This is a genomic window from Sphingobacterium sp. UBA1498 (assembly GCF_002325125.1).
Taxonomy (GTDB): domain Bacteria; phylum Bacteroidota; class Bacteroidia; order Sphingobacteriales; family Sphingobacteriaceae; genus Sphingobacterium.
This window is the reverse complement of the sequence record NZ_DCRG01000004.1, coordinates 403,700-461,370: the sequence shown is the minus strand read 5'-3', so window position 1 is coordinate 461,370 and position 57,671 is coordinate 403,700. Positions and strand designations below refer to the sequence as shown.

General features: G+C 38.5%; 54 protein-coding genes and 3 tRNA genes (2 of these 57 running past the window's edge). 23 read left to right on the top strand and 34 right to left on the bottom strand.

The window, feature by feature from the left end:
• The 3 genes from B3139_RS04890 to miaA all read left to right on the top strand — a co-directional run.
• Window positions 1-61 carry the 3' portion of a hypothetical protein gene (locus B3139_RS04890; RefSeq protein ID WP_293880342.1) on the top strand. 719 nt of this gene lie to the left of the window's left edge, so only the last 61 of its 780 coding nucleotides appear in the window; its start codon lies off the left edge, out of view; it ends in the stop codon at window positions 59-61.
• A 65-nt stretch (window positions 62-126) separates the two neighbouring features.
• Window positions 127-1,299, top strand: coding sequence for a Gfo/Idh/MocA family protein (locus B3139_RS04885; protein WP_293880340.1), 1,173 nt, complete (start codon window positions 127-129; stop codon window positions 1,297-1,299).
• Complete coding sequence (gene miaA / locus B3139_RS04880) at window positions 1,296-2,195, top strand: tRNA (adenosine(37)-N6)-dimethylallyltransferase MiaA (protein ID WP_293880338.1); 900 nt, start codon at window positions 1,296-1,298, stop codon at window positions 2,193-2,195. The genes B3139_RS04885 and miaA overlap by 4 nt, the downstream gene beginning before the upstream one ends.
• A 68-nt stretch (window positions 2,196-2,263) precedes the next feature.
• Here miaA and B3139_RS04875 read toward each other — a convergent pair whose 3' ends face one another.
• The 4 genes from B3139_RS04875 to B3139_RS04860 form a co-directional block, all read right to left on the bottom strand.
• Window positions 2,264-3,817: an Rne/Rng family ribonuclease gene (locus tag B3139_RS04875; protein ID WP_209576864.1), complete on the bottom strand. Its 1,554-nt coding sequence runs from the start codon at window positions 3,815-3,817 to the stop codon at window positions 2,264-2,266.
• Between the two features lie 304 nt (window positions 3,818-4,121).
• A complete protein-coding gene (locus B3139_RS04870; RefSeq protein WP_293880334.1) occupies window positions 4,122-4,958 on the bottom strand; it encodes a tetratricopeptide repeat protein in 837 nt (278 codons plus the stop codon).
• Between the two features lie 18 nt (window positions 4,959-4,976).
• The gene (locus B3139_RS04865; protein ID WP_046673299.1) at window positions 4,977-5,261 is read right to left on the bottom strand and encodes an HU family DNA-binding protein; all 285 of its coding nucleotides are present in this window, start codon (window positions 5,259-5,261) and stop codon (window positions 4,977-4,979) included.
• Between the two features lie 248 nt (window positions 5,262-5,509).
• Entirely contained in the window at window positions 5,510-6,556 is a 1,047-nt protein-coding gene (locus tag B3139_RS04860; RefSeq protein WP_293880328.1) for an 8-amino-7-oxononanoate synthase, read from the bottom strand.
• Between the two features lie 420 nt (window positions 6,557-6,976).
• Here B3139_RS04860 and B3139_RS04855 point away from each other — a divergent pair, with 420 nt between their 5' ends.
• The 4 genes from B3139_RS04855 (at window position 6,977) to B3139_RS04840 (ending at window position 11,775) form a co-directional block, all read left to right on the top strand.
• The gene (locus B3139_RS04855) at window positions 6,977-9,124 is read left to right on the top strand and encodes a TonB-dependent receptor (protein WP_209576871.1); all 2,148 of its coding nucleotides are present in this window, start codon (window positions 6,977-6,979) and stop codon (window positions 9,122-9,124) included.
• A 134-nt stretch (window positions 9,125-9,258) separates the two neighbouring features.
• Complete coding sequence (locus tag B3139_RS04850; RefSeq protein WP_209576873.1) at window positions 9,259-9,873, top strand: tetratricopeptide repeat protein; 615 nt, start codon at window positions 9,259-9,261, stop codon at window positions 9,871-9,873.
• A 6-nt stretch (window positions 9,874-9,879) separates the two neighbouring features.
• On the top strand, window positions 9,880-10,968 hold the full coding sequence (locus B3139_RS04845; RefSeq protein ID WP_209576876.1) for a sensor histidine kinase: 1,089 nt from the start codon (window positions 9,880-9,882) through the stop codon (window positions 10,966-10,968).
• Window positions 10,969-11,025: 57 nt separating this feature from the next.
• Window positions 11,026-11,775: a LytR/AlgR family response regulator transcription factor gene (locus B3139_RS04840; RefSeq protein WP_209576878.1), complete on the top strand. Its 750-nt coding sequence runs from the start codon at window positions 11,026-11,028 to the stop codon at window positions 11,773-11,775.
• A gap of 128 nt (window positions 11,776-11,903) precedes the next feature.
• On the opposite strand, the gene B3139_RS04835 is transcribed toward B3139_RS04840, so the two are convergent.
• From B3139_RS04835 to B3139_RS04815, 5 genes are all read right to left on the bottom strand, one after another.
• Window positions 11,904-12,368, bottom strand: coding sequence for a hypothetical protein (locus B3139_RS04835; protein WP_209576880.1), 465 nt, complete (start codon window positions 12,366-12,368; stop codon window positions 11,904-11,906).
• 7 nt (window positions 12,369-12,375) lie between these two features.
• Window positions 12,376-12,795 carry a hypothetical protein gene (locus B3139_RS04830; RefSeq protein ID WP_293880321.1) on the bottom strand — a complete coding sequence of 140 codons (420 nt, stop codon included), beginning with the start codon at window positions 12,793-12,795 and terminating at the stop codon, window positions 12,376-12,378.
• Between the two features lie 184 nt (window positions 12,796-12,979).
• Window positions 12,980-14,110 (bottom strand): SH3 domain-containing protein, encoded by a 1,131-nt coding sequence (locus tag B3139_RS04825; RefSeq protein ID WP_293880319.1) that lies wholly within the window; start codon window positions 14,108-14,110, stop codon window positions 12,980-12,982.
• Window positions 14,111-14,289: 179 nt separating this feature from the next.
• Window positions 14,290-15,072, bottom strand: coding sequence for a CPBP family intramembrane glutamic endopeptidase (locus tag B3139_RS04820; protein ID WP_293880317.1), 783 nt, complete (start codon window positions 15,070-15,072; stop codon window positions 14,290-14,292).
• Between the two features lie 101 nt (window positions 15,073-15,173).
• On the bottom strand, window positions 15,174-16,034 hold the full coding sequence (locus tag B3139_RS04815) for a LytTR family DNA-binding domain-containing protein (protein WP_293880315.1): 861 nt from the start codon (window positions 16,032-16,034) through the stop codon (window positions 15,174-15,176).
• 209 nt (window positions 16,035-16,243) lie between these two features.
• On the opposite strand from B3139_RS04815, the gene B3139_RS04810 reads away from it, so the two are divergent.
• The 5 genes from B3139_RS04810 to B3139_RS04790 all read left to right on the top strand — a co-directional run bounded on the left by B3139_RS04810 (window position 16,244) and on the right by B3139_RS04790 (window position 22,710).
• Complete coding sequence (locus tag B3139_RS04810; RefSeq protein WP_293880314.1) at window positions 16,244-17,578, top strand: metal-dependent hydrolase family protein; 1,335 nt, start codon at window positions 16,244-16,246, stop codon at window positions 17,576-17,578.
• A gap of 230 nt (window positions 17,579-17,808) precedes the next feature.
• Window positions 17,809-18,618: a hypothetical protein gene (locus tag B3139_RS04805; RefSeq protein WP_209576890.1), complete on the top strand. Its 810-nt coding sequence runs from the start codon at window positions 17,809-17,811 to the stop codon at window positions 18,616-18,618.
• Window positions 18,618-19,382 (top strand): methyltransferase domain-containing protein, encoded by a 765-nt coding sequence (locus tag B3139_RS04800; RefSeq protein WP_209576892.1) that lies wholly within the window; start codon window positions 18,618-18,620, stop codon window positions 19,380-19,382. The genes B3139_RS04805 and B3139_RS04800 overlap by 1 nt, the downstream gene beginning before the upstream one ends.
• Window positions 19,383-19,391: 9 nt before the next feature.
• Entirely contained in the window at window positions 19,392-21,542 is a 2,151-nt protein-coding gene (locus B3139_RS04795) for a sensor histidine kinase (RefSeq protein ID WP_209576893.1), read from the top strand.
• Between the two features lie 82 nt (window positions 21,543-21,624).
• Window positions 21,625-22,710: a hybrid sensor histidine kinase/response regulator gene (locus B3139_RS04790; RefSeq protein WP_209576895.1), complete on the top strand. Its 1,086-nt coding sequence runs from the start codon at window positions 21,625-21,627 to the stop codon at window positions 22,708-22,710.
• A 100-nt stretch (window positions 22,711-22,810) separates the two neighbouring features.
• On the opposite strand, the gene B3139_RS04785 is transcribed toward B3139_RS04790, so the two are convergent.
• From B3139_RS04785 to B3139_RS04770, 4 genes are all read right to left on the bottom strand, one after another.
• Window positions 22,811-23,275, bottom strand: coding sequence for a response regulator (locus tag B3139_RS04785; RefSeq protein ID WP_209576897.1), 465 nt, complete (start codon window positions 23,273-23,275; stop codon window positions 22,811-22,813).
• A gap of 246 nt (window positions 23,276-23,521) precedes the next feature.
• Window positions 23,522-23,594 (bottom strand) — tRNA-Lys (locus B3139_RS04780).
• Between the two features lie 138 nt (window positions 23,595-23,732).
• Entirely contained in the window at window positions 23,733-24,494 is a 762-nt protein-coding gene (locus B3139_RS04775; RefSeq protein ID WP_293880306.1) for a hypothetical protein, read from the bottom strand.
• Between the two features lie 317 nt (window positions 24,495-24,811).
• Window positions 24,812-27,952, bottom strand: a complete 3,141-nt coding sequence (locus B3139_RS04770; RefSeq protein ID WP_293880304.1) for a S41 family peptidase — start codon at window positions 27,950-27,952, stop codon at window positions 24,812-24,814.
• 271 nt (window positions 27,953-28,223) lie between these two features.
• Between B3139_RS04770 and B3139_RS04765 the strand changes: the two genes are divergently transcribed.
• Window positions 28,224-29,411 carry an MFS transporter gene (locus tag B3139_RS04765; protein ID WP_293880302.1) on the top strand — a complete coding sequence of 396 codons (1,188 nt, stop codon included), beginning with the start codon at window positions 28,224-28,226 and terminating at the stop codon, window positions 29,409-29,411.
• Window positions 29,412-29,444: 33 nt separating this feature from the next.
• Here B3139_RS04765 and B3139_RS04760 read toward each other — a convergent pair whose 3' ends face one another.
• The 3 genes from B3139_RS04760 to B3139_RS04750 form a co-directional block, all read right to left on the bottom strand.
• Window positions 29,445-30,119 (bottom strand): phosphatase PAP2 family protein, encoded by a 675-nt coding sequence (locus B3139_RS04760; RefSeq protein WP_293880300.1) that lies wholly within the window; start codon window positions 30,117-30,119, stop codon window positions 29,445-29,447.
• A 166-nt stretch (window positions 30,120-30,285) separates the two neighbouring features.
• Window positions 30,286-30,357 (bottom strand) — tRNA-Arg (locus tag B3139_RS04755).
• Window positions 30,358-30,593: 236 nt separating this feature from the next.
• A tRNA-Tyr gene (locus B3139_RS04750) sits at window positions 30,594-30,674 on the bottom strand.
• A 287-nt stretch (window positions 30,675-30,961) separates the two neighbouring features.
• Between B3139_RS04750 and B3139_RS04745 the strand changes: the two genes are divergently transcribed.
• The 6 genes from B3139_RS04745 to B3139_RS04720 all read left to right on the top strand — a co-directional run bounded on the left by B3139_RS04745 (window position 30,962) and on the right by B3139_RS04720 (window position 37,355).
• Window positions 30,962-31,594, top strand: a complete 633-nt coding sequence (locus B3139_RS04745; RefSeq protein WP_293880298.1) for a peroxiredoxin — start codon at window positions 30,962-30,964, stop codon at window positions 31,592-31,594.
• An 84-nt stretch (window positions 31,595-31,678) separates the two neighbouring features.
• Window positions 31,679-31,993, top strand: coding sequence for a thioredoxin family protein (locus tag B3139_RS04740; RefSeq protein WP_209576908.1), 315 nt, complete (start codon window positions 31,679-31,681; stop codon window positions 31,991-31,993).
• Complete coding sequence (locus B3139_RS04735) at window positions 31,974-32,228, top strand: DUF6952 family protein (protein ID WP_209576910.1); 255 nt, start codon at window positions 31,974-31,976, stop codon at window positions 32,226-32,228. Before B3139_RS04740 ends, B3139_RS04735 begins: the two co-directional genes overlap by 20 nt.
• Before the next feature lie 649 nt (window positions 32,229-32,877).
• Window positions 32,878-35,331, top strand: coding sequence for a PIG-L family deacetylase (locus tag B3139_RS04730; protein ID WP_293880294.1), 2,454 nt, complete (start codon window positions 32,878-32,880; stop codon window positions 35,329-35,331).
• Between the two features lie 7 nt (window positions 35,332-35,338).
• On the top strand, window positions 35,339-35,548 hold the full coding sequence (locus tag B3139_RS04725; protein ID WP_075990403.1) for a hypothetical protein: 210 nt from the start codon (window positions 35,339-35,341) through the stop codon (window positions 35,546-35,548).
• A gap of 94 nt (window positions 35,549-35,642) precedes the next feature.
• Window positions 35,643-37,355 carry a sodium:solute symporter gene (locus B3139_RS04720; protein ID WP_293880289.1) on the top strand — a complete coding sequence of 571 codons (1,713 nt, stop codon included), beginning with the start codon at window positions 35,643-35,645 and terminating at the stop codon, window positions 37,353-37,355.
• A gap of 27 nt (window positions 37,356-37,382) precedes the next feature.
• Here the strand turns inward: B3139_RS04720 and B3139_RS04715 are convergent, their stop codons facing one another.
• The 8 genes from B3139_RS04715 to B3139_RS04680 all read right to left on the bottom strand — a co-directional run bounded on the left by B3139_RS04715 (window position 37,383) and on the right by B3139_RS04680 (window position 43,503).
• A complete protein-coding gene (locus tag B3139_RS04715; RefSeq protein ID WP_293880287.1) occupies window positions 37,383-38,249 on the bottom strand; it encodes an N-acetylmuramoyl-L-alanine amidase in 867 nt (288 codons plus the stop codon).
• Window positions 38,249-39,310, bottom strand: coding sequence for a DUF3078 domain-containing protein (locus B3139_RS04710; RefSeq protein WP_209576918.1), 1,062 nt, complete (start codon window positions 39,308-39,310; stop codon window positions 38,249-38,251). The genes B3139_RS04715 and B3139_RS04710 overlap by 1 nt, the downstream gene beginning before the upstream one ends.
• A gap of 21 nt (window positions 39,311-39,331) precedes the next feature.
• Window positions 39,332-40,093 (bottom strand): hypothetical protein, encoded by a 762-nt coding sequence (locus B3139_RS04705; RefSeq protein WP_209576920.1) that lies wholly within the window; start codon window positions 40,091-40,093, stop codon window positions 39,332-39,334.
• Window positions 40,094-40,154: 61 nt separating this feature from the next.
• Window positions 40,155-40,988, bottom strand: coding sequence for a glucosaminidase domain-containing protein (locus B3139_RS04700; protein ID WP_293880285.1), 834 nt, complete (start codon window positions 40,986-40,988; stop codon window positions 40,155-40,157).
• 22 nt (window positions 40,989-41,010) lie between these two features.
• Entirely contained in the window at window positions 41,011-41,535 is a 525-nt protein-coding gene (locus tag B3139_RS04695; protein WP_293880283.1) for a glucosaminidase domain-containing protein, read from the bottom strand.
• A 22-nt stretch (window positions 41,536-41,557) separates the two neighbouring features.
• The gene (locus tag B3139_RS04690; RefSeq protein WP_293880367.1) at window positions 41,558-42,193 is read right to left on the bottom strand and encodes an O-methyltransferase; all 636 of its coding nucleotides are present in this window, start codon (window positions 42,191-42,193) and stop codon (window positions 41,558-41,560) included.
• Between the two features lie 238 nt (window positions 42,194-42,431).
• Window positions 42,432-43,061 (bottom strand): GTP cyclohydrolase I FolE, encoded by a 630-nt coding sequence (folE, locus tag B3139_RS04685; RefSeq protein ID WP_209576925.1) that lies wholly within the window; start codon window positions 43,059-43,061, stop codon window positions 42,432-42,434.
• A 28-nt stretch (window positions 43,062-43,089) separates the two neighbouring features.
• On the bottom strand, window positions 43,090-43,503 hold the full coding sequence (locus B3139_RS04680) for a 6-pyruvoyl trahydropterin synthase family protein (protein WP_293880280.1): 414 nt from the start codon (window positions 43,501-43,503) through the stop codon (window positions 43,090-43,092).
• A 587-nt stretch (window positions 43,504-44,090) separates the two neighbouring features.
• On the opposite strand from B3139_RS04680, the gene mqnB reads away from it, so the two are divergent.
• From mqnB to B3139_RS04665, 3 genes are all read left to right on the top strand, one after another.
• On the top strand, window positions 44,091-44,732 hold the full coding sequence (gene mqnB, locus B3139_RS04675; RefSeq protein WP_293880278.1) for a futalosine hydrolase: 642 nt from the start codon (window positions 44,091-44,093) through the stop codon (window positions 44,730-44,732).
• 123 nt (window positions 44,733-44,855) lie between these two features.
• A complete protein-coding gene (locus B3139_RS04670; RefSeq protein WP_293880276.1) occupies window positions 44,856-45,842 on the top strand; it encodes a pyruvate dehydrogenase complex E1 component subunit beta in 987 nt (328 codons plus the stop codon).
• Between the two features lie 107 nt (window positions 45,843-45,949).
• Entirely contained in the window at window positions 45,950-46,705 is a 756-nt protein-coding gene (locus B3139_RS04665) for a DUF6263 family protein (protein ID WP_209576934.1), read from the top strand.
• A 64-nt stretch (window positions 46,706-46,769) separates the two neighbouring features.
• On the opposite strand, the gene gcvH is transcribed toward B3139_RS04665, so the two are convergent.
• Complete coding sequence (gene gcvH, locus B3139_RS04660) at window positions 46,770-47,150, bottom strand: glycine cleavage system protein GcvH (protein ID WP_293880273.1); 381 nt, start codon at window positions 47,148-47,150, stop codon at window positions 46,770-46,772.
• Window positions 47,151-47,250: 100 nt separating this feature from the next.
• Here gcvH and B3139_RS04655 point away from each other — a divergent pair, with 100 nt between their 5' ends.
• Complete coding sequence (locus tag B3139_RS04655) at window positions 47,251-48,447, top strand: anhydro-N-acetylmuramic acid kinase (protein WP_293880271.1); 1,197 nt, start codon at window positions 47,251-47,253, stop codon at window positions 48,445-48,447.
• On the opposite strand, the gene B3139_RS04650 is transcribed toward B3139_RS04655, so the two are convergent.
• From B3139_RS04650 to B3139_RS04610, 9 genes are all read right to left on the bottom strand, one after another.
• Complete coding sequence (locus B3139_RS04650) at window positions 48,448-49,119, bottom strand: DUF2461 domain-containing protein (RefSeq protein WP_209576940.1); 672 nt, start codon at window positions 49,117-49,119, stop codon at window positions 48,448-48,450.
• Between the two features lie 7 nt (window positions 49,120-49,126).
• A complete protein-coding gene (locus tag B3139_RS04645; protein ID WP_209576942.1) occupies window positions 49,127-49,927 on the bottom strand; it encodes a phosphatidate cytidylyltransferase in 801 nt (266 codons plus the stop codon).
• The gene (locus B3139_RS04640; protein WP_209576943.1) at window positions 49,924-50,139 is read right to left on the bottom strand and encodes a DUF2007 domain-containing protein; all 216 of its coding nucleotides are present in this window, start codon (window positions 50,137-50,139) and stop codon (window positions 49,924-49,926) included. The genes B3139_RS04645 and B3139_RS04640 overlap by 4 nt, the downstream gene beginning before the upstream one ends.
• The gene (locus tag B3139_RS04635; protein ID WP_293880267.1) at window positions 50,114-51,037 is read right to left on the bottom strand and encodes a CPBP family intramembrane glutamic endopeptidase; all 924 of its coding nucleotides are present in this window, start codon (window positions 51,035-51,037) and stop codon (window positions 50,114-50,116) included. Before B3139_RS04635 ends, B3139_RS04640 begins: the two co-directional genes overlap by 26 nt.
• 162 nt (window positions 51,038-51,199) lie before the next feature.
• Window positions 51,200-54,517, bottom strand: coding sequence for a S41 family peptidase (locus B3139_RS04630; protein WP_293880265.1), 3,318 nt, complete (start codon window positions 54,515-54,517; stop codon window positions 51,200-51,202).
• A gap of 142 nt (window positions 54,518-54,659) precedes the next feature.
• Entirely contained in the window at window positions 54,660-55,412 is a 753-nt protein-coding gene (locus B3139_RS04625) for a zinc ribbon domain-containing protein (RefSeq protein WP_209576949.1), read from the bottom strand.
• Window positions 55,412-56,512, bottom strand: a complete 1,101-nt coding sequence (locus tag B3139_RS04620) for a Nif3-like dinuclear metal center hexameric protein (protein ID WP_209576951.1) — start codon at window positions 56,510-56,512, stop codon at window positions 55,412-55,414. The genes B3139_RS04625 and B3139_RS04620 overlap by 1 nt, the downstream gene beginning before the upstream one ends.
• Window positions 56,502-56,987, bottom strand: coding sequence for a hypothetical protein (locus tag B3139_RS04615; protein WP_293880261.1), 486 nt, complete (start codon window positions 56,985-56,987; stop codon window positions 56,502-56,504). The genes B3139_RS04620 and B3139_RS04615 overlap by 11 nt, the downstream gene beginning before the upstream one ends.
• Window positions 56,988-57,002: 15 nt before the next feature.
• Window positions 57,003-57,671, bottom strand: partial view of an alpha/beta fold hydrolase gene (locus B3139_RS04610; protein ID WP_209576953.1) — the 3' portion only. 93 nt of this gene lie beyond the right edge of the window; only the last 669 of its 762 coding nucleotides appear in the window; the start codon falls outside the window, past its right edge; it ends in the stop codon at window positions 57,003-57,005.

Here is a 57,671-nt window from a genome sequence, read left to right as displayed (position 1 = left end):
TCCGCATGGCCTTCCAAAGGAAAATATGGGTAGCATCAAGATGATTTTATACCTAAAATAAGCTAAATTGTGTATATTGTACACTGTAAGGGTTTGAAAAATAAATAATCAAAAAATAATAACGTTATGAAGAGAAAACTTCGCATGGGTATGGTTGGAGGCGGTAATGATGCCTTTATCGGAGCTGTACACCGTATTGCCGCTTTTATGGATGGCAAGATTGAGTTAGTTTGTGGTGCTTTTAGTATCGATCCACAAATTTCAAAACAATCTGGAGAAGACCTATTTGTAGCACCTGAGCGTGTCTATTTAAACTATGAAGAGATGATCGAGAAAGAATCTTTGCTTCCTGAAGGAGAGCGCATGGATTTTGTAACGATCGTAACACCTAACTTTCTGCATTTCGCTCCAGCTAAATTAGCCATGGAAAAAGGCTTTGATGTCGTGGTTGAAAAACCAATGACTGTATCTGTTGAAGAGGCAAAAGAATTACAAGAAACTGTAGAGCGTACAGGCCGCACACTGTGTCTTACACATACTTATTCTGGCTATCCGATGGTTAAACAAGCAAAAGCGATGGTCAAGGAAGGTCACTTCGGAAAGATCAGAAAAATTGTTGTTGAGTACCCTCAAGGTTGGTTAAGCCGGTTAACAGAACGAGAAGGCAATGCTGGGGCCGCCTGGCGTGCAGATCCAAAACGTTCTGGTAAATCTTTGGTTATGGGTGATATTGGTACACATGCTGCACATTTAGCAGAATATGTATCTGGTTTAAAAATCGAAGAATTATGTGCAGATCTAACAACATTCGTTGAAGGCCGTCTATTGGATGACGATGGTTCGGTACTTTTACGTTTTGAAAATGGAGCAAAAGGTGTATTAATGGCCTCCCAAATTTCAGCAGGTGAAGAAAATGCTGTTCGCATCCGTATCTATGGTGAAAAAGGTGGATTGGAATGGGCTAACGAGGATCCTAACAATTTAATCATTAAAATGCTTGATCAACCGCGTCAGCTTTATCGTACAGGAAATGCTTATGGTGCTCCCTATACCTTAAGCTCATTTGCAACACACAACACCCGTGTCCCGGCTGGTCACCCAGAAGGTTTATTGGAATCATTTGCGAATATCTATCGTAATTTTGCTGCAACTGTGACTGCAATACGTGAAGGAAAAACTCCTACTGCAGAACAACAAGATTTTCCAACAGTATATGATGGCGTAAGAGGTATGGCTTTTATCGATACTGTCGTAAAAAATAACGAAGGAACAGAAAAATGGACTAAATTTGTTCTGTGATAGACAGATTAAATCCTATACTTTCTCTTTTGGAGCAGCAGGCTGTTTCAAAGGAGAAAGTTATCGTTATTTTAGGCCCAACTGCCTCCGGTAAAACCAAATTGGCGGTACAACTGGCCCAGCATATCGGCGCTGAAATCATCAGCGCAGACTCCCGCCAGATTTATCGGAGAATGGATATCGGCACGGGAAAAGACCTATCCGAATATCAAAACATTCCCTACCATCTTATTGATATTCTCGAACCGGGAGAACGCTATCATCTCGGAAACTTTATCGAGGACTTTCACCATGCGCAACAATCTATTTTAGAAAAAGGAAATCATACAATTCTTTGTGGTGGTACAGGCCTATATATTCAAAGTGTTATCCAACAAAACCCATACGCTTTGATCCCATCGATAGCAGGCCTAAAGGAGTCATTGCTTGAGTACTCAGAAGCTGAATTGCTAAAACGTCTCCAGGAATATATACTACCGGCAGATTTCCAAATCGATTTTTCTACTAAAAAGCGAATCATCCGAGCGATAGAAATATTGTCTTTTTTAAAGATAAATCCAAATCATCTCGCTCAGCAACGGATGGTTGACAGTATAGTGATCGGATTAAATCCGCCAGTGGAATCCAGACGTTCGCACATTAGCCAAAGGTTAAAACAACGTTTAAAAGAAGGTTTTTTAGAAGAAGTTGGAAAACTTCTGAGTGAAGGTATCACGCACGAGCAGCTTCAATATTATGGACTGGAATATAAATATGGCTCACTCCACCTTCTTGGACAGCTCGATTATCCAGCTTTCGTTACTAAATTAGAAACTGAAATACACCGCTACGCTAAACGGCAAATGACTTATTTCCGAAAAATGGAAAAGGACGGCATATTTATCCACTGGGTTTAAACAATAAACGGAATAAAAACAAAAAAGGGCTAGTATTCCTACTAACCCTTTTCGTTAATCTCTTTCTATTATAACTTGATTTCTTCATCCTTCGCATTGAAGAAATGGAATTCAGTTAGATAATATGACGTCATTGGATTTACTTTAATCCATTTTCCGTACTTGATGAACCATTTCATTCTTTTCGAAATCAAACCAGACTTAATGTAGGCGTCTATATAAGGGTGAACACATAAGGTCACCTTTTTTTCGTTTTGTTCTTGAAGAATAAATTTCAAATTATTTTCAATATCATCCATCACGACAATACTTGATCGGATCTCACCTGTACCATCACAAGCCGGACATTTTTCGTTTGTGACAATATTCATTTCAGGTCTGACGCGCTGACGTGTAATTTGCACCAATCCAAATTTACTTGGTGGTAAAATCGTATGTCTTGCTCTATCCGATGCCATACATTCTTTTAAGAATGTATACAGCTCTTTTCGATGATTGGGTTTATGCATATCGATAAAATCGATGACTACAATTCCACCCATATCACGCAAACGCAGCTGTCGCGCAATTTCTTTTGCTGCTTCCATGTTGACCAGCAATGCATTGTCTTCCTGATTCTCCTTATTCGCAGAGCGGTTACCACTGTTGACATCAATAACATGTAAGGCTTCGGTATGCTCAATAACGAGATACGCACCACCTGGTAATGTTACCGTTTTGCCAAAAGCTGCCTTAATTTGCTTTTCAACTCCAAAATGATCAAAAATTGGCTCTTTATGTTTATAAAGCTTGACAATTTTCTCCAAATCTGGAGATATATCGTGTATATATGATTTTGTTTCTTCGAAGATCGAAGGATCATTAACATAAATATGCGAAAACTCGTCGGTCAAAATATCCCGTAGAATAGTGGATGCACGATCCATTTCTCCAAGAACCTTTTGCGGCGGTTCAGCATTACGAAGACGTTTGGTAAATAGCTCCCATTTTGAGATCAGGTCCAATAAGTCACGTTGTAGTTCTTCGACCCCCTTACCTTCAGAGACTGTACGGATAATCACGCCAAAATTTGCAGGCTTAATTCCTTCGACAATCTTCTTGAGACGGTTGCGTTCGTTACTACCTTTGATACGCTTGGAAATGGAAACAGTACTTGAGAAAGGTACCAGAACGACAAAACGACCTGCTATTGAAAGGTCTGAACTCAGACGCGGTCCTTTTGTTGAAATGGGTTCTTTGGCGATTTGTACTGGCACGAGCATATTTTTGCTCAAGACATCAGAGATCTTACCAGCTTTATCGATATCCTTTTCAAGTTTTAAACTATTGAGCAGTTTCTCTTGATAACTGCCATTCTTGACTATACGGGTAAGCTTTAGCAAAGATTGAACTTGCGGACCCAAATCTAAATAATGTAGAAAAGCATCCTTTTCGTAGCCCACATCTACGAATGCTGCATTAAGCCCTGGCATAATTCGCTTAATACGTCCGAGATAGATATCTCCAACGGCGAAGTTATTATTTGCGGGCTCGCGGTTAAGTTCAACAAGCTGCTTATCTTGAAGTAAAGCAATAGTTACCCCTTTATCAGGAGTTGAATCGATAATTAATTCCTTTACCAAAAGCTACTCATTTTTGATACCTATGCAATATCCTATCGCAATCTTTGGTATCCGATTAAACATTTAAAGAACGTTGTTACGAAAAAAACAATCTACATACCCTTCACAGACATGTAGATCGTTTCGTAAAGCTATCTCAGCAAAATGGGCCAAGATGTTTAAAAGCTCATCACAAGACTATTTTTTCTTGTGTCTATTTTTTCTTAAACGTTTTTTACGTTTGTGAGTAGCCATCTTGTGTCTTTTTCTTTTTTTTCCGCTTGGCATAGCTAAATTTTTTAATGATTATAAAATAATAAATTAATTACTTGCTCAATTCAGCAATCTTTCGATCAATGAATTGTGATAGGGAAGGATCGGCTGCCAGTTCCTTACTTTTTTGAAAAGCAGTCACAGCTTCCTTTTTCATCCCAATATTTTCGTAGCCCGTGGCTAAGTAAAAGTATGACTCAGCATCGGGTTTTTGATCGATAACGGTCTTAAAACGCTCGATGGCTTTGTCAAACTGACGGGACTGTAATGAAAACAATCCCAAAGTTTTATTTGCCTCTAAATTTTTAGGATCTGCAGCAACGACTTCCCGCAATAAGGCAATACCTGCCATGGGATTATTCGTTCCTGATACCATTGCGGCACCTAATCCTGTTTTTGCGTCCAAACTACTTGTATTCGCTTTTAACGCCGCCTCATAGGCATGAATAGCATTTTGATTCAACGCCTGCGCTAAAGTAGAATCTTGCAAATTTGTATAAGCAGCACGATACGCGTTACCTGCTTTCAACCAATACTCAAATTTGGGTGAAACCTTTGCCATTTCCTCATAGACGAAAGCCTGAGGGGCTGGTTTAGCGACATCATCCCACTTATCTGCCAACTGTTGCAACAGCTTTATCTTATCCTCTCCAGAAGCTTTTGCAACTTGGCCCTCAATATCGGAAATTTCTTTGACTAAACTAGCATCTAAACCTTGTTTTGTCATCGAAGATATATTTTCCAAATTTATTTCATTGGAAGGCTTCGATCCAGATGCTGCAGCAGTTTGTTTTTCTTTGTTCACCAAACCTTTAATAGGCTGCGCCAAAAGCACAGCAACCAAGGCTACTACTGATCCTATTACTATTATCTGTTTGGTTTTTGCCATGTTAATCTATTTTAAAGATTATTTATTGCCATTCTTTACTTTCTCTACGAAAATTTTAGCTGGCTTGAAACTAGGAACAAAGTGTTCAGGGATAATGATTGCTGTATTTTTTGAAATGTTTCTTGCAGTCTTCTCAGCTCTTTTTTTGACTACGAAGCTCCCAAAACCTCTTACATATACATTTTCTCCTCCGATCATTGCGTTTTTGACAACTTTAAAGAACGCCTCTACGGTTTCTTGAACATCTACCTTCTCTAAGCCAGTTTTGGTAGAGATCTCTGCAATAATTTCTGCTTTAGTCATATCTATTTTACTGTAATTATTTATTTTTCAACCCTTAAGCCAACTAATGTTTGGGGATGCAAAAGTATTGTTTTAAAATGAGTAATGGAAATTATTTAAATACTTTTTTGATAAATAAGCTTCCAAAAGCCAAACATTTACAATCATTTAACGAGATCCTAGTTTTATCCAACCATTAAAATAAAGTCCAAAAATAAAAACAATTATCTAATTTACAAGATGTTGACTCATTAGTTGCGCGATAAAAATCAATATATGCCAATAGCATGACTTAACCGATCCAAATCCGCTTCGCTATGATGTGCATTCACCACAATACGGTTCAATAGCGGGTCTGTAGCAAGCGGATAGGGAAAGCTCGAAACCAATATACCTGACGCCATCAGTCTTTCATAAAGGTTGATGTCTGTTGATGAAAAGACAGGAAAATTAGGCACAGCATTTAATCTGGACATTATACGTGCTTTGAAATAACTGCTGTTGTACTGCAGTTTTTTGAATTGCTGTAAATAGATCTCCTCTCCATGTACAAATGCATATAAGCTCGCAGGCGAACTCGGAGATGCACCGGTATAAAAATTGGATTTTTTTAGCTTTTGGATCCGCTGCTCATCTGCCAGAATCAAACCCGCATCTGTTGCCAGCCCTTTCGCTAATGAAGCCACGACAATCAGTTCAATATTAGCCAAATTAAAACGGCTCTTATCGAACGAAATACTATTTTTTCGCATAACACCAATTCCATGAGAATCGTCCAGCAGCAACAAAACCCGCTTGCTTGGATTAATCTGTGCAAAGACAGTAAAGTCATAAATCTCCGGCTTCATATTATCGAGACTGTTGCTGACAATAATAAAGGATTTTTGAACCGATTGGTTAATATATGCAACAGTTGAATTGGCCCAGTCAATAAAACTTCCCGCTACGACAGGTTTTTCGTCTAGCCACAACGAGGGGTGACAGGAGGGGGCATACAGCAATTCTCCTTCGCCGGCCAATGTCTTAATCAAAAATTGAGTAGCTAGATATCCACTGGAAAGCAATAAACTCGCTTCAAAATCAAAACGCCTCGCCGCATATCTTTCCGCTTGGTCATAGATTGCCTGTTGCACATTATTATTTCGCGAAGTCCCGTTATTTATGCCATAGCGTTGTATACCTTCTATAAAAATAGATGCATACGTGTGATCAGTTGCCAAACCTAAATACGAGGTTCCTCCAAAAAAAAGATATTCTTTGTCATCGACTGTAATAAGCCGGCCTGTTGGTTGTTCTAAACGCGTAAAATTATTCATGTTGGTGTTACCGATTCTTTTGCCCTGCGCATCGGGACTTGCTATATATTGTGGATGAATCGAAAAAAACTGTAATATTTTCGAAAGCCAGTTTAAATGATTGCTCGTTAAATGATTGCTCGTAGCTATTTTCCAGTTAGCCAATCACTTGGGAATGTTTCACTATTGGTACATCATAGCCGTCAAGAATTTTAACACAGTCAACATTCGCACAGCAAACTAACAGTCATTTAAAATAGTTATTCGCTTTTTCTTGACTTAAATTACAGCGCACACTTCTGTTATCAAACAGTACTTTTCGGCATCAATTTACAGCATAAAATTGGGATACCTCAATTCATCACGATATTTTGACATTCCATCCACTCTTTTTAGCAGTAAATGGTACTATCAGCCATATTTGAGCAAAATATAAAGAAAATGAAGCTGTTATTAACCTTACTATTTATTTCCATTAACATCCTATTTGCACAGTCTATTCTAAAAGGAAAAGTAGTCGGCAAAAATGGTAAACCTATTTATTTGGCCAATATTTATATCGATGGTAGCTACGATGGCGGCACCACAGATTCACTTGGCAACTTTGCTTTTGAAACGAATGAGCAAGGAGTTAAAATCATCAAAGCATCCGTTGTTGGCTTTCCCCTATACAGCAAGTCTATCCAACTGCCACAAAAAGAATTTCTGACTATACAAATGCTAGAAAGCGAAAATCGCTTACAGGAAGTCACCATTCAAGCAGGTATTCTGCAAGCAAATAGTTCTGGTAAAAACACCGTAATGAGCCCTTTAGATATCGTTACTACCGCAGGAAGTATGGGCAATATCATCAGCGCGCTGGCCACATTGCCTGGAGCACAGGTTGGAGGAGAAAATGGACGTCTTATGGTCCACGGTGGAGATGCTTCCGAAACACAGACTTACATAAATGGTATCAGAGTCGCCCAACCTTATACCGCAACGCCTAATGAAATTCCTGTCAGGGGCAGGTTTTCGCCCATGTTATTTAAGGGCGTGAATTTTTCTACTGGGGGCTATTCTGCAGAATTTGGAAATGCACTGTCGAGCATTCTAGCCCTGAATACCGAAAACACGATAGAACAACCCAAAACAGAACTTTCGCTATCTTCCGTTGGATTAGGTTTAGGGCATACTTTACAATGGGGCAAAAATTCGCTAACCTTCAACAGCAATTATACAAACCTAAGCCCCTATTCAAAAATTATTACACCAGATATTAACTGGACGAAGCCCTATGAAAATGCCGCTGGAGAAATGATTTATCGCCATCAATTTAAAGAAGGCTTTCTAAATATTTATGGGGCTTACACTTTCGAAAATATGGGGCTTTACCAAGCAGACATCAATTACCCACACCCTGTCCCGGTGAAAAAGAAATCCAACAACGCCTATACCAATATCAGCTACCGCCAGAATTTAGGAAACCGCTGGACGCTCGAATCGGGCATAGGCCTAGGCTATCTGACGGATAAGGTTCTTTACGGAGAGGTTTACCTACCTAATGATGAAAAGAGTCTTCACTTAAAAGCAACACTAAGTAAAATCTGGAACAACAAGATTAAAAGCATTGGGGGAATAGAATACTTTGACACGAATTATCAAGAAGAATACCACCGGCAAGACCTTGACTATATGTATGGATTCCAAAGCAAAATGACTGCTCTATATACTGAAACGACCTTTGGTTTCTTACCAAACTTGATTGGGAAGATCGGCCTGCGAGAAACCTCTTCCAATTTGCAAAACAAGAAAACGTTAGAACCGAGGGCTTCGCTGGGCTACGCGTTAAATAAATATACCCAGCTCTCTGTTGCTTACGGGAACTTCCATCAGCAGGCACCTACACCAGTATTAAAATATGCTCCTCAGCTCGACTGGTTAGGGGCCAAACATTATATCGCAAATTATTTCTATGCGCGTGGAGGACATCTACTTCGCTTAGAGGCATACCGCAAAACTTACAACAACTTGGTTAAATACAATAGTGTAACACCTCAATATAATAGCCAATATGACAATAATGGAAGCGGAGATGTCAAAGGCTTTGACCTATTTTACAAAAACAGCAGCAGTGTAAAAAACCTACAGTACTGGATATCCTATTCCTACACAGACAGCAAGAGAAATGAAGCGAACTATCCATCTACTGTTACTCCGCCTTATGTTTATAAACATAGTTTTAATATCGTTGGAAAATATTGGTTTTCAAGCCTTCGTTCACAACTCAGTTTGACTAACGCTTACGTATCGGGCAGAAATTATAACGATCCTAACCAAAGCTCCTTTATGGATGGCCACATCAGGGGTTATAATAATCTATCCATGAGCTGGTCATTTCTCTATAGCCAACAAAAAATTATCCATTTCTCCGTCAGTAACGTTCTCGGCGCTTCACCGATCTACGGTTATCAGTATGCAGATCAACCAAATGCACAGGGAATTTATAACCGTAGACCGATTGTCCCTACAGCCAAACGATTTGTTTTTCTTGGGTATTTCTGGACGATCAGTAAAAACGACAAAGACAATCAACTGGACAATCTATAGGAAGCAACAGCTCATCAGGGAAATACGTCGGTTCATCCAAATTTGTTTTTAATTGAGAGCAACGATACGCAACTTCACCCCTGTAAACTCGAAGAGACAATAACAAAAAAATACTTACTACTAAACTAAAAATTATGAAATCGATTATTATCGCCATTATCTGTTTAATAAGCAGTACAACATTTGCACAGAGCAATTTTGAAAAAAGTATGGGCCAGGCCATGGGTTTATGGCAGTCAGGAGAGACAAAAAAGGCGGCAGCTCTTCTCGAACGTATTTCACAGGTAGAAAAAAACAACTGGATACCAGCGTATTATCAAGCAATGGTGTTCACAACTGCTTCCTTTAAAGAGAAAAATAAAGAAACACAAGCGAAATATATACAATCTGCGGAAGATATTTTGAAAAGCACTGCACAAGACAATAATCCTGAATGGCTTATTTTACGGGCAATGAACAAGACAGCATTAATGATAACCGATCCAATGACAAAAGGGAAGGAACTGTCGCCTATCATCATGGGCCTTTATAAGAAAGCACTTGCATTAGCCCCCAATAATCCACGAGCAGTATTGGGCCTCGCAGAATTCCAAATGAACGCAAAAAAATATTTCAATCAAGATACCCGTAAAGAATGTGAGGATGTCAAGAAAGCACTATCTTTATTCAATGAACAAAAAGTCTCCATTCCCTTTGCGCCATCATGGGGCAAAGATCGGGCAGAACAACTGTTAAAAGAATGCAATTAATACTTTGTGAAAAAAGCACCGTTTAAAGCAATTATACAAGCGTTATTGGCAAGCTTCGTCGTAAGCACTTATTTTGTGGTTATGGCCAAGCTTGACCATAACGATGTCCCTTGGACATCCATTATTTTTCACCCTAATATGGCCAGAGGTCTTTTATACGGATTTTTTCTTTTCCTAGGCCATAACTATCTGTCGAAATGGGTAGGGAATAAATACCCTAACAGTAAAGATTTTGGGAAAAAGATGCTTATCTTTTATAGTGTCAGTTTCTTCTTGACCATAGTAGTCGTTTTTATTGTGAATGCTTTTTTCTCAGGCCTATTCTACCCGGGAGTTACTAAAAGCTTCGCTCAGCGCTTTCACCATTTCACTCATCAGCAGCGTGTTGCATACTACTTTCAAACGGCGATGATATCATGGTGCATTTCAATGATTTTCTTTGGTCTCTACTTTTATAAAAGGTTCAAAGACTATCAAATCAAGGAATTTCAACAAGAAAAGGAACTAATAGCAGCACAATTTGAATCGCTCAAGAATCAACTCGATCCGCATTTTCTGTTCAACAGTCTGAATGTATTAAATGGTTTAATTGAGGAGAGTCCCAAAAAGGCCAGCATGTTTACCACTGATCTTTCTAAAATCTATCGCTATGTTTTGGAGCATAAAGATAAAAGTTTCGTCTCACTGCAGGATGAGCTCACTTTTTCAACAGCCTATCTGAATCTGTTAAGTCTTCGATTCGAAGCGGGAATTCAGATCGATTTAGAGATCAATGATGAGCAGCGTAAGGGATTTATTCTACCTCTTTCACTTCAACTACTGATCGAAAACGTGATCAAACACAATGTTGTGTCACTTAGAAAACCTCTTTTATTAAAGATTTATCGAAAAAATGATTACCTCTATGTTGATAATAATCTTCAAAAGAAGAAGGTGCTCCATGGCCACTCGGGAATTGGCCTAAAAAATATTCAGGAGCGGTATGCAATACTCTCCGATTTACCCGTGTATATTGAGGAAAGTGATATCCTGTTTTCAGTTGCGCTACCGATTATCAAAGAAATTGCGCCCCGCCCCCAAACTCTTGCGCTGTAACGGGCACTAAATTAAAAACACAAAGATCCGACGACAAATAAGCACCCTATACAAGCCATGAAAATATTAATCATAGAAGACGAACTCCCATCAGCGAGACTACTCCAAAGAAAATTGGAGAACATGGGTTACACAGTATCTGCGGTACTGCAAACTGTCGAGGAATCTGTAGAATGGTTTATGTCAAATACTGAACCTGATCTACTTTTTTTGGATGTCCAACTCGCTGATGGGATTTCATTTGATATTCTCGAACAGGTTAAGCCAAGTGCGGCTATTATTTTTACCACTGCATACGATGAATATATGTTACGTGCGTTTAAACAAAACAGCATTGATTACTTACTTAAGCCGATTGATGATGAAGAATTGAAAAATGCAGTTGAAAAATTCCTTCATTTTAGGCGACCCAATACCCATTTCGACCTAACATCGTTAGAAGCTTTGTTTAGCAACGCTTTACCTACCTACAAGGAACGCTTTACAATAAAACTTGGCCAAAACATAAAACTAGTGACAACCCAGAATATTGAATGTATTTATAGTGAGAACAAAGGCACTTATCTTTATACCAATGAAAATGAAAATTATCTTTTGGATCAGACATTGGACGGTTTGGTACCGCAATTGTCCCCTAAAGATTTTTTCAGGATCAACCGAAGCACTATCGTTCAATTTGACGCCATCAAAAGTATTGCTGTACATTCCAATGCCCGGTTGAAAATATACCTTAAGCACTATACATCGGATGAGCTCATTGTTTCACGGGAAAGAGTCACCGCATTCAAGAAGTGGCTTGACAACTAGTCCAAAAGAGATTAAAAACACTGTAGCACAAGAAATTAAAAAAGAAACAGACCATAATCAAAAATGATCTTGCCAAACTAGGATTTTGGAGTATTTAATTAGGCTAATGAGACACAAAGAAAATCAAACTACATATTGATTCGATAATTTAGCGGAATACTGAATCGTAGAGATACTGCGAATCCCTTTATAGGGTTATAATCTTTTTTGTCACTGATTGAAAATCCATATCCCAAGTCAATATCCAATAAAGTCGCTAAGCTCAACCCAACTTTCGGTGTTATAGTATAAGGACTAAGTTCTGTACGAAAAAACGGAGTCAGAACATATGTTTGAGGATAATAAGTTACCGCAGCCTCAGGGATGACGGCAAATTTCTTTTGAGTCCAGGTAAAGTTGGCTGTGGCATCGGCTCGCAAAATATGATCACCAACAACGGGAAAAGCAAAATAAGCGCCACTTTTTACTATACTTCCCTTTTGAAATTGGTAGCTCAAGGTAGGGCCGATTAAGTAATCTTGTGCTCTAACACGTCCAATAAGAGCCAATAAGATAAATACAACGAGAAAAAGATAGGAAATCTTACTTTGCATGCTTCTATTAATAAATATGAAAATTAAGCGGAATATTGACACCGACCGACACAGTAAACCCTTCAATTGGCTTAAAGTTTTTCTTCGTGTTATAGTCAAATCCATAACCTATACCGAGATCGACAATAGAAAAGAGACTAGCTCCGACTTTAGGTGTTATTGTGTAAGGTGTGAGTTCAGCTTTCACAAAAGGGAACAGAACAAAATCATTTAGGTAATAGGTGAACCCCAATTCTGGAATGACAGTTGTTTTACCTCCCATCCAGCTGAAATTAGCGCCGGCATCAATTTTCATATATTGAAAATCATTAGGGGCAAACAATCCCCAGCCTGAAACTTTCAGAAAATTACCACTTTGATACTGATAACCTACGGAAGGTCCCCAAATCCATTTATTATGCTCCTTCCATGGTTGCTCTTGTGCCATGGAAGACATAGTAAACATAAAAATGATTGTAAATAATGATAATATTCTTAATTTCATCCAGCTAAATTACAAACTATAATCTAATTTTATGAATACAACAGGTACAGGTTAGAATAGTTTTAGTGAACAGAAAAATAATACAATCTAAGTATTCCGATCAATAAAAGTAGGGCTTAGCTGTTCTCTACTGTGGTAATATGCTAATTCTAATAAACTGTGCTTTTTCATTTAAAGCACCCTCATCCCCCCAATAGCCATTGATATGGTTAGCAGCGGTATAGATGCAACCATCGTTCCCCCAGAATATCAGTTCGTCCTTCCAAGTTGGCATCCACTCCTTAAACCTGACAAAAAGCATTGGTGAAACCTTCCCTTGTTTCACGTGGAAGAGCTGTAAGTCGCCCGTGGATTCATAAGGATCAGCCACCAGAGTCATTAGGTAATTTTTATCCGATGAAAAGAAGGGGGAGGCACCACACTCCACAATTAAATGACCGTCTTGTTTGTCAAAAAGGCGTACATCAGAACTTTCCCAATAATTCCCTTCCACTGCATAAGCATTTAGAAAATCATAATGCCCTTTGTACGAATACCGCTCTTCTAATTCACTATCGATACCCTTATCCGTAAATATTAGTTTTTCCCCATTTTTCAAAGGCAGCTCCAATACCTTCCCATTTTTAGGATAAGACATGGTATCCTTTACCAAGTAGTCTTTCGAAGTTTTACGGGCTGCAGAAAATGTTTGCTCATCGATCAATTCTACCCGGAGATATTTATCTAAAGAATGTCCCTTTTCATAATAGGTTTCTCGACCATTTATCGTAATAGAAATGATTAAGTTTAAATCTTTTGGTGATATTGTAATTTGATCTTGTTTTCCCAGCTTCGACTTTGCGACATATACCTTTTCCCATCTCGTTACATCACCCATCTCACCTTGTGCTCCTTTATAATCCCGTTGAATGCGATCCATGACGGCAACCCAATCCCCTTCTTCAGCAATAACATCGAGTTTGGTACCATAGGGATATTTCCCCAATACCGGCGCAGACTGATCAGGCCCCTGACGAAGTTCAACGCCTGACCGATCAACCACATAGCTGTTTTTTAAAACCTTCGTCTTTTCATAATCAATTGGCAAAGGAGGGAATTGCGTAGGGGTGATCGTATCCTTTACAGCTACTATTTTAACTATAGATGAATCTTTTGCACCTGTGCCTTTATCGTTTGTGTTGCGATCACAACTCAATGTTCCAATGGCTAAAGCTGATCCGATCAAGAGCAATAGTGGTAAAAATAACAGTCTATTCATAAACATCAAGTTAGCCAATCTTATGCCAAAAAAAATACTGTTTTCAGAGATTATCCAAGAGTTAGCGATCACCAAAGAATCTATTTTAGCCATAAACTATTGCTCATATGATCTTCAAGAGGGTCATTTTGCAACAACACATGTACAGCCACAAACGCCCTTTGAAATAAGATATCCCATTAACTGTTCAGCCATAAATTTCTCAATTTGACCTGTAGACCAGCATTCGTTTTCCGCGCATGCAAGATCGTCCATACAATCGCCATAAAGACAGTAAAAAAACGAAAGAAATTGCTCCATACATTTCCAGCGGAATTGTCAGCAACATCAAAGATCATCCAGGTTAAATTCATAAAAATATGAAGTGCGATCGGGATCCATAGATTAAACTTCCATTCGACATACAACCACGAAAACAGGATCGCGCCGAAGAACGTTACGCTAAATATCAAAACCAATTCAACCAAGTCCTGACTCTGATAAAGGTGTAGTAAGGCAAATAGGAATGACGTTGCAAAAATGGATGGAATGAAGCCTAGTCGGGTATAGCGAAAAACTAAACCAAAAAAATAGGCACGAAAGATTATCTCTTCAAAGAATCCTGAAGATACACTATTTATTAATAGCGTGTTTGGATCTATTTTGCGATTTATGGTAAAAACACAGGCGTAACCCAAGAACATCGGCAAAGTTGTTATCACCCCAAAAGAAATCCCTTGTAGAAAAGAACCATTTAACCCGAATTTTGTAAAGAATTTATCTGACTCTCTTGGCTTAAGTAGCATTGCTCCCAAAAATAGTGGCAAAAGGCTTATAGAATAAGCGCACACGTGCCCTAAAAACCGACTAGGAATATAGTTAATTAGAGTAGATTGCAGTGTTGAAAAGAACGAATAATCAAGAATAAAATATATTCCGAAAAAAAGAAATAGTAAGAGCAGGTTTAAATTTTTAGTTTTCATATTTTTTTAAGTGAAATTATGCTCCACTTTAGGAATACACAAAATTATGTGGTATACGTCAAGTTTTAGGGATGATTGACAACAGCGCAGCTGGCCGTTGATTATAAATAGGGTCGAACGGATTCAATTGCAGACCTTGAAACGATGGCGAAATCTTCAATATCTGCAAAACGCAACAAAAAACCTTGTGCATTTCTTTCCTTTACCAATACCTTTTCAAAGTTGACTAGATATGATCGGTGACACCGGTGGATAGCCCCCGTATGTAGAAGCTGAGACAAGTGCGTTAATGTTATTCGTATCATTTGCTTCTTCAGTGTATCATCTTTTCTGAAATAGATCATGCAATAATTGTCCATCGATTTTGCGAAAATAAAATCATCCGGCCGTAATGTTAATGTTTGGCTTCCATTTGGAATTCTGACTAATGTCAAAAAATGACAATCATTACCTTGATTTGATATCGCATCTGAGTTTATCGGAATTACAACATTAAGCGGATTATTTTGTATAGGATGTGGACTATACCTGTTTATTCGAAGCAAAAAATAAATCGTTCCAATTGGACTATAGAGTGACAGTGTATAAAATCCAATATAAGGGAGGTTGCCCCACTGTAGAGGCGTACCATTAATAATCCAACCATGATAGATGAAATTACAAAAACTTGTCACTAGTAGTACAAGGGTAATGCGGAACAACTCCATAGCAATCGTTTCGATTTTTGTACGTAAGACAAGAGAAACTAGTATATATGCTGCAGATAATATTGCCCCATATCCGGATAACAAAACAAATTTATGGATATGATCAAAATTGTACGTTCCAAATGGTTGAAAAACGATCAGGAAGAGATAGGCTGATAAACCGAGCAAGAAAGACAAGGTGAACAGTTCTTTATTAGTACTGATCTTAGGAATTACACCACTTAAATAACTTCGAATGATTTTTTTATACATCATAATGGAATAAAATTAACTCTTTTCAAATGATTGCTAGCATTATTGACTCCTATTTACCTAAAAAGAGGAGTCGAGAGAAAATTTGTGCCGAAACATCTAAAATATATTAAATTTATAGTTTAACTTAGAAGATACTTTTCGAGCTGACATCAGTTCGTTGAAATCAAAATTTATTTGTCATATTATATATCACCGTGATTCTTCATACTATGCGTCTAGGTCAACTACTAACTCTATTTCTTTGTATAGTTTTTCTACAGGCTATCCAAGGTCAGGAGAAGCAGGTTTTAATAGAAAATGTCAAACTGATTGACTTTACGAGTCAAATGCTAACCTCTCCAAGGTATGTTTTAATAGAAGGCAGCACCATTCAGCACATAAGCGCGTCTCCAATTAAGGCGAAAGATAAGGATGTCATTAGAATTGACGGTAAAGGCAAAACCCTCATGCCGGGTTTGATTGACGCCCATGTACATTTGGTATTTGGCGCTTTGACAATGCCACAGATGATGACAAATGACTTATCGGAAGAATTTTTGTTCAATACAGTAGGCAGTTCGGCTCAACAGATGTTAATGCATGGTTTTACAAGTGTACGAGATGTCGGTGGTCCAATATTCCCATTAAAAGCTGCCATTGATAAGGGCAAACTTTTGGGACCTAGGATATGGCCATCTGGGGCTACGATAAGCCAGACGGCAGGGCATGGGGACTTTCGTACTCCTGAGGAAAAATCACGCCGCTTTTTTGGAGTAGTCTCTCGTGCAGAACGATATGGTGCCACATTTATCGCCGACGGGCGTGCCGAGGTATTGACTGCAGTGAGAGAAAATTTGAGATTTGGAGCGAGTCAAATTAAACTCATGGCTGGCGGGGGCACTTCTTCTGCATACGATCCAGTAGATGTAACCCAATATACTCTTGACGAGATGAAGGCGGCAGTGGAAGCGACAGAAGATTGGGGAACTTATGTCACCGTACATGCTTATACACCAAGAGCGATTCAAAGAGCGATCGAAGCTGGCGTAAGATGTATCGAACATGGACAATTGCTTGACGAAGAAACGTTGCAGCTAATTGCAAAAAACAATATTTGGCTAAGTTTACAGAATCTTGTGGAAGATACGCCCGATATGGATCCGCAACGAAGAATCAAGCGTAAACCTGTCATAGAAGGTCAGGAAAAAGTGTGGCCTATGGCTAAAAAATATGGCGTAAAACTAGCCTGGGGTACAGATTTCCTTTTTGAACCTGATCTGAATAAATTGCAGAATGCATTTATATTGCGACTTCAAAAGTGGTTTACAAATGCCGAAATCATTAAAATGGTCACACACGATAATGGTGAACTTCTACAGCTTTCAGGATTAAGAAGTCCATATCCCGGCAAACTAGGAAGTGTTGAGGAAGGCGCTCTGGCAGATCTTATCCTTGTTGATGGTGACCCGCTCAAGGATCTAAAATTGTTGGCAGATCCAGATAAAAACTTTTTGGTAATTATGAAAGATGGTCAGATTTATAAAAATACCCTGCAGAAACATTAATGCTGTGAGGTGGACATTATGACGTCAAAAATATAATTTAATAAGACAATAAAATATTTTCGATGAAATCAGTTTAAATAGGTAATTTTTGCCTATGTAGATGAAAAAAATCAAATAATTTCATCATTGAAAAGTACAGATAATTTCTTTAAGATATAAATTATTTGAAGAATAAACAGCTTTGCATTTAATTGATTAGATTTGCGTTTAAACGATAAATCAAGCATTCGGTGGCATTATTATTCAACGAAGGACGTCCAGTAGTAAGACTAAGAGCATTTCGGGCTATCGACGATCCCCAAACCTGTGAACGTTTCATAGAAGGACACGCGCATGTATTAACGGCTATAGGCGTGAAGAAGGTGACTTCCTCCAAAAATGACTGGATGTATAATCCGGCATCATTCGTGCTGATCGTAGAATCCCTTGATGGCGACAAAGTCTATGGAGGAGTACGCATACACGTATCTGGTGGTAGCGAACCTCTTCCGATTGAACAAGCAACCGGATCGATGGATGCTAAAATTTTAGACCTTGTTTATGAGTACGCGCAAAAGGGAACAGGTGAAGGCTGTGGGCTATGGAACTCGCGAGAGATTGCTGGATATGGCATTGGCAGCATATTTTTAACACGGGCTGGCGCTGCGATCAGTACACAGGTCGGCATTAAATCGCTATTTGCTTTATGCGCTCCTTATACAGTAAAATTAGCAGAAAGTGTTGGCTACCGGATCGACACCAGTGTTGGAAATAATGGTACATTTTATTATCCTAAGCTAGACCTGCTGGCAACTGTGATGATTATGCGAAACCTAGAAACCCTAACCGAAGCCGATCAAGAAAACAAAGATGCAATTCTTTCCCTTCGTAATAATTCCAATATTGTCCGCATAGAAACTTTGCGGAATAAAGAAATTGAAATCCATTATCAAATTGATATTCCGAATTTGAATCAATGGGATCTAAATGAGATTATTAAAAATCTGAAACATACATCATTAGACCATAGGCCAGATGATCGTAATTTAAATATTTTGTAATGGACAATAAGCATTATAATGCCGGATACTTGATGGATACCGGTGATTTTCTTAAACAATTGAAAATACATTCATACACTCCTTTCAATTCGATTAAAGAGGGCGTGGTTGTCGATCTTGGTTGTGGCACTGGAATGGATGCCATCAACTTGGCGAACATGCTGGGTGATAATGTACTAGTCGTTGGTTTAGATCATGATAACACCCTAATTGAGCATGCGAAATCAAGTGCTGCAAACATAAAAAATGTAGACTTCGTTCAAGGTGAGGTTTACAACCTTAGCTTTGCAGACAATTCCATCTCCGGTATTAGAATGGAACGCGTTGTACAACATCTAGCGGAGGCGCAAAAAATGTTTGCCGAGGTTCACCGTGTTTTGATTGAGGGGAAACCTCTGGTTATCGTTGAGACCATCTGGAATAGTCTGACATTCTATAGCAAACACGTGGGTATTGAGGCAAAGATATGCCATTATTTGACCAATGAAAAAGTTAATAATGGCTGGGCCGGAAATAAATTAACCTCAGATCTATTAAATCAAGGTTTTAAACACGTAGAATTGCAAACATTTTGTATGGTGGCCCGCTCGAAAGAGGAAGCTAATCGTTATCTATTTTTAGATAAAATCCTTTTAGAAATGGTCGAAAAAGAGCAATTGAGCACCGCCGAGATGGAGGAGTTTCAAAACACATTGAACCAAGCTGACGAAGCGGGCTGCTTCCTTGTCTCTATGAATTTAGTTATCGCCGAAGCAAAAAAATAGCATATTGTGATGAGATGCTGGCTTAACCTAATTTTCCTATTGATCTGTACATATAGTTCGCCCTGTTTTGGAGAGGTTATTATAGAACACCCAACGCAGCGCTTATTGATCGGATATGGCCTAGAACGCTACGAAGGCAATGGACGGCCTGATTTTTCAGATACTTCGGATTCATCCTTCCAATCTTTGGGAAGCAAAGTCCCCAATTTAGGTACATCATCTTCTGATATCTGGCTCCGGTTGCCGATGATAAATAAGGGCAAAGATAAACTTGAGCTCCTACTCGAGATCGCCTATCCTCTTCTTGACGAGGTCGAATTATTTATACCATCACCAGATGGGAGTTATAAATCGATCAAGTTGGGAGAACATCGCCCTTTTTCGGCTAGAAAATATAAGGTACCTAATTACGCATTTGACATTCAATTAACAGGAAATAAGAAAACCACATTTTTTATTCGAGTTAAGAGCACCGAACAGATTATTCTACCAATCTATTTAAGTAACGAACGAAGTTTCTTAAAAGAAATGAATGATGATAGCTTATTAAGCGGTATTTATATCGGAATTGTCTGCATTATGGCAATATATAATTTATTTTTATTTTTCTCTGTTCGGGAGAGGGGCTATCTATATTATGTACTATATGTTCTTTGTGCAGGAATAACACAAATGGGAATTAAAGGTTACAGTTTTCAATATTTATGGCCAAATTGGACGTATTTCGCAACAAAAGGGCCGATTATTTTTGGATGTCTATCAGGATTATGTGCCTTACTTTTTGCAGATTCATTCCTACAATTATCCAAAAATGCGCCTAGATCACGGCGTGTGATCACTTTTTTCATTGTCCTCTTTGTCATTGGCCCAGTTCTAACACTACTAAACCTTACCCAACTGGCATTTACGGTTATGCAATTAACAACGGGAGCGGGGTCTTTATTCGTCCTTTACTTATCCTACCGTGTGATGATAAATGGTTATAAGCCCGCTAAATATTTTGTTTATGGTTGGACGGTTTTATTGTTGGGTTCAGTAGTATTCTTACTAAAGGACTATGGCATCCTACAATACAACGATTTTACAAGCAACGCTGTACAAATTGCTTCCGTTGTTGAAATGGCTCTATTATCATTCGGTCTCGCTTATAGTATCAATATCTTAAAAGAAGAGAAAGAAGCCTCGCAAGTCAGGGAATTAGCGATTTCGTTAGAAAACGAAAGATTGATACGCGAGCAAAATATAGTGTTGGAACAAAAAGTGGATGAGCGGACACGTGAATTGACACAATCTAACGAGTCTCTACAGACCACTCTTACTCACCTAAAGGAAACGCAATCCCAGCTTGTTGAGGCTGAAAAGATGGCGTCCCTTGGTCAGTTGACAGCCGGGGTTGCCCATGAAATCAATAACCCTATCAATTTTGTCACATCGAACGTTGCCCCATTAAAACGTGACATAAAGATGATCTGGGAAACACTAGAGGAAGTGGAACGTATAGCCTTTAAAGAAGGTATATCGGATACAGAAAAACAAATTCAGATTAAAAAATTTAAAGACGATCTAGATATTGACTATTTAAAAACAGAGGTGGATTTTTTATTAAAAGGTATGCACGATGGAGCTCACCGTACCGCGGAAATAGTCAAGAGTTTACGGATTTTTTCACGTGTGGATGAGGATACATTAAAATTTGCCGATCTGAATGAGGGACTTGAATCAACAATGGTTATTCTCAATAGTCTATTGAATAACACAATAGAGGTTGATAAGATCTATGGAGATATGCCGAAAGTAGAATGTCATGCAGGTAAACTTAATCAAGTATTTCTGAATATTGTTACAAATGCTATTTATGCTGTAAATAAAAAATTCAACCACGAAGTCGGTGGAAAAATATGTATTGAGACCGGAGTTTATAACGATGACACTTCGGTTTTTATCAAAATCGCCGATAATGGTATTGGTATTCCAAAAGAAATTCATGAACGGATCTTTGAACCGTTTTTTACGACGAAAGACGTCGGCGAGGGGACTGGTCTAGGAATGTCCATTGCCTACAATACTATTGCAAAACATCATGGTCGGATTGTTGTAGATTCAGAAGTGGGACAGGGTACCAGTTTTACACTAATCATTCCAATTCAACAAAATGATTAGTATAACTATAAACTTAAAATAGTTCAATTAACTATTATTTTTTCATATCTTTTGTAAGGGAATAAAACCATATAATAAAATTATGCAGAGGGAGTTTGAAATACTATATATCGATGACGAAGCCAACAATTTAGTTAGCTTTAAAGCGAACTTTAGATACGATTATACGATCTATACAGCATCCAACACAACTGAAGCTGAAAAGATACTTCATACTCATCCGGATATCCGTATTATCTTCTGCGATCAACGCATGCCTGATGAGATGGGCATCGATTTTTTACACCGCATAAAAAAAGACTTTCCAAAGCCAATCCGTATTCTTCTAACAGCTTACGCCAATATGGAAACTGTAATTGAAGCAGTCAATAAAGGACATATATTTAGATTTGTCCGCAAACCCTGGATGAATGAAGAGATTGTTTCGGCTATAGAAGAGGCAAATAAATTTTATGTTGCAAACTCCATGCTTGAGGTAAAAAATCGCGAGCTACAAAAAGCTTATGATGAATTAGATAAGTTTGCTTATAGCGTTAGCCACGACCTTCGTGATCCGTTGACCGGAGTTCTTTCCGCTGTGAAACTTGGACTGGAGTTTGACAGCGTAGATCGAATTCATGAGTTGCTCGCGCTAATGGATAGTTCATTAGTTAGTTTGGACGCTTACATTGACAGCCTACGCGACTATTATTTACTAAGACGAGGCGAGCTCCTGCTGTCCGAGATAAATTTTGAAGAACTCTTCGGCAATATACGTCAATTTTATAGTATGTATACGCAAAATAAAGAGGTCGCTTTTGAAATTTTAGTGGATCAAAAGGAGAATTTTAATGGAGACAAGGCGCTTCTTGAACTCATTTTACATAATCTTCTTTCTAATGCTTTTAAATACCAAAGTAAGGGGCAAGAGAATCAGTTTGTCAAGCTTTCTGTTTTGGTATCAGAACGTAAAGCGAAAATAGTTGTGAGCGACAATGGAATAGGGATATCGCCAGAGTATGTTGACGATATATTCAAACTATTCTTCAGAGCTAGTGATCAAGCTAAAGGGATGGGATTTGGACTCTATAATGTTCAAAATGCACTCTTGAAGCTCCAGGGAAAAATTGAAGTGGAATCACAACCCGATCAAGGTACAACCTTTACAGTCGTCATACCGAGTAAATAAGCCTTTTATAGTTGACCATCATAGACGATGGAAAGCTTATCAAAATGCCAGAAAACATCAACAAAGCTTAAAAGCTTACTTTCCTAAACTTATCTTATTTTTACGAAAGTAGCTTTTGGCGTAACAAAAATTCCAATTGGTCGTTAGAAGTCTCTAGCTGAGAATTTGTCTCCACAATCTTTTGACGTTCTGCATATACATCATAAGCGCGCTGAATCGTCTGATCAAGTTCCTCTTCACTCCAAGGCTTATTGAGATAATGAAAGATTTTTCCTTTATTAACGGCGTCAACAACAGCAGCCATGTCCGTATATCCTGTCAAAAGAATACGCATAGGGGCGGCATTAATTTTAATAATCTGCTCCAAAAACTCTACACCAGTCATTTCTGGCATACGTTGATCCGTAATAATAATGTGTATTTGATTGTTTTTGACAATATCGATTGCATCAGCGCCACTAATGGCGGTAAATACGGTATACTTTAGCCGAAATGTCGCTTTAAAAGAAAACAAATTGTTTTCTTCATCATCAACGTACAATATCGAAATCTTCTTGTCTTCCATAAGCTTATCTTCTGAAATACAAATTTACGCAATTAATTTCCTGAATTAATAACAGATTAAAGAGTTTTATGTTTTCCTAGCAGAAAATATTCGATGACCAATACGATAAGCGGATCTCATAGCCAAATTTTATAACCTCCCCACACTATTAATAACATGAAGCTAATAACTGAAATAAGTAAATTATCAAGGTTGTTTAGCAATAAAAAAAGCCATTCTACGTACGTAAAATGGCTTTTTTGAAAGTGACCCCGCTGAGGCTCGAACTCAGGACCCACAGATTAAGAGTCTGTTGCTCTACCAACTGAGCTACGAAGTCATTCGATAGACCAAATGTAAGGTTCAACGCAGAAAAAGTCAAGTGAAAAAGAATATTTTTTTGACTTTTATGACATTCAAGGGAGATTGTTAATGCATTTGTAATAATCAAGCGAACCGTATAAAGAGTCTCTATACCTTAATTGGTCTTCTGCTCCATATTGTGCTTCGTCTTTGGAACAGTTATCTTTCCCATGATCATTGGCCTAACTTCCATTTCTATTGGTTTATCCAAATGCATTTGATTCCCATTTTTCAATGGAACCACCACCGTTTTATACCCCAACATTTGTGCACGGAGCTCTTGATTTACCCCAAGTAGCGATTGTGGTACCCAAAGCTGAAAATTCCCTTTATCATCCACTTCAGTACGACATTTTCCTAAAGAGACCGTTGTTCCCGCCATACTCACATCACTTCCCGCACAAACCACACGACCTTTTATGCTAACCTTAGCACTATCGGCGCTGTCCTTTGATACTTTGCTATCGTTTGTTAACACGTGGATGCGGCCTTGCTCTTTAACCTTATTGATTCCCATCGCAGACTGTACAACGACTACTTCCCCCGTCAATTTGTTTTGTGCCTGAGCCGTATAAAGACTCAACGATCCGACCAACATGAATCCCGCTGCGATTCCTGTCCATCCACCGCGCCAAATAGGGTTTTTAGCAAAGGAAACATGCGCATCTAATTCGCGCATTAATTGGTCTTCATAAAATCTCCCACATAACCTTCTATTAGAGTTCTTTATTTCATTTACAATCTCCTGATCATCCATCTGAGAAAAATCAACAACGATCTTCTTACATTGACCACAGAAACGGCCTTGCTCCTGTGGAGTCATCTTATCCCAATCTGCCGAGCAAGCCTCTTTTACCTCTAAAAAAATCTTTTTCATATTATCTCCTGTTTAGTTTTTTGGAAGGGATGCAACACAATCAGCAATTTCACAATGAAACGCAACATAAAACCATTAACACCTAATAAGCAACAACTTAAAAATAAAAACCATTTAAAATCAGCTACTAATTTCCACAGGACAACCGTCAGAACTAGATGAGGAAATCATAGAATGCAAAGCGAAGAATAGCAAAAGCGACAAATAACAAGGTGCGAAAGAATATATTCAAAGAAAAAAAAGCGCTGCAAAAGAATAGGCTGTCCAACTTTGTTAGACAGCCCATTTTCATGAAATAATTCTAGTGGATAATAGAATTATTTTATGGCACCTAGGATCTCCTTTATTGCTCTTTCCAATTGCGGGTCTTTATTTTCCATCCGGTCCTGGACTGTATTTTTCACAAGTATATCCGGTGCAACTCCAGTTTGCTCGAGGTCCTGACCATCAAGGGTGTAACATCCCCAAGAAGGAAGTCGATAGTTTGATCCGTCAACTAAACCTTTTGCTGACGTAAAAATAATCCAACGATAGGTCTCGTTACCAATGATTTTACCCAGTTTTAATGCCTTAAAGCCCGCTGCGGTCATTTCTGCATCGCTCAAAGATTGCTCATTAATTAACAGGACAATCGGTTTGGCTGCCGGTGCAAAATTACTTTGTGGTGCACGCTTACCCCCACGATATTGCCATTGCAGGTAAGGACGCTGAGACAAGAACCTTAAAACTTCATCATGGACATTTCCTCCTGTATTATACCTTAAGTCTAAAATTATCCCCTGTTTATTGTTCTCCTGCTCGGCCATGTCAATCAAAAAGCGTTGCAATTCAGCATCAGACATGTTCTTCATATGGGAATAGGCAATCTTGCTACCGCTCAACTGGTCTACACGGCTTCGGTTATCTCTAATCCATTGGTCGTAGAGCAAATCTTTAAACGTTGTGCTGGAAACCGGACGAATGTTTGTCTGAACTTCCTTTCCCTTGCGATCGAAGGTCAATTGGATCTCTTCCTCCAAAGAAGGCCAGGTGAAATAATTATCGCGGTCGGCCTGCGTATTTAATTTTGTTCCGTTTATAGCAAGGAGGACATCCCCCTCTTGAATATCAACTTCCTTTTTTGCAGCCGGGCCATTTGCAACAATATAGCTAACCTTGTAAGGGTTAGTGGCATCATAAAGTACACCGATTTCATTCGTTACAAAACCAAACGGTTTACGTTCTTCCTGCCCAATTGAACTAAAACCCAAATGCGACGAATTCAGTTCACCCAACATATCATTTAATAGGATACGCAAATCTGTCCGATCGTTTATCCCTGGAAGATACTGTTCATACTTCTTCTTGACAGCTACCCAATCTACCCCATGAAAGTGACTATCGTAGTAATTTTCCTCCAGATTGGCCCATGTTTCATAAAACATTTGACTGAACTCCTTCTCGAGATCCCGATTGAATTTAAAACTCATTGTCACCGCATCAAGTTTATTCAGATCCAGGTTATATTTCTGAATTGTTCCTCTGTTCAAAACGAAGTACTTCCCTGAAGACGCTACAAATTGGCCAAAGCCTCCATCAGTGACTTTTTCTGTTTTAGCTGGCACAAATAATTCATAAACGGTCCGATAAGCACTATATTTTCCTTCGTGGTTGGAGGAATAGAACAAATAAGATTTATCGCCCTTTTGTACAACCAAAGGATTAAATTGCGTTCCAAATGCAGGGCTAACTTGTTCAATACGGTCACGCAAACCTTCTAAATCCAATTGAACCAAAACAGTTTTCTTTGCATCGCTGGCTGGACTCGCGACTGATTTAGGTTTTAATGTTGTATCTCTTTTTTCGGGTGTAACAAATAGTTCATCAAACTTTGTGCTACGATAAGGCTGATCAAAATTGGTCAAAGCCATCCGAAAAATACTTGAGTTTTGCATACCGGTGGGGTAGGATGGTTTGGTTCTGTTACTCGCAAAATAAATATATTTACCATCTGGAGACCAATATGGTGCTGCCTCTGTAACACCTGTATTTGTCAAATTAGTGGTTTGCTCATTTTTCAGGTTATACACAAAAATATCTTGTTCAAAATTACGTATAGCTGTAAATAAAAGATAGTTTCCATCAGGGGAAAATGAAGGTGAAGAATTTTGAAATGCCCAGATTTCGTCTCTAACCACTATTTCACTCTTCAAACTTGTCAAATCCAGTATACGAACTTCATCACGCCCGCTCAAGTATACAGCTTTTGTTTTATCTGCATTAAACGTAATGTCACGGTTGTTACGCAGATCTTTTGTCAATTGCTTTACCTCTCCTTTGCCGTCTGCTGCGCGTGAAAACCAATTTTGATACCCGAGATACGTTTGGTTATAGAGCAATGTTTTACTGTCTTTAAGCCACTTAACTTCCATAATACGTTCGCCCTGACTTGGCATCTGACGAACAAACTTTCCTTCGATATCCGACACAAACAATTCCCCGCGGGATACAAACGCCATTTTTTTTCCGTCCGGAGAAACGTCGAAATTACTGATGTTACCTGAAATGTTAAACTCCTTCAGCTTTCCTAAGACCTGGTTGCGGTTAAGAGCGATGCTAGGTTGCATCGTTTTCTTTGCATTGACATCGTAAATATAAAGTTGGTAACCCTTTTCAAATGCGATTTTACGACCGTCTGCTGCGACAAACGGGCGTTTGATTGATTCTGAGAAAGCCGTCAATTGGATCTTCGACGATCCTGCTATTTGATAGAGATTATACTCACCATTACTTTCATCGGACACATAGAATATGTTTCCTTTTTGGTCGACTGTTGGCCAAAAATCTTTACCAATATAATCGGTATACTGGTGAAAAACTTTTGTTTTGGGATTATAACTCTTAATATCTGGATTGAAAGCTCCTTTATAGCGTTTGCGGTTGGCTGAACTATAACCTTCCCAGCTGTCATTGAATAATAATTCGCCTGAGGGTGTTGGCACCACATTGCTGATATAATTAAAGATATGGGGAAACAATCTTGTTGCCGTTCCACCATTCAAAGCAACCTGAAAGGCACTCATTCTATTGTAACGGGATGAGGTAAAATAAAGTGATTTACTATCCCAGCTCCAGCTGTCCACTTCATCCGAAGCATCGTGGTAAGTAAGCTGACGAATATCTCCACCCGCCAGCGGCATCACATAGATGTCCATATTACCATTTTGATTGGCCGAGAATGCCAGCCATTTTCCATCCGGAGAAATGCGTGGATTGATCTCGTTTCCTTCCATTCCGGTCAACCGAACTGCAACACCGCCTTGACTCCCCACTTTCCAAAGGTCGCCTTCGTAGCTAAATACCATTTCTTTACCATCGGGACTTAGTGTCGGATGGGACAGAAATGTGGGTTGCTGGGCAATAACACAGGTTGTTCCAACATAGGCCAGTAGTATACTTAAAAATAGTTTTTTTATCATGTTATCTAGGAGGCTAATAATTGTTTGCCAATACAAAGGTAAAATTGGTAGCGAACAAACCATCATGAAATAAAGAAGATTTTTATCCGATCGTGTTTGAAATAAGCAAAAACAACTGTGCCGTATATAATTATCTTATGCTTAGACCAACAATAAAATAGGGGCATAATAACCCGCCTATCTCGAAATCCAAAAGTTTACGTATTTTTTGACTCAATATATTCTTTAATGAAATACTTATCCTTAACTTTGCACCCTCAAATCAGAAACTATGGACGCAACGTTAACTCACTCAGAAGAAGATCTTTATAAGAAGCGAAATCGTATAAGAATCGCGGTTTCACTTTTCTTTTTTTGCCAAGGAATTGCGTTTGCATCCTGGGCAAGTCGCATTCCAATTATTAAAGCACATCTTAACTTAAGTGAAGGGCAATTAGGTACCATATTATTAATGCTCCCTGTTGGGCAACTCGCTACGATGGCACTCTCAGGAAAGCTGGTCACAAAATATGGTAGCGCCAGTGTTTTACGCATTGTACCCATTGCCTATGCGCTGGTGTTATGTTCCATACCTTTTGCACAGAATGCTTGGCAATTGGGGGCTATATTGCTTCTATTCGGGGTAAGCGGTAATATGTGTAATATTTCGGTTAATACGCAAGGAGTAGCCACCGAACAGATCTTCAAAAAATCAATTATGACCTCTTTTCACGGCGCTTGGAGTATCGCAGGCTTTACTGGAGCTTTAGTCGGTTTATTGACGATGAACTTCGGACTGAATACGTTCTCCCATTTCTTACTCATATTAATCATTGTCATCGGGAATACGCTAATCAATCACAAGTATCTGGTGCCAGGAAAATCTCCCCAAAAGGAAAAACGCAGTTTCTTCGCTAAACCAGAAGGCGGACTACTTCAACTCGGTATTATTGGCTTTTTCAGTATGGCAACAGAGGGAGCAATGTTTGACTGGAGTGGGGTATATTTTAAAGAAATCGTACAAGCGCCCGAAAAATTTGTTGTCGTTGGATACGCTTCTTTTATGATCATGATGGCCACAGGTCGTTTTGTTGGCGATGCGGTCATCCGTAAATTAGGTCGAAAAAGAACGCTGCAATACAGTGGACTGTTAATGTTCATCGGAATGATGACCTCGGTTATTTACCCTGAATTTATCATCTGTACCTTAGCATTTATGTTGGTAGGTATAGGCGTAGCCTGCAACGTTCCTTCGATCTATAGCCTTGCCGGACAAAACAAAAATGTACCTTCAGGCGTAGCTTTAGCCATGGTTTCAAGCATCAGTTACCTAGGATTTTTAATGGGGCCACCTTTAATTGGCTATATTGCCGAAGCGTTTAGCCTGCGCTATTCCTACGGTATTTTTGCATGCTTCGGCCTTTTAATGTTTTTTATGGTAGGGCGACTCTCTTTATTTAAACAAACAAGCCCCGCCTAATTTTTCGAAGAAGCAGCTGATCGAAATTTCGATCTAAAACTTGACCTGAAGAAATCGTAGGCTAAATGACATGCGTTTACTTTTTAAAATATAGGGCATTGCCAGCAGATAAATGCAAGCCGTAACCGTGCCCAACATCGAGCCAAACCATACATCTATCACAAAATGCTGCCCCAAATACACACGCGAGTATGCAGTTAATGCCGCAAAAACAAAGGTAAGAATCCCAAAAGATCTATTTTTTGAGACAATTGCTATCGTGGCTGACATCGCAAAGGCTGAAGTTGTATGGCCTGAAGGAAACGAATTGAAGTAGGCTACAGGCAGCCAAGAGACGACATGGAATGTTGGATCTCCATGAAATACGCTGGCCGGCCTATCCACATGGAAAAGATTTTTAAGCATACAGCAGATGACGCCCGAAAAGATATATGTACCGAGTATAGCTCGAGCACAATTCCATTGCTGCATACAGCAGTAAGCAATAAAAACAGTGATAACAAAGAGACCATCCCCAAAATAGGTGTAAATAGTAAAGAGAATATCTGCCCAAAAAGCGTGGTGTGAGTTTATAAAATGAAACGAATCAGCCTTGGGAACAAAAGCCACCAAAAAGGTCAATAGAAACACCCAAATGGAAAAGAAAACAAAAAAAGCAGGATTAGCTACATATACCCTTCTAAATTGGTATACTAAAAATTTTCCCATCCAATCTATATTAAAGCCAATGATAAAATTGTTGTATTATCATTTGATTATTCTAATATAGAAATATTATTAAAAATTGACAATTCTATTACGATTTAATTTTGATACCAAAATAAAAACCATATGAAACAAAGAAAGCGATGGTAATCCATCGCTTTCTTTATTGTAGCCCCGAGCAGAATCGAACTGCTATCAAATGTTTAGGAAACATCTATTCTATCCGTTGAACTACGGGGCCATTTCAGAAGCCAAACTTAATCTTATTTTATAAATAAGTCAATAGTAAGTCTCAAATCGGGATATATTTTTTTCCTGAGGAAGGTCTTGACCTAAATGGACTAGCTTTACTCAAGCCATTGACGTTGGCTATTCCCAAAAACCTCATCAAAGAATTTCATGTAATCTGCAATAATTAACACGCAAACAAACTTAAAACTTATACGATGAAATGGAATTTGGTAAGAAAGAAAAATGTGGAGGGAGAAGGATTCGAACCTTCGAAGCCGAAGCAACGGATTTACAGTCCGTCCCATTTGACCGCTCTGGAACCCCTCCAGCATTGTGTTGTTCTCAAATTGAACAGCGCAAAAGTAGGTTTTGATTTGCAAAACTGCAATTATTTAATTCCATAATTTTGTAACTACCGCATTATTAATCCATTTATTTTTTAAAGGTATTCAATCGATCGCCTGATCATTGGATTAACGCATCATTATTATAATAAAAATTTATTGTTATAATCGAGTCAAAATAGATTTTGACGATAGTGTATTGGCAAAATCAATTCGCTTTTTGGCCGAAGTTGCCGTATCTTTGTAGCAACAAAAAAAGAAAGATATATTATGAGTTTTACAGGTAAAAGTTTTCCAAGCATTACAGTAGATGCAATCGATTATTTAGGCGATAATTTACAAATTAACATTTTTGAAAAAGCAGTCAAAGAAGGTAAAAAAGTGCTTTTATTTTGGTATCCAAAAGACTTCACTTTCGTATGTCCTACTGAATTACACGCTTTCCAAGAGGCAGCTGCCGAGTTTGAAAAACGCAATACAATCTTAATCGGAGCTTCTTGTGACACAAATGAAGTGCACTTCGCCTGGTTAAACACAGCAAAAGATAACGGCGGTATTGAAGGTGTTGAATACCCGATCTTAGCAGATACAAACCGTAACTTATCAAGTATATTGGGAATATTAGATGTTCAAGAAGTTGAACACCCTGAATACGGCACATTAGCACAAGGTTCTGCTGTCACTTACAGAGCAACCTATTTGATCGACGAAACTGGTCGTGTATTCCACGAGTCGGTAAACGATATGCCTTTAGGTCGTAACGTTAAAGAATATTTACGTCTGATCGATGCCTATGCACACGTACAAAAATTCGGTGAAGTATGTCCTGCAAATTGGGAAGAAGGTAAAGATGCCATGAACGCAGATAGAAAAGGTGTAGCTGACTATTTAGCGAAACACTAACAAAATACGAAGACGACAAGTCTCGTCAACAGGAGTCACTCCTGATTCCTGTTGACTTCCATCAATCACCTTAATAATAAAATCATGTTACAAGAATTAGAAAACGATAATTTACAAGAAATTGTAAATAGCAACGATATTGTTATGGTTCAATATTCCGCTACCTGGTGTGGTAATTGCAAAATAATGAAACCAAAATTCAAAAAGTTAGCAGGCGAAAATGAAAGTGTGCCTTTTGTAATCGCTGATGCAGAAAAATTTCCTGAATCTCGCAAATTAGCAAACGTGAATAATTTACCAACTTTTGCTGCCTTTAAGAACGGTAAATTGGTTAATCAAGTACAAACAAATAAGTTGGACGCATTAGTAGAATTATTCAATGAAACTTCCAGTAATTAAGCATTTAACAGAATTCATCGAGCAAAATGATGTAGACTACGTCCTAGAGACCATAGAGACACTGGAAGCATTAACAGAGGCTCCTTTGAAAGATGAGGAACTAGACGTTCTTGGTGAATTGATTTCAAACCTTTATGGAGCGGTAGAGGTTGATAAATTAATTAAAGAAGGTCATTCCAAAAAAGACGCGTTAAATTTATTTATGAAACGTGTTCTTGGTGCCATTGATAAATAGCTTTTGCTTAAAAGTATGATTTTGAAACTTTCTTTAATGTGTCTAAATCTTTTTTGAACGTTTGAAGTATAGCGATGAATATCAATTCCAATTTGCCCAAACTATGAAGCAAATCTTACGACGTTGTTTAGATCGTATGAAGATAGCAGTCTGTCTATTAAACAATAAGTGTCGCGGTACTATAGTCGCTTAAGGTATGGTAACGATATATTATACATTTCCCAAAAGCTAAAATGTTGACAAAATTTAGCGATGTGGAAAACTAATTAAAGTAATCTGACAGAACTCAATATTTTCTACATATATTTACTATGTTAAAGGTTGCCACTTGGAGCGAAGCGACAAAATAACTATTCTCTAAAAATTCGTTTCAGGAAAAAATATTTTAATTGTTAAACGGAAATTCCAACTTGATTGGGATTTCCGTTTTTTTTATTCTGTGCTTATATTATCCGTTTAAGCATCGACGAATATGATTTTACAGCGCTTTTACGTATAACTGAAACCTACACTTTGTATTGGCCTAAGCCTAATCAGCATGATAACCTTTGCGCAATGGTATACATAGGGATCAATCAAACTTTAAAGACTTTCAATAAAATTACAATAATCAACAATCCGTTGTTAAGCAAAATCTTTATCTTTAAAAATGCGAAGACCTTTTATCTCTGTTATCATAATTTTGGCGGGTATCTTGTCAACTTCAAGCGTTAAAGCACAAAATCCACAGTGGGATGCTGCTGAAATAAAACTTAATCTGGAAAAACTTAACACATTGGGATCGGTACTCTATTTTGCGGCACACCCCGATGACGAGAATACCCGATTGATTGCATGGTTAGCCCAGGAAAAGAAATATAAGATAGCTTACTTATCGTTAACTAGAGGCGATGGGGGACAAAATCTGATCGGAACAGAACAGGGTATTGAGCTTGGCTTGATTCGAACGCAAGAATTACTGGCTGCTCGAAAAATTGATAAAGGTGAGCAATTTTTTTCTTCCGCCTATGACTTCGGATTCTCGAAAACACCAGAAGAAACTTTCGAATTTTGGGATAAAAAACGTGTTCTTGGAGAGGCCGTATGGATCATCCGAAAATTTAGGCCCGATGTAATTATTACACGTTTTCCTCCCGATTCAAGGGGGGGCCATGGCCATCATCAAGCTTCCGCTATTCTAGCGCAAGAAGCTTTTAAAGCCGCTGCAGATCCTAATCAATTTTCAGAACAACTTCAATTTGTAAGTCCTTGGCAGGCGAAACGTCTCCTTTGGAATACGGCTAATTTTGGCGGTCAAAACAATACCCGTGAAGATCAGTTAAAAATAGATATTGGAGATTACAATTCCCTATTAGGAGCCTCCTATGGCGAGATTGCTGCCCACAGCCGCTCTTCACACAAAAGTCAAGGCTTCGGGTCGGCAAGCCAACGCGGCTCATCAATTGAATATTTCGAATTCGTCGACGGTGTACCTGCAGAAAAGACACTGCTGGATAATGTAGACACTTCCTGGAAAAGAGTGAAAAACGGCAATAAAGTCCAACCCTTAATTGACCACATTAATCAGATATATCAAATTGATAAACCGGAATTGATCATCACAGAACTGATCAAACTATACAAAATACTGGATGAAATTGATGATGAATACTGGAAAACGGAGAAGAAAAAGGAAGTTGAAAAACTGATTCTTGCTTGTGGTGGAATTTGGTTCGAAAGTGTTGCTAGAAATTCATCCTATGCCTTGGGAGATGAGATAAAAGTGGATCATTCTATTATTGTCCGCCGTCCAAATATAACAGTTGAGCTGACTCAGCTAAACGGAAATAGCATTCATGACACACTGAAAACAAATAGGTTGCAAAAAGACACTATGCTTGTCATCGCCGATAGGACAACACAACCCTACTGGCTGATGGAACCGCATGGAAAAGGTAAATTTAATATCAGTGATTTCAATCTTACCGGATATCCCGAAAATCCTGATGCTCCAAGTGTATCTATTGAAATTCGGATCAATGGCCAGCCCATCATAATCAATCAGCTTATAAAGTATAAATACACCGACCCTGTCCGTGGTGAAATCTACAACCCGATCGTAATCCTACCACCATTAACGGCTAAAAGTTCGAGTTCTCTGGCGCTTACCCAAAATGCCCGAACGGTCAAAGTGAATCTGACTTTTCAGAAAAACGGACAAATAGGCGCTACTACATTTCATGTAAAACCAAACATACCAAAAGGCTGGGAAGTTTTACCAGCATCTTTTTATTTATCTTTTAAAGAAAGTGAACGTATAATCTCTAGGGAAATCAGCATAAAACCATCCGATGCTACCCAATCTTCCATAGATACCCTTGGGTTTCTTTTGAATAATAAAGAACGCTTGAAAGAGATAAAGTCCATTGACTACAACCATATACCTGATATCGTTTATTTCCCAGATGCGGCTATAAAAATGAGCAACATCAACCTGATCAACGACGTAAAGAACGTCGCATACATTCATGGGGCAGGGGATCTAATTCCTGAATCGCTTGTTGCCATTGGTATAAAAGTTGATGTGCTAAGTAACGAACAGGCGTTAAAAGCAGATCTTTCCACCTATGACGCTGTAATTTTTGGTGTACGGATATTCAACGTCAATAAACAGATTGCGCAGCTTCAAAACAAAGTACTTGCGTATGTGAAAATGGGGGGTACAGTTCTAGAACAATACAATGTAAATAACGGAATGATAGCAAAAAACTTTGGTCCCTTTCCTTTTAGTATTGGCAGAAGCCGGGTAACGGACGAAAAAGCAACAGTGCATTTTGATAAAAACGATCCTATTTTCAATTACCCAAACAAAATCAGCGAAGCTGACTTTCAACACTGGGTACAGGAACGGGGACTATATTTTGCCGAAGATATTGATAAAAGATATCGTACGCCTATTACCATGCAAGACCCGGGTGAGGCGCTACATAATGGATCATTACTAGTTGCACACTATGGAAAAGGTAAATTTGTTTATACATCTTTGTCTTTTTTCAGACAATTACCCGCAGGAATTCCCGGAGCTTACAGATTATTTGTAAATTTGTTATCAAAATCAAAATAATAGAATAATGGAAAATCAGATTGACAACAGCTGCACGACAATTGATGCTGGCAAAGCAAAAGGAATCATTCTTTTAGTTGCTGTAGTGTTTGGTGCATTAATTGGATTCACTGCAAACGAGACATTTTTAAGCATCTTTGGAGGTGCCGCTGTCGGATTGATTATTGCCGCTATTTTTAATAGCGTCATCTATCCTCAGAAGCCTTCCGATAGATAACAACGATGAATAGCTGGAAACGTTTCTACTGGTTGGTCGTTATCTGGCTATTTGTATTCATCCTTTTTCTGTACATTTTCACGAACCACTATTCATGAGTACAGCAGATTGGATCGTTTTATTTCTGACACTCTTGGTTATTGTCGTGTATGGCGTTTACAAGAGTAGAGGCATAAAAAATATTGATGGATACCTTCTGGGTAATCGTTCTTTACCCTGGTATCACGTCGGATTGTCAGTAATGGCGACTCAAGCAAGCGCCATTACTTTCCTTTCTGCACCCGGACTAGCTTATTCTTCAGGAATGAGTTTCGTTCAATTCTATTTCGGCCTACCGCTGGCCATGATTGTCCTCTGCATAACATTTATCCCCATTTTTCATAAGCTGAAAGTATTTACAGCTTACGAATTTCTAGAAAAACGCTTTGATGTAAGGACCAGAGGACTCACCGCTATTCTTTTCCTCATTCAACGCGGTATTTCAACGGGTATTACAATATTTGCTCCGGCGTTGATTATATCGACCATACTACATATTGACCTTACTTGGACGACCTTGGCCATAGGAAGTTTTGTTGTTATCTATACAACTTATGGCGGAACCAAAGCTGTATCTCATACGCAATTGCTCCAAATGAGCATTATTTTTGCGTCTTTACTTATTGCCGGGATATTGGTCATTCATCTGCTACCACAGGATATTGGCCTCTCAAAAGCACTGCATATAGCAGGAAAATCAGGGAAAACAAATGCGTTGGACTTTACTTTTGATCTGAACAATAACTATACAATTTGGACAGGGTTAATTGGAGGATTTTTTCTACAGCTTTCTTATTTCGGAACAGATCAGAGCCAAGTCGGAAGGTATTTAACTGGAGCATCCATCAGAGAAAGCCGGATGGGATTAATTATGAATGGTTTATTAAAGATACCTATGCAATTTGCAATTCTCCTGATCGGAATCCTTGTATTTGCCTATTATCAGTTCCATCAACCGCCTATCTTTTTTAATCAAGTTGAAGTCAAAAACCTCAAGGAAAGCAAATACGCTCCTGAGTATCAAATCTTCGAACAGAAACATAAAGAACTGTTTAAAGCGCGTGAGTCTGCTGTTCAGCAACTTAATATAGCCTTAGAGCAAGATGACACAAAAAGTATTGCTCATGCTCGCACAGCATTGGGCCAACTAAACGCGCAAATGCAGCAGGTTAAAGACCGAACCATAGACTTGATTAAAAAAAACAATCCCAGTGCGGAAACGAACGACAATAATTATGTGTTTCTGTCTTTCGTAACGACTGTATTTCCAAAAGGGTTAATCGGGCTGCTAATAGCAGTTATCTTTCTCGCATCAATGGGATCAACTGCAAGCGCTATTAATTCATTAGCTTCCACAACGACAATTGACATCTACAAAAGATTCATTAACCGTAAATCATCTGAAAGACAAGATCTGCTGTGGTCTCGTCTATTTACCCTGATTTGGGGCATATTTACTATCCTGGTAGCCTTATATGCAAATAGGTTGGGTAATCTTCTCGAAGCAGTCAATATCTTAGGTTCCTTATTCTATGGGACGATCCTAGGTATTTTTATTGTAGCCTTCTATATGAGAAAAATCAGGGGAAAAGCAGTTTTTATTGCCGCCATACTTTCAGAAGTGATCGTGATTGGTATTTGGTTAATGGATAAAATACCGTTTCTATGGTTAAATCTTATTGGCTGTCTCGCCGTCATGCTGATCGCTTATCTCCTACAGCTGGGCGTAAAAAAAAGCGCATTGGTAGATGATAAAATTCAATCCTAATAAAACGAAAAGTACGATTGTACAGGTTTAATATTTTTTATAAATGTTGTACAACACGCTCTTATCGTATATGGTCAGTTCGGGTGTTGTATCCCTTACAACAAACTTTCTTTTAAAGGCAACAATCGCAGCTTTAAGGTTAGACGTATCGTAACCGATAATTTTAAGCGCATCTATCGCATTAAAACCATCTGGGGGGGCAACAAGTTGCCCTTCATCATACCAAATTCCAAAACCCCGGTCCGCCAGCTTTTTCCAGGGGAAAAACACACTTGGATCGTTCTTCCTTGCTGGAGCGATATCGGCATGCCCAATAAAATTATTTGTCGGTATTAAATAGCGAGACTTCAAGGTATCCAGCACCGTCATCAATGAATTAATTTGTGCATCAGGAAAAGGTTCTCTACCATTATTATCTAGCTCAATACCGATAGAACATGAGTTCATATCTACGATAGAACCCCATTTAGCAACCCCAGCATGCCAAGAGCGGACATAATCGTTTAACATTTGTATAATCTCCCCATTTCGGCCAATAACATAATGTGAACTCACCTTAGTTCTCGGGATCTGAAAAGTTTTAATTGTCTGACCGATGCTATCTTGTGCGGTGTGGTGGATAATAACAAAGTTTGGCTTGCGTACATCATAATGAATAGCCTCTTCTTGACGCCAATAAGAATGGCTTCCCGATTTCTGCAAAAAGATGATCTTTCTTTCCTCTGGTGTCAATAAACTCGTATCCGGATTAGTCACAATCTGCGGCTCCAAAACCACCGGAGAAGCAAAAGATGTTACCAACGGTTTCAAAATCGCCGGCTGTACCTTCGACTTACAACTTGCCAAAGAAAGCAATGAGCACAGTAATATTCCTACTGACACAGGTCTAATCATTATTTTGGTAAACTATATACAATTCCCATTGCCAAGGACTGACTCAATTGCACCTTGGAAATAACATCTGGATCATAAATCATAATACCATTCAAGTTCACATTGATTACACGGGTAACTTTCGCTGTTACGGTTACATCTAAACGGTGCGTTGGATCGGAAAGTTTCTCATAATCCGCAAAAAGATTATAACGCGCCTTTACATTCAATTTATCTGTGAAGTTTTTGTCCAAATTACCCGTTAGCTGGAATGCCAATGCATTTGCAAAAGTTCGATCTTCCTTTACACCGAATCGTTCGCCGGTACCTTTACGCTGATTATTATCACCTTCTGGTTTACTCATATCTGGAAGAAGGTAATAACCATATTTTTGATAAAAACCCTCTACCGAACGAGGTCTAACGCGCTCATCCAAAATAAAGGTCTGACGAGCAGTACCTGTACCAAAACGTAACGAGAATTCATTGCTGGGCTTGTACTCAAGACCGAAAGACTCCGTCAGATAGGCTGGCGCCATAAAAGCATTTTCGATATAATCAATGGTATCCCTACCATTCTCCGTCCTATATTTATACCCTGCGTCAAACTGAGACTCAAAGGTCACCGATGTAAACAAAGCCCAATTGGCAGACAATTTATAAGAAAGCTTATTATCCCAAAATATACGGTCATTATTTTTCTTCGCAATATTATTGGTGTTCTTTATTTTTCCATAACGTAAATCAACTTCAGTCACGAAATTGAAATTATCTCTGGTATAATCCGATTTATGATTGGCATTCAACCCAACAGCAATAGAACCGACACCGCCCCCTTTCCAATTATCATTAAATGATGCCTGATTTAAATTGATCCCAAATTTTGTCCAATGTTTCCAATAGTCTACTTCTAGGTTCAGTTTGGGAACGACAGGACGAATGGTTTTAATATTTAAAGGTTGCTCTTTCTGTACGGAAATTACGGTATCTGGTTTTGCCCTAAGATCTTTCAGATCCTGTGCCTGTATGCCAGTAATAGAAAGGCAGAGCATAGCCATGCCGACAAAATTAAATAACTTCATTCTGAAAACGTCTATTTTTGTTTACGGTACTAATTTATAATTAATTGTTGGAAAAGGCTCAATAAAATATTGTGAAGGATTCAATTGATACCGTGAATAGCAATTCTTAATGTAATTTGCCAGTTCATAATCGCTTGCTGCAAGAATAAAGAAATAGGAGGGTCTGAATATCCTTCTAAATCGCTCCGATTCTTCACTATTGAGTCCAGTTACTTTACTAATAAGTTCCTTCGAAAATTTATAATCGATCACATTTTCCTTATAATCGTTTTCAATGGTTTTAGTCAATCGGCGTGCCCGTTTGGCCTCTTTGCTAAATAAGCTGTAGATTGAATTGATACTTAAACCAGCGCCATTTGGTCCTACAGAAAATACATCACCATAACCTGCCAAACGATATGCCTTTTCATAATCCACTTTTGCCTTTTCCAAAATTTCTTCGGGACTTTTGCGTGCGTAAACCTGAACCTCCTCTATATAAAAAGTTTCGCGTACCAAATGAAAAAGTAATAATCCACGTTCATCTACAAGAAGCGTATCTGAAAAGTACCCCTTACTCATCGCGACGATATGATCTCCTAACTGTGCATTAAAGACAAATTCACCTTTGATTGTATTATAATTCACCTCTCCTGTTCGTAAGTTGGCAAGCTTGACATTGCCAATACGCTGTTTGGTATTTTTATCAAAGACAATCCCCTCCACTTTTTTATCTTGACAAAAAAGTGCAGAAGTGGAAGCCCCAATGGCAATAAGTAGAAAAATATATCGTATTAATATCACTATCGTAAAACTACTATATAGCGATACAAAAGTGAAATATTTAACATCTTTTAAAACGTAACTATTTAGATATAACCAAAAGCTGACCCAACGATAGCGCATCATCGGTAAGACCATTCAAAGCCTTAATCTGATCGACAGATACATTATATAGCTTACTGAGCGAATACAACGTATCTTGAGCTTTAACCTCATGAATACGCATGGCTACGGGGCTCTTGATGGCTTCTGTTTTTACAACCGAGGGGGGGGCTTCTTGTACATTCTGAACGATTTCTACCTGCACCGTTTCTTCTCGAACAACTTTTTCACGCTGCGATTCACCGCGGTCGTATTGATCAAGATGATATCTTTCGATCATTTCGATGAGCAATTCAGGATAACGTGGATTGGTGGCGTACCCGGCTGCTTTCAAGCCTTTAGCCCAACCTTTATAATCATTCTTATCCAATTTAAAGAGCGCTGCATACCGAGGCCTCAACAGAAATTCAGAATGATCTCGAAACGATTGTTCGGGACTGTCATAAACACGAAAGCAATCATTAATATTATCATCAGGGCGGGTTACGGATTTTCCTTTCCACACTCCGCCACATTTAATACCAAAATGATTATTCGCCTCGCGCGCTAGGTAACTATTCCCATTGCCTGATTCAAGCAGTGCCTGAGCAAGTTTAATGCTGGCGGGGATACCGTATCTGTTCATTTCTGCAATTGCCACCTGTTTGTAATGACTGATGTAATCGTTCCCTGCCATGGTGGGCCGCCCAACAGAAGGAGATGAAGAAGTTTTTGAATTGGAGCCAGATTTAGGGGACGATAACGTGCCCCTCCGACTTGAACATGATGTAACCAACATCATGAGTACAAACATGCCATAAAAAAACTTCTTCATGCAGTAATGTTGTGCTTAGTGCTTATCTTTTTGTTGACGAGAATTTGTTTTGCTTAGCATCATGATCAAACATATCCAAATGATATTGTCTAATTGTAGCGAGTACTTTTGCAGTCCAACCTTTACTCGTCGAGTACCCCGAACGAGCTATCGCTTTTACCCAAGCCTCGTATTTTTCACCCGGATGTTTATCAAAAAGACTTTGAGTAGTCTTTTTTCTTTTCACTATTCCTACAAAATCATCGTACGAGTCCAATACTGACCGATAACCTTTGTAAGCTGACCGAATAACGGTACTATTGTTCTTTCCTTTGACACCAAAATGGTTATTCAAATTCTTTGCTACCCTGCTACCACCATTTCCGCTTTCATGCATGGCGATGGCTAAGATAACCGATGCCGGAACACCATGTTCCTCCATCATTTCTTTTGCTATTGGACTGTACTTATCGACATATGCCGCATTACTTTGAGCCGAAACCTTTGTTAATCCAAAAGTTCCCAAAGCTAGTATCAGTACAAAGCTTTTTAATTGTTTTAAATTCATGAAGAATGTTTTAGTTCACAAATTACTTCTTGCGTAATACAAAAAGTCCGTCTCGAATTGGTAATATCACCTTTTCTACGCGCTTGTCCTGAGCTAAACGTGCATTCAAATCAATGATCTGCTTTGTTTGGTTGTCTGGTTTTGAATGCAATACCTTACCTTTCCATAAGACATTGTCAATCAAAATAAGTCCCCCAGACGGAACTTGATTTATTATCGTTTCGAAATAAAATAAATTTCTCTTCTTGTCTGCGTCGATAAATACTAGATCGAATGTTTCATTCAATGTAGGTAGTATCACCGCCGCATCGCCAATGTGATACCTGATTTTGTCAGCAAATGGCGATTCATCAAAATAACCTTGAACCCTTTCTTGCTGCTCTGCATTGATATCAATGGTATGTAATAGACCATCTTCCTTCAGCCCTTCAGCGAGACATAAAGTTGCGTATCCCGTAAAAGTCCCAATCTCTAAAATACGCTTGGGAGCAACCAATTTACTCAATAAAGAAAGAACTCTTCCCTGGTAATGTCCAGATAACATATGGGGCATTGTTTCCTTCAAATAAGTGTCCCGATTTACCATTTTCAGTAACGAATTTTCTTCGTCTGTAGTATGTTCCAAATAGGACTCTAAATCGCTGTCAACAATTTCCATAACCGCAAAGGTACCAAAAAACATATTTAGTATAAAAACTTTTTTTTACTAAAACCTGATTATCAATCAAATACAATAAACCTTTTGTAAAGGACGTTTTTTTAAAATTGCCTCAAATGCATAAAAACCCAACATTTTCAATTTTAAAATTTTATTTCAGATCACAATTTCCCCAAAGAAAAAGCCTTCTAAAATATGATATTCTAGAAGGCTTTTTTATTATTGCACCATACCGGTATTACGCAAGATCAGCTGTGATCAAGCGTAAGAATTCGGATCGCGTTACATCATTTTGAAAAGCTCCTGTAAATGCAGAAGTTGTTGTCACAGAATTTTGTTTCTGTACGCCACGCATTGCCATACACATGTGTTTACATTCCATGACTACAGCTACGCCCAGCGCACCCAAAGTTTCTTGGATACAGTCCCTGATTTCATTAGTGAGCCTCTCCTGAACCTGAAGACGACGTGCAAAAATATCAACGACACGCGGTATTTTACTCAATCCAACAATATGTCCGTTAGGAATATAAGCTATATGGGCTTTACCGAAAAAAGGCAACATGTGGTGTTCACAAAGAGAATAGACTTCAATATCTTTGACGACAACCATTTGACTATAGTCTTCTTCAAACATCGCTCCACGTAATACCTCTCCAGCATCAATATCATAGCCATGTGTCAAAAATTGCAACGCTTTCGCAACACGCTCTGGCGTCTTTACTAAACCTTCACGTTTGGGATCTTCCCCAAGACATGCCAATATATCGGTATAATGAGAAGCGATTCGTTCTACCTTTTCAGTATTGTATTTGTCGATCTTAATATATCCATCCAACTCTTCGTTGTCAAATGAGTGCTGACTCATAGTTTCTACTATTTAAATGTATTAAAGTTTAATCGCCAAAATATTCGACGTAATTATTTTCTGTTTCGTGCAAACGGACACGATGTAAAATTACTCCCTGTTCATCAAACAAGGGTTTTAGAATCTTAAATATCTCGATTGCGATATTTTCAGTTGAAGCCATCACACCCTGCATAAAATCAACATCTAAATTAAAATTACGGTGGTCTACCTTATCGATGATGCTACGATTGATAATTTCCTTCATCATCTTTAGGTCAATCAAAAAACCAGTTTCTGGATTAACATTTCCTTTAACTGTGACATAAAGATCATAATTATGTCCATGCCAATTCGGATTGGCACAAAGACCAAAAACCTGTTCATTCTGCTCCTCACTCCAGTCTTCACGATAGAGCTTGTGCGCAGCACAGAAACGTTCACGACGAGTTATAAATACCATAATAATACAAAGATAAGGCTTTAGGCGCAATTTTAACATTTCAATTTGAGGAATGCCGTCAGAATACCGTAATATAATGAAATGCTTATACCATTCTTCATTCAAAACCGATAAAAGTTCCGTAGTCTAGTTCTTAACTATTAGAGAACGCATGGCTAAATTTGAAACCGAACGTTGCTTACTCTTTATGAGAATACCAGTGTTTATATATTATTGGCTCTTTTACGTAATTTTTCTTATTATTTGATTGCGTTTTTAGTTAGGTTTAGTTTAGGGTTAAGTTAGGGTTAGCTTAGGGTTAGTTTAGGTTCAACCTATATTATCCCTATTTAAAAGCTAAACTAAATAGCTATTAAACCGCTATTAATGTATAATAAAGCAGTGGCTACTTCTAACTTTTAAATGCCGAAAAGAATGCCGTTTCACCGCGCTTATCAGTAATGATATTGTTAGCAAAAGCCAAATCATCCTATGTATAAAATCAAAGTCAGATCTGTCAGTTGGACGAATACCAAGTACTATATTTTGTTTTAAAATACTTTTGCGCGCAAGATAATTTGTATTTTTCCCTCAAAAAAGAGTTCGTCATGCAAATATTAGTTATTGCGGCTACTTCATTTGAATTGCAGCCGTTCCTGGAAGTGGCATCAACATACGATCGATGCGATACCCTCATCACTGGTGTTGGCATGGTGGCCACAGCCTTTGCGCTAGGAAGAGCACTTCATGAAAAAAAATATGATCTTCTTATTAATATAGGAATAGGGGGATGTCTGGATCGGCATGTTGAAATAGGTTCAGTCATCCAAGTGGTTTCAGAGTCATTCGTTGAGCTTGGCGCGGAAGACGGTCATAACTTTATTCCAATAGACCAATTGGGCTACGGAAAGTCTAAATTTTCCTCGTGCTTATTAGCTGACAAAGAGCTTCGTCTCCCATTTCTAAAACAGGGGGAGGGCATTACCGTAAACAAAGTACATGGTCATACAGAAAGCATCGAAAAAATTCAAAAGCTCCATCCCAATAGTCTCGTAGAAAGTATGGAGGGAGCTGCTGTTTTCTATGCTGCGGACAAAATAACTGTTCCCGTTATAGAGATTCGCGGTATTTCGAATTACGTAGAAAAAAGGAACCGTGCCACGTGGAACATTCCGTTAGCTATCATGAATAGTAATAAGGCACTTATAAAAACATTGGAATATCTGAGCAACTTATATTTAAAAATTTAATATGAAAGTCATTTACATCTTAAAAAATGACATAAAACTATACAATTAGCGTGTTCAAATCTTCAAAATATCAATTTTAAATAGTAGATTTGTAATCAAAAAATTGACACTATTTTACAACTGATGAGAGAAATACAATTCAGAGAAGCACTTCGTGAAGCAATGAACGAAGAAATGCGTAAAGACGACAAAATATTTTTATTAGGAGAAGAAGTTGCTGAGTATAACGGAGCTTACAAAGTGAGTCAGGGTATGCTTGATGAATTCGGCGCAAAACGTATCATTGATACACCTATTGCTGAACTTGGTTTTGCGGGTATTGCTGTTGGAGCGGCAATGAATGGTTTAAAACCTATTGTGGAATTCATGACATTCAACTTTTCACTTGTTGCTATCGACCAAGTGATCAATGCAGCTGCAAAAATCCACTCAATGAGTGGTGGACAGTTCTCTATTCCAATGGTCTTTCGTGGTCCTACAGGAAATGCTGGCCAACTTGCAGCTCAACACTCTCAAAACTTCGAGAACTGGTTTGCAAATACACCAGGTTTAAAAGTCGTGGTACCTTCTAACCCATATGAAGCTAAAGGTCTATTAAAATCATCGATTATAGATCCAGATCCTGTCATCTTTATGGAGTCTGAAGTAATGTACGGCGATAAAGGACAAGTTCCTGAAGAAGAATATTACTTGGAAATCGGAAAAGCTAATATCATCCAGGAAGGTACAGATGTAACTGTTGTATCTTTTGGTAAAATGCTTCCTCGCGTTGTCATTCCTGCAGTTGAAGAATTGAAAAAAGAAGGTATCAGCGTTGAATTAATCGATTTGCGTTCCGTACGTCCAATTGATTACCCAACAATCATCGCATCTGTTAAGAAAACGAATCGCTTAGTGATTGTAGAAGAAGCATGGCCATTGGCATCTATTTCTACAGATTTAGCATTCAATGTTCAACGCAATGCATTTGACTACCTAGATGCGCCTGTAATACGCGTAAATTGTGCCGATGTACCACTTCCTTACGCACCAACATTAATCGAAGCGGCTCTGCCTAGCGTCGAAAAAGTTGTAAAAGCTGTTAAAGAAGTATCTTATATCAAAAAGTAATTTTTGTTAATTATAAAAAACCCAAATCCCTTTTACCACGTAGAAGGGATTTTTTTATATATTTAAATTGCCCAATTATTACTGATAAAAACATAAAAATTATAGATATGAAAAAATTAAGAATAACCTCATTGATCGCGGTATTTGCTTTCTTTGTTCTCGCGGCTTCCGCACAAAAGAAATATACACTGCGCGTAAATCCGGATGCAGGAAAAAAGATTTCACAAAACCTGAGTATGACCATGGACATCGATGCCGCTGGTCAAAAAATGACTACAGATCTCAACATGGGGTTTGATATAACCAATACAGCAACAAAAGATAATTCATTCGCATTTGATTTAAAATACACAGGAATCAATATGAAAATGAATATGGCAGGAATGGACATGGCATATGACTCAAAAAATCCAGAAGCTAATGATTTTTCTAAGCAGATGCATGCTACGTTAGGCAAGCTGCTAGAAAATAATATAACCTTCAATGTAAACCAACTTGGTAAGTCGTCGGATATCAAATTACCTGAAGGCATCAATATGCCGTTTGACAAAAGTATGTTCGAAAATATCAGCACTGTATTACCTGAGCAACCGGTTACCATCGGAGATTCATGGACATCAAAAACAGAATCTGATGATTCAGGAATAATGGTAGAAAGCAAAATGACATTAATCGAGGCAAATGAGCTTGGTTACAAAGTAAATGTGGAAGGAAAGATGTTTGGTCCTGATGCAAACCAGGTCGGCAATCTCCAAGGTTTTTATGTTTTGGACAAAAAAACCTGTCTTACCAAGGCAACCGAAATGATAAGTGATGTAGATATGCCGGAAGCCAAAATAAAGACCACATTAAAAAGTCAATAAACCATCGATTAGAACAAAAAAATAGGGACCTGTTGGTCCCTATTTCATATAGATAGTTTTAAAACTACGCGTTAATCTCTTCTTTGTATTGCTCAGCGGCTAACAAAGCGTCTACATCAGCAGCGTTGTTCAATTTAATACGAACAATCCAACCTTCTCCATACGGATCAGAATTGACCAACTCAGGAGATGCATCAATAGCCTCATTAACAGATAAAATTGTAGCTGATACAGGCAAAAACAAATCAGAAACAGTTTTTACCGCTTCAATTGTTCCGAAAACTTCATTTGCGGCAATTTCATCACCTACAGTGTTAATGTCAACAAAAACGATGTCTCCCAATTCACGTTGAGCGAAATCAGTAATCCCTACAACTGCTTCATCACCTTCAACACGAATCCATTCGTGATCTTTGGTGTATTTCAATTCTGCTGGAAAATTCATTGTATTTAATTTTTTGATTTTTAATGCCGTGAAGTTACAAAATATCTTCAATTGTCAAAAATGATATTCATCATAACATTTTTGTGCTTAATTTTAAGCTATGAATCTTCAAATCGAAAGACTTTACCAAATTTCACGAAAGAAAGCGCGACTCATTATTGGCCTGATGTCCGGCACTTCACTAGATGGGTTAGACATTGCACTATGCCGCATAGAGCATGCAGGAAAAATAACAAAAATACAGCTGGAGAAATTTTCTACCATGGAGTACGACGACGAATTTAGGACACGAGTTCGAGAAGTTTTTGCAAAACGCCATATCGATCAGCAGCTCTTTTCCGGACTCAATGCCTACATTGGAATAACCCATGCAAATTTAATCAATGCAGCCTTAAAACAATGGAATATTGCGAACAGTGAGATTGATTGTATAGCCAGTCATGGACAGACAGTTTACCATGCTCCCAAATCGTTGACAAAAGATCAAAATTGGCCAAATAGTACCTTACAGATCGGAGATGGGGATCATATTGCAGTGCATACAGGTATCATAACCCTATCAGACTTTAGACAGAAGCATATCGCTGCAGGGGGAGAGGGGGCACCTTTAGCAGCTTATGGCGACTACCTACTTTTTTCACATCCGACAGAAAATCGTTTCTTACTGAATATTGGAGGGATTTCTAATTTCACATTTATCCCAAGCCACCAAACCAAGTTGAAAGCATATGCTACTGACCTAGGCCCGGGAAATACCATGATGAATCAATACATGAAGACGCACTTTGATACAGAAATGGACAAGGATGCTCAGATGGCAAAAACTGGCTATGTAAATGAAGATTTATTGAATCAGCTTTTGGCGGAAGAGTTTCTAACACTACCCTTTCCAAAAACTACTGGCCCAGAACTATTTAATCTGACCTATCTCCAACGAGCACAGCATAGCTCTAAGACAACGGATCTGCCTCACAAAGATGTCATGGCTACCCTTAATCGTTTCGCTGCTCAAGCGATGGTTAATGGAATTCGCAGCCAGACTGAAGGTCTAACCGATATCGCCGTTTATATCAGCGGCGGAGGGCTACATAATCCTTTGCTGTTTGATTATATCAAAACAAGTTTACCAGCGTGTAAGGTGCAAAGTTTTGCAACATTAGGTATAGATCCTGATGCAAAAGAAGCCGTTCTCTTTGCGCTATTGGCAAACGAAACCCTAGCGGGCAACAAATCCAATGTAGCGTATATCAAAGATTCTCCCGCTGTATGTATGGGTAAAATTAGCTTACCCGAATAGTTATTCTGTATCGATGGCTTCTTGTAAAAACTCCTTGAAAGGAAGCATACTTTTATAAGACGCCACGATATTATCCAGTGCATTTTTCGCAGATAGCTCTTTTACAGTTAACGATCTGTCCAACACAAAGCTCTTTAATTTGATCAGGTCAATAAAAGGATTATCTTCGTTATAACCCGCAGGAGCACGTTTTAACAGATCCTCTTTAAATAGCGCAATTTTATTTTCGGACAACACCTCTTTCAAAATATCATCTAGCTTACCACCATTATAATCGATTTCTTGCCTAATTGCTTCTAAATGTTGCTTTTCAGGTCGCCAGTAGCCACATGCTATAAATGAATTTTCTGCACCGATATGGATATAGTACTCTGGTCCTTGTAGCTTTCTCCCATCTACAGATATCCCTGCACCAAACCAGCTTTTGTAAGGTGTTTTATCCGTTGAAAAACGCGTATCGCGGTAAATCCGAAATAGACATTTGCTGGCCTGTATGGTGGTATTAATTTTAGGATCAAACTCACTTAAAGCCGCAATTAAATCCGTTAAAAAGCTTCTTACATCAACTAATGCGGCTTCATACTTTGCCCTGTTATCAGCAAACCATTCCCGAGAATTATTAGCTTTCAATTCCGTCAAAAAATCAAAAGTAGATTTTTGAATGTGACTCATATTACGATCAATTAATTAAAATTAAGAAAACATAGACCATTGGCGCAGCCAATAACAATCCGTCAAATCTATCCAAAAACCCTCCATGCCCAGGTAATATATTACCCGAGTCTTTGACCTGTAGGCTACGCTTTAACATAGACTCGACCAAATCCCCCAAAGTACCCACAACGCTAATAATTACCGCAACAGTTATCCATTGCCAAAGCGGTAAATAACTGAAATACTTTTCCAGATTCACCGCGGCAACAATAGCCAAAATCAATCCCCCGAAAAAACCTTCCCATGTCTTTTTAGGGGAAATTCTTTCAAATAATTTACGCTTTCCAAAGCTTCGTCCAGCCAAATATGCGCCAGTATCATTTGTCCACAATAAAATTAAAAAACCTAAGGGAAGCACATAATTAAAACTACCCTGCATAAACCCTAGTTTGGAAAATAGGAAAAAAGGCAGTGTAACATAAGCTATACCCAAAAAAGTATAGGCGATGTCGTTAAAAGGGAACTTTCGTTTCTGAAAAAGTGAAACAATATAAGTCACGCTTACAATAGGAATCATCAGCGCCAAAAACTTAACATTTAATAGGTCCAATGAAATCAATGAACCTAAAATAAATAGCAGCAAAGCCAATAGTATGCCTAACCATTTATTTGGAGCGCGTTCATCCGACGAAACGATCCCATAAAATTCATAAAGGCACCATGTACTGAGCAATGTAAAAAAGATGGAGTAAACGTATGCCCCAAAAAGAGTGGCTGCTATCATGACAGCTACAAAGATTACTCCTGTTATTGCTCTTGTTTTCATAAATTAATATCCCCTTCTGCTTCTTCAATTAGTCGTTCAGCCATTTCGATAGATCCTTCGTTGACATAAAGTTCAATTTTTCCAAATAGATAAGAAGAATCTTGCTTATTCAAAACAACAGCAGGAATTCCATGCTCTTCCAACATTTGTTTGACTATCTCTGCCTGAATAGCATTTGTATATGTTTTAATTTTTTTCCAATCGTTCTCCATCGTTTTCTTTTTGGGTGGTTCGATAAAATAAGAGTACAAAAATAAGAGTAAAAATGAAGGCTACAAGATATATCCACCAAGATTGTAACTCAAATGCATTGAGCTCATCATAGCTTTTTCCTTGCCTAGCATAATAGAATGAGATAACCGTAGCTCCCGCATTGTTAACAAAATGCCCGAAGATGGGCAATAGGATGTTTTTGCTCCATAGATAGAGATAACCAAAAAAAGCACCCAAGAGCAAGCGGGGTACAAAACCAAAAAACTGCAGATGTATTGCACTAAAAATAACCGCTACAATCCAGATAACAACCTGGGGATTATGCAACCATCTTCCGACTATATTTTGTAAAACACCTCGAAATAACAATTCCTCTCCGATGGCAGGTATCAGCGCCAACACAATGATATTGAACAGAAAACCAAGAATGCTCGATTCCATAATAATACCCCGAATAAGATCTCCCGAATCCTTTTCACTCTGTTCCATCCAAAGCTGTACCGATTTCATATTCTCTGGAAGTTTTAACGACTCATTCCAGTGACCGATCAAATTCATCACCGGCATAAAAGCAAGCATAGCCAGAAAGATATAGGCAAACTGTATTGCGTTAGGTTTATCATCAAGACGGAAATACTTAATTCCATAGCCCTCCCGAGTATCCATCAAATAAGCAGGGATCACAAATGATCCTAAACTACTCATTAACAATAAAAGGCGCATTTCATTGGCCGATCCATTCATGACCGCCGCTAATGAAAAAACCTGTCCCGTCATTTTATAATAAAAAAACAACGCGATAAAATAGACTACTTGTGATATGAAAGTAAAACCGATAACCATTAAAATCAACCGCAACAACGATTGAAAAGGGTGGGTAGTTTGCGCTGGAAACATATGTATTAAATATACGCTAAAGATAACAATAAAAGCAGGTAAAGCCAATAAATAGCCGAATGCTGATCCATTCAAAATCATCAAAAGTTGCTATTGTATATGATCTAATCGCATCAAAAAGGGCTTTGAAAATTTTCAAAGCCCTTTTTGATGCGTATCTCATTAATTTACCCGAACTGGGTCTGCTGGCTTCTGAAGATTTTTGTATGGATAAGTTTTCATTTCATCCAACAGTATTTTCACTGTTTTCTCCAGTTGAGGATCACGACCTTCCAAAAGATCTTTCGGCAATTGTTCGATAAAAACATCCGGAGCAACGCCTTCATTTTCGATGATCCAATTTCCTTTGAGGTCATACACACCGAAGTTTGGAGATGTTATCCGCCCTCCATCCAGCAATGGAGGATAACCACTGATACCCACTAAGATTCCCATTGTGGTGCGCCCCACCAATTTGCCCAAGCCTTTAAAACGGAACATATAAGGCATCATATCACCGCCAGAACCGGCATTTTCATTGATGATCATAGCCTTCGGTCCATAAATACCGTTACCGGGTGTCGTGAATCCTTTTCCATCACGAATGCCCCAGCCGGCAATTAACTCGCGGGACAAGAGGTCGATCACATAATCAGCAACCCATCCACCACCATTGTTCCTTTCGTCCATCAGAAGAGCCTTTTTATCCATCTGAGCGAAGTAATAACGATTGAAATAAGTATACCCCTCAGGACCGGTGTTCGGCATGTACACGTAAGCTATTTGGCCATTACTCAAATCATTCACTCTCTTACGGTTTCGCTCTACCCATTCCATGCTACGCAAGTTCATTTCATCACCAAAAGAAATCGGTTTAACGATGACTTCACGTGCGCCAACCAATGAAGGTTTTGAATTGATTTTGAGCATCACTTGCTTCCCGACAGTATTGTCAAATAGGCTATAGATATCTTTATCTTCAGTCAATTCTGTACCATTCACAGCAACAATATAATCTCCTTCCTTGATGTTCAATCCAGGTTCAGCCAATGGTGCTCTGAAAGACGGATTCCATTCTAGACGCGTAAATAATTTAGCGATCTGATAGTATCCATTCTTTAGCGTATAATCAGCTCCAAGCACACCAACAGAAACTGAAGGTGTAGAAGGCTGATCTCCGGGATAAATATAATTATGTCCTACGACCATTTCTCCCATCATTTCATTCAATAAATAACCGAGATCAGAACGATGGTTGACAAAAGGTAGGAATTTTTCATATTTAGCTTTCATTGCTTTCCAGTCGGCGCCATGCATATTTTCCACGTAAAAATAATCCTTTTGCATTGACCAAACTTCATTGAACACTTGCTTCCATTCCGCTGCAGGATCCACCAGTTGCTGGATTCCAGCTAATTTAATTTCTCCAGCAGTAGGTGAGGCAACTTTTTGTCCAGCATTTACGATATTAAATCCATTTCCCGTTTGGAACAACATTTTCTTACCATCAGCACTAATAACATAACTACGTGCATTTTCCACTAAGGTTTTGTTTTCAAGTTCCTTAAAATCATAGGCACCAATCGTTCCACCGCGTTGATAGGTCAATTGATTAGGTACTAAACCATTCAAGTTCCAATAAGGTCCTGCCGGTAGAGGAAGCGCAACAATTCTATTTTCTATACGATCGAAATCAGCCTGAATAGATTTGTCGATTGGCTTGCTTGTCATTGCGGCTTCCTTTTTATCTTTTTTAGGAGATTTCTTATCGTTCTCTTTTAAGCGCTCCTTTTTATTAGTTTCTCCTTCTTCCTTTTTATCTGCGTTTTCTTCACGGATTTGCTCCTCATCACTATCATTTTTAAAGAAAGATGGCGTTTTGCTCGAAAGAATAAAAGCATAAACTGCATAGTCTACATTTCGCTGTACAGCGGACATATGTAAACCAGAATTCGTTAAACCTGTATTGGTACTTGCCGTAAAAAATAAATATTTACCGTCTTGAGAGAATGCCGTACTACGAGCAGAGCTCATACCATCGGTGATCTGCTGGGTTTTCTTTGTGTCCAAATTGTACATGAATACAGCAGGTACGCCATTTTCCAGCGTACGAATAAAGGATATCCATTTAGAATCTGGAGACCAGCTTGGCTGGAAATGATTGGATACCCGCCCTGTTTGGCCACTTAATTTATCATCAGCAACTTTGACAACTGCTTTAGAAGCGATATCAATATAATACAGATTGAGATGCGAATCATTGTAAAATAATTTCTTTGAATCGGGCGACCAAGTCGGCTCAAAATAGAAATTAGTTTCACCCAAATTAAAATATAATGGTTTATCTTTTCCGAACTGATCTGTCAGCACCAACTGATAAGATCCATTTTTGTCTGAAATATAAGATACCCATTTACCGTTTGGAGACCAATCTGGAAAACGCTCATGAGAACCCGGTGAATTTGATAAATTTCTAGCCTCGCCCTTTTCTTTAGGCACTGTAAATATTTCTCCTCTCGCCTCAAATAGTGCGCGCTGACCGGTTGGTGATAGTGTAGCATAGCGTATATCATCCTTGATATCTTTATAATACGGCCTTTTATACATCACATCCGTGTTTACACTAATATGCAGCGGAGTTACTTTATTATTGCTTAAACTCAACGTATTTAGTGCTCCAGCATATTCAAAAATCAAATCTGTGCCATTCCCATTCAGCGAACGCACATCATAGTCTTTGAAATCTGTTAATTTATCTACCTTCTTGGTCTTGGTATCATAACTGAAGATATTAACGATTTTATCGCGGTCAGATAGGAAATAAACCTTAGTACCCAACCATAATGGCTTAACGTCATTGCTTTTAACTTGTGGAATTGCTTCTATTTCTTTGGTTTTCGTATCGAAGATCCAAATAGTCGGCATACCGCCACCCCGATAACGTTTAAAGGCTACCCGGTCTCTTTCTGTAGGATCGGTATTCTTGATATAGGCCCAATAACGACCATCTGCAGAAGGGCTGCCTTGCGTGGCTTCAGGCATCATCAATGCCTTGTCCATTCCTGACATTTGTATATTGGAACTATATAATCGCGGACTTAAAGCATAGGTAAAATCTCGCGATGTTGTATAGTATACTTCATCATTGTTGAGCCATCCACGTAATACATCCGAAGAGGGATGATAAGTGATACGCTTGGGTTCACCTCCTGCTACAGGTATTACATAGACGTCGGTATTTCCGTCATAGTTGCCTGTAAATGCCACTTTCTTACCATCAGGAGAAAACATCGGATTCTGTTCTACACCAGGATTGGTTGTTAGTCGTCTCGGATTACTGCCATTTTTGTCAGCAATCCAAATATCTCCACCATACACAAAAGCGATATTATTAGCGCTTATACTTGGATTTCGAAGCAATAAGGTTTCTTGCGCTTTTGCTGACAGAAAAGTTGTTCCGACCAAAAATGCTGCAATTAGCTTGAAGTGAGTTCTATTCATAAACATGTTAAGGTTAAAATTTACCACATACAAAACTACGATTTTGCATAGTGGACCTAGTTAGTATATCAACAAAGTTGCATAAAAAAATGATTAAAAAAAAAGCCCTGCTATTTTTAGCAGGGCTTTTCTTTATCAACGATTAAAAACCGTACTCTTGTTCGATTTCCAATACAATACCTTCGTCAACCAAAACACGTCCACAGTGTTCGCAAATAATAATTTTTTTGCGCTGGCGGATTTCCGACTGCATCTGAGCAGGAATTTTATTGTGACATCCTGAACAGCTATCGCGGTCAATTGAAACCACAGCAAGTCCATTTTTGAATGAATTACGAAGACGGTAGTATACTTTGTTCAACCGATCTTCTATATTAGCCTCAGCTTCAGTAGCTTTCGCCAACAATCCATCTTCTTCCTTTTGAGTTTCAGAAGTAATGGTTTCCAATTCTTTCTTTTTTCCTTCAAGTTCGCCTTTGCTATACTCAAGATTCCCTACAGTAGTATCGTAGTTTTCTGTTTTATTGCGAATCTCGAATTCTGCTTCTTTAATTCTCTTTTCACAAACCTGAATCTCAAGACCTTGAATTTCAATTTCTTTTGAAATAGCGTCATACTCGCGATTATTCTTTACCTCATTTAGCTGCGACTCATATTTCTTGATAGCGGCTTGGGCATCCTTAATCATGTTCTTACGCTTAACGATCGAATCTTCTAAATCGTCTAAGTCTATTCTGATCTTCTCAATACGAGTTTCTAAACCCGCAATCTCATCTTCAAGATCTGCAACTTCCATAGGTAACTCACCACGAACTTGGCGAATTTTATCTATTTTAGTATGAATGGCTTGCAAAAGCCATAATGCTTTCAATTTTTGTTCTACGGTTTGTTCCATCAACTGTAGTATTTTATAGGGTTTGTATCTATTTCTGTTGTTAAGGTTGCAAAGTTAGGAAATTTTTTCGTAATAATGTCGTACAATAATTCTTGCGTAAATTGTTCGCTCTCAAAATGTCCTGTATCAGCAATGACGATTTCACCTTCAGCATCAAAGAATTCATGATATTTGTAATCGGCCGTCACAAAAAAATCAGCACCCGAACGTTTGGCAGCTCCGAGTAAAAATCCACCTGAGCCACCACAGACAGCTACTCTTCCAACCTTTTTACCTAAAAGCGCTGTATGGCGAATAACATTAAGTCCAAGTTTTTCTTTAAGATAAGCTAAAAAATCCAGTTCATCCATTGGTTCTGCTAAATTTCCGATCATTCCAGCCCCAATCTCACTGGCATTATTCGCAATATCAATCAGATCGTAAGCTACCTCCTCATAGGGATGGGCGTCATAAAGTGCTAAAAGCAACTTACGTTCGATGCTTTTCTGATAAATCACTTCTATCCGGGTTTCTTCAACACGTTCTTGCATGCCAACCTCTCCGATTGCAGGGTCCGCACCAGCCAACGGTCTAAAACTACCATAACCAGCCGTATTAAAGCTACATTGATCGTAATACTTTCCGACTTTTCCGGCTCCTGCATCGAATAAGGCCTGTCGAACATCTTCAACGTGACTTCTCGGAACAAAAACAACCATTTTTCGCAAAATATTTGTTTTAGATTCCAAAATCGCCTGATTCTCCAAACCTAGCTTGGTCGCAATCTTTGTATTCACGCCACCCGTAACATTATCCAGGTTCGTATGAATCGCATACAATGCTATTTTATGTTCGATTGCCTTAATAACCGTACGCTCCACATAATTCTTTCCATTGAATTTCTTCAATCCTTTAAATACAATTGGATGATGTGAAATAATTAAATTACAGCCTTTATCAATAGCTTCCTGGACGACCGATTCCGTACAATCCAACGAAATGAGCACTTTTGTAACCTCCTTATTCGCATCTCCCACAATAAGTCCAGCATTATCATAAGATTCTTGTAAATCTAAAGGAGCAAGCCGCTCCAAATAGTCAATGACATCTTTAATTCTCATGGTTTACAATTACCTCCTTTTCTCTAAATTTATTATGTTCTTCTAAAATCCGCTTATTTGCATTAATTTCAAACCAGTAATTTGCTAAAGTCACAAAATGCATAACAATTAGCACGCCTGAAATAGATAATGGTAATGGAATATTTGTTGCTAAATAAATCCAAGCATATAAGGATCCCTTTCTAAAGGTAGGATTTTCCTCAACGGCGATTTTCCGATCATAGAATTCGTTAATCAAAGAATCCCGCAAACGTGCAGCAACCTGAAAATTCCAATAAATATTCGCCAAAGGGATTGCGACCAACCACGATTGGTTAAGTGTCATTAATCGATTTTCTGGGGCAACCAATTTTAAAGTTTTCCGGATCGTATTTGCAAATAAAAGCCACACGATAATACGTATAGCGACGATAGCCAAGGCTGTATAAATTACCTCCGGCTTACTCAATTCTCTTACTAGTTCCTCTTGCGTCATTGAAATATCTATTGCTTATTTATTTTCCCTTTCTAACAAATCTACTAATTCTTTCAGCTTTTTTATTTGCGGATTGTGATCACCAACAAATTCGATTGTTTTAAAACCAAGACTTTTAGCTTTTTTATAAAATGGATAAAAATCATCCTTCTCCCACGCGGTCCCATCTTCATACGTTAAGATGTAGGTTGTTGGAATCCGATTTCGTTTCGGATTTATCAAATGAATTCTATCTGTAAGTGTTTTTATAGGGTGGGGGACGTCTCTCGGAAACTTAGTATCATCTTTTACCCAAAAAGGAAGAATATAGCTATCCTTTTCAAATTTCAAGAGTCCATTATCCTTACCCGGCTTCTGCATCAAATTTATCACTGATTCCTGGTCTGAAGGAAGGATAGCATCCAAATAAACCATTTTTTTGATTCGATCCGGAAGGCTGTCTGCTACAGCCGTTATAACCATACCACCATAACTATGTCCAACCAAAATGATATCATGAAGATCCTCAAACAAAATTGTATTCACCACATCATTTACATGAGTTTGCAGTCCAATAGATGAATCTGCTAGATGATAACGCTCTCCTAAACCAGTTAGTGTGGGACGGTAAATTTTATTTCCTTTTTTCTCCAATTCGGTAGCCGTATTTTTAAACTGCCAGGCACCGCCCCATGCCCCATGAAC

What these genes read in the sequence shown, in the direction of transcription:
- B3139_RS04720 (WP_293880289.1), top strand. Translation starts at nt 35,643, where the DNA reads ATGAGTACAGCAGATTGGATCGTTTTATTTCTGACACTCTTGGTTATT.
- B3139_RS04820 (WP_293880317.1), bottom strand. Translation starts at nt 15,072, where the DNA reads ATGAAAACTAAAAATTTAAACCTGCTCTTACTATTTCTTTTTTTCGGA.
- B3139_RS04810 (WP_293880314.1), top strand. Translation starts at nt 16,244, where the DNA reads ATGCGTCTAGGTCAACTACTAACTCTATTTCTTTGTATAGTTTTTCTA.
- B3139_RS04860 (WP_293880328.1), bottom strand. Translation starts at nt 6,556, where the DNA reads ATGAATAATTTTACGCGTTTAGAACAACCAACAGGCCGGCTTATTACA.
- B3139_RS04725 (WP_075990403.1), top strand. Translation starts at nt 35,339, where the DNA reads ATGGAAAATCAGATTGACAACAGCTGCACGACAATTGATGCTGGCAAA.
- B3139_RS04710 (WP_209576918.1), bottom strand. Translation starts at nt 39,310, where the DNA reads ATGAAGTTATTTAATTTTGTCGGCATGGCTATGCTCTGCCTTTCTATT.
- B3139_RS04695 (WP_293880283.1), bottom strand. Translation starts at nt 41,535, where the DNA reads ATGAATTTAAAACAATTAAAAAGCTTTGTACTGATACTAGCTTTGGGA.
- B3139_RS04625 (WP_209576949.1), bottom strand. Translation starts at nt 55,412, where the DNA reads ATGGAACAAACCGTAGAACAAAAATTGAAAGCATTATGGCTTTTGCAA.
- gcvH (WP_293880273.1), bottom strand. Translation starts at nt 47,150, where the DNA reads ATGAATTTTCCAGCAGAATTGAAATACACCAAAGATCACGAATGGATT.
- B3139_RS04650 (WP_209576940.1), bottom strand. Translation starts at nt 49,119, where the DNA reads ATGAGTCACATTCAAAAATCTACTTTTGATTTTTTGACGGAATTGAAA.
- B3139_RS04670 (WP_293880276.1), top strand. Translation starts at nt 44,856, where the DNA reads ATGAGAGAAATACAATTCAGAGAAGCACTTCGTGAAGCAATGAACGAA.
- B3139_RS04700 (WP_293880285.1), bottom strand. Translation starts at nt 40,988, where the DNA reads ATGAAGAAGTTTTTTTATGGCATGTTTGTACTCATGATGTTGGTTACA.
- B3139_RS04800 (WP_209576892.1), top strand. Translation starts at nt 18,618, where the DNA reads ATGGACAATAAGCATTATAATGCCGGATACTTGATGGATACCGGTGAT.
- B3139_RS04745 (WP_293880298.1), top strand. Translation starts at nt 30,962, where the DNA reads ATGAGTTTTACAGGTAAAAGTTTTCCAAGCATTACAGTAGATGCAATC.
- B3139_RS04850 (WP_209576873.1), top strand. Translation starts at nt 9,259, where the DNA reads ATGAAATCGATTATTATCGCCATTATCTGTTTAATAAGCAGTACAACA.
- B3139_RS04865 (WP_046673299.1), bottom strand. Translation starts at nt 5,261, where the DNA reads ATGACTAAAGCAGAAATTATTGCAGAGATCTCTACCAAAACTGGCTTA.
- B3139_RS04765 (WP_293880302.1), top strand. Translation starts at nt 28,224, where the DNA reads ATGGACGCAACGTTAACTCACTCAGAAGAAGATCTTTATAAGAAGCGA.
- B3139_RS04830 (WP_293880321.1), bottom strand. Translation starts at nt 12,795, where the DNA reads ATGGCACAAGAGCAACCATGGAAGGAGCATAATAAATGGATTTGGGGA.
- B3139_RS04815 (WP_293880315.1), bottom strand. Translation starts at nt 16,034, where the DNA reads ATGATGTATAAAAAAATCATTCGAAGTTATTTAAGTGGTGTAATTCCT.
- B3139_RS04715 (WP_293880287.1), bottom strand. Translation starts at nt 38,249, where the DNA reads ATGATTAGACCTGTGTCAGTAGGAATATTACTGTGCTCATTGCTTTCT.
- B3139_RS04740 (WP_209576908.1), top strand. Translation starts at nt 31,679, where the DNA reads ATGTTACAAGAATTAGAAAACGATAATTTACAAGAAATTGTAAATAGC.
- B3139_RS04835 (WP_209576880.1), bottom strand. Translation starts at nt 12,368, where the DNA reads ATGCAAAGTAAGATTTCCTATCTTTTTCTCGTTGTATTTATCTTATTG.
- B3139_RS04785 (WP_209576897.1), bottom strand. Translation starts at nt 23,275, where the DNA reads ATGGAAGACAAGAAGATTTCGATATTGTACGTTGATGATGAAGAAAAC.
- folE (WP_209576925.1), bottom strand. Translation starts at nt 43,061, where the DNA reads ATGAGTCAGCACTCATTTGACAACGAAGAGTTGGATGGATATATTAAG.
- B3139_RS04680 (WP_293880280.1), bottom strand. Translation starts at nt 43,503, where the DNA reads ATGGTATTTATAACTCGTCGTGAACGTTTCTGTGCTGCGCACAAGCTC.
- B3139_RS04870 (WP_293880334.1), bottom strand. Translation starts at nt 4,958, where the DNA reads ATGGCAAAAACCAAACAGATAATAGTAATAGGATCAGTAGTAGCCTTG.
- B3139_RS04655 (WP_293880271.1), top strand. Translation starts at nt 47,251, where the DNA reads ATGAATCTTCAAATCGAAAGACTTTACCAAATTTCACGAAAGAAAGCG.
- B3139_RS04760 (WP_293880300.1), bottom strand. Translation starts at nt 30,119, where the DNA reads ATGGGAAAATTTTTAGTATACCAATTTAGAAGGGTATATGTAGCTAAT.
- B3139_RS04615 (WP_293880261.1), bottom strand. Translation starts at nt 56,987, where the DNA reads ATGACGCAAGAGGAACTAGTAAGAGAATTGAGTAAGCCGGAGGTAATT.
- B3139_RS04730 (WP_293880294.1), top strand. Translation starts at nt 32,878, where the DNA reads ATGCGAAGACCTTTTATCTCTGTTATCATAATTTTGGCGGGTATCTTG.
- B3139_RS04885 (WP_293880340.1), top strand. Translation starts at nt 127, where the DNA reads ATGAAGAGAAAACTTCGCATGGGTATGGTTGGAGGCGGTAATGATGCC.
- B3139_RS04690 (WP_293880367.1), bottom strand. Translation starts at nt 42,193, where the DNA reads ATGGAAATTGTTGACAGCGATTTAGAGTCCTATTTGGAACATACTACA.
- B3139_RS04735 (WP_209576910.1), top strand. Translation starts at nt 31,974, where the DNA reads ATGAAACTTCCAGTAATTAAGCATTTAACAGAATTCATCGAGCAAAAT.
- B3139_RS04790 (WP_209576895.1), top strand. Translation starts at nt 21,625, where the DNA reads ATGCAGAGGGAGTTTGAAATACTATATATCGATGACGAAGCCAACAAT.
- B3139_RS04620 (WP_209576951.1), bottom strand. Translation starts at nt 56,512, where the DNA reads ATGAGAATTAAAGATGTCATTGACTATTTGGAGCGGCTTGCTCCTTTA.
- B3139_RS04645 (WP_209576942.1), bottom strand. Translation starts at nt 49,927, where the DNA reads ATGAAAACAAGAGCAATAACAGGAGTAATCTTTGTAGCTGTCATGATA.
- B3139_RS04640 (WP_209576943.1), bottom strand. Translation starts at nt 50,139, where the DNA reads ATGGAGAACGATTGGAAAAAAATTAAAACATATACAAATGCTATTCAG.
- B3139_RS04825 (WP_293880319.1), bottom strand. Translation starts at nt 14,110, where the DNA reads ATGAATAGACTGTTATTTTTACCACTATTGCTCTTGATCGGATCAGCT.
- B3139_RS04630 (WP_293880265.1), bottom strand. Translation starts at nt 54,517, where the DNA reads ATGAATAGAACTCACTTCAAGCTAATTGCAGCATTTTTGGTCGGAACA.
- B3139_RS04855 (WP_209576871.1), top strand. Translation starts at nt 6,977, where the DNA reads ATGAAGCTGTTATTAACCTTACTATTTATTTCCATTAACATCCTATTT.
- mqnB (WP_293880278.1), top strand. Translation starts at nt 44,091, where the DNA reads ATGCAAATATTAGTTATTGCGGCTACTTCATTTGAATTGCAGCCGTTC.
- B3139_RS04775 (WP_293880306.1), bottom strand. Translation starts at nt 24,494, where the DNA reads ATGAAAAAGATTTTTTTAGAGGTAAAAGAGGCTTGCTCGGCAGATTGG.
- B3139_RS04635 (WP_293880267.1), bottom strand. Translation starts at nt 51,037, where the DNA reads ATGTTTCCAGCGCAAACTACCCACCCTTTTCAATCGTTGTTGCGGTTG.
- B3139_RS04770 (WP_293880304.1), bottom strand. Translation starts at nt 27,952, where the DNA reads ATGATAAAAAAACTATTTTTAAGTATACTACTGGCCTATGTTGGAACA.
- B3139_RS04795 (WP_209576893.1), top strand. Translation starts at nt 19,392, where the DNA reads ATGAGATGCTGGCTTAACCTAATTTTCCTATTGATCTGTACATATAGT.
- B3139_RS04840 (WP_209576878.1), top strand. Translation starts at nt 11,026, where the DNA reads ATGAAAATATTAATCATAGAAGACGAACTCCCATCAGCGAGACTACTC.
- B3139_RS04665 (WP_209576934.1), top strand. Translation starts at nt 45,950, where the DNA reads ATGAAAAAATTAAGAATAACCTCATTGATCGCGGTATTTGCTTTCTTT.